Source organism: Deferribacter thermophilus (assembly GCF_049472675.1).
GTDB lineage: Bacteria > Chrysiogenota > Deferribacteres > Deferribacterales > Deferribacteraceae > Deferribacter > Deferribacter thermophilus.
This window is the reverse complement of record NZ_JAPNXM010000006.1, coordinates 57,672-115,342: the sequence shown is the minus strand read 5'-3', so window position 1 is coordinate 115,342 and position 57,671 is coordinate 57,672. Positions and strand designations below refer to the sequence as shown.

Sequence of the window (57,671 nt, the reverse complement as noted above, 5' to 3'; positions counted from 1 at the left end):
TTAGTGTTATTGCTATCTATGATTTAACCATGCAAGCGCAAAAAGCAATTTCAGAGACATTCATGACTTTTGAGATTTGGATAATAGTCGCCTTTACATATTTGATTATAAATATTATAATAACATTAATAATTAAGATTTTTCATAAAAAAACATTGAGAGGTGAAAAATGAAAATTTTGAAAAAAATAGTATTTTTACTGCTTTTTTTAACAGTTTTTACAAATTTATATGCTAATGAAAGTACATTAGATAAGGTTTTGAAAAAAGGTGTATTAAAAGTAGGTATGTCAACATTTGTTCCTTGGGCAATGTACGATAAAAATGGAAATTTGATAGGATTTGAAATAGATGTAGCAAAGAGATTAGCAAAAGATATGGGAGTTAAAGTGGAGTTTGTCCCTACAAAATGGTCAGGTATAATCCCTGCTCTTTTAACTGGTAAATTTGATATTATTATTGGAGGTATGAGTATAACTCCACAAAGGGCTCTAAAAGTAAATTTTTCAATCCCTTATGATTACTCAGGGATGTCCATAGTTGCTAACAAATTTAAAGCGAAGGGTTGGAATAAGCTATCAGATTTTAATAAAAAAGATGTCATAATAGCGGTAAGAATCGGCACCACAGCAGAAGTCGCTACCAAAAGATTTTTCCCTAATGCAAAGATAAAACTTTTTGATGACGAATCACAAGCAATTCAAGAACTGCTCTTAGGCAGAGCCCATGCAGTAGTAGCTTCTGCTCCAATGCCAGCATTTCAAGCAATAGAGCATCCAGATAAGCTTTATTTACCAATCAATGATACTTTTACAAAAGAACCAATAGGTTTTGCTGTTAAAAAAGGTGATTATGACTTTTTAAACTTTTTAAACAGTTGGATTAGATATGTTGATGCTGAAGGGTTTTTAAAAGAGAGAAAACAATACTGGTTTTATACAAGAGATTGGGAAAAACTAATAAAATAGATATTAATATTTTAAAAATAATGAGATTGCTACCCCTCATTATTCAATTATAAATTAAATATGAAAAGAGAATTGCTGGGTAGCAATCTCAAATTTAAAATTTTTATAGGTTTACATAAAAAAGTTTACTTATGAAAAGAGATATAAAATTCACTAAACTCGATTTAATAATCTTGAGCATTTTTTTTATATCAGTCTATTACTTTTTCTATAAAATAAATAACAGCATGCACTACAACTGGAAATGGGGACAAATTTTTCAATATTTTTTTAAAGAAATAAATGGAAAAATTGTTCCAAATGTTATTATGATAGGAGTTATAAACACTTTAAAAATAAGTATTTATTCTATAATAGTATCCACTTTTATCGGATTTGTTTTTGGTATTATGAAAGCATCTAAAAATACTTTTTTTAGACTAATATCGATTAGCTATGTTGAAATTATTAGAAATATCCCATCAATCGTCGTAATATTTGTCGTTTATTTTTTCCTTGGTGATATATTTATTAAAATATTCAACATTGAGCAGATATTAGATTTTTTTTACAACAAATACCCAGACTTTTTTAATTTAATGTTGGTGGAAAGAGGCAGGGCTTCTGTATTTATTATAGGGATTTTAGCATTATCGTTATATGAAAGTGCATATATTTCTGAAATAGTAAAAGGTGCAATCCTGGCTATAAAGAAAGAGCAAATAGATTCTGCTAAAAGTCTTGGGATGAACAAATGGCAAAGATTAAGATATATTATTTTGCCTCAAGCGATGCCCCTTATTATTCCACCTTTAACAGGACAGATGGTTTCAACTATTAAAGATTCTGCAATACTTTCTGTAATTTCAATTCCAGAGCTTACTTTTCAGGGGATGGAATTAATGGCATCCACCTATCTTATTTTTGAAATTTGGATTATAATTACAGTAATTTATTTAGTTATTAATACTATATTATCTCACTTCTCTTCAATTTTAGAGAATAAAATGGCTATAAAATAAATCGAAGGTATTGCACAATAATAATTACTTATATATCTTAGATTGCTTCGCTAACGCTCGCAATGACAAATTTCCCTGTCATTGCGAGGCAACAAAAGTTGCCGAAGCAATCTCATTATTATTATAATTATCAACATATTAGTCTATTGTGCAACATCCTCAAATAATTATTCTCTAGTTTTTAGATAATTCGCATAAATAGCATTGGCACAAATTGTAAGAAATTTTACCATATCACTATCACTTCTTGAAGTTATCACAATTGGAGCCTTTGCACCCACAACAATATTTGCAACATCGGCACCCATTGTCATTGCCCAGGATTTATATAAAAAATTTCCCGCTTCTATATGAGGAACCACCAAAACATCAGCATTTCCAGCTACTGAATTATCTTTTAACCCTTTCTTTATAGCAGCCTCCTCATAAAGTGCTAAATCATAAGACAAAGGGCCATAGACATCGACATTTGCAGGCCATTCTAACTCTGATAATTTTTTCTCAAGAATTGTTGAAGGGATTTTTTCTGTAGGGATTTCATTTGCATCAAGAAGAGCAACATTTACCTTCCTCATCCCCAGTGCAAAAGCTACATCTATAGCATTATTTACAATATCTTTTGCAAGGTTTAAATCACCTTCTGGAAAAAGCTCAGGGTTAATTGCAGGATCAGTGAGCAAAATAAACTTTTCTCTATCAAAAAGTTCAAAAATACTGACAAGGCTAATTCTTCTGCCAGTTGGTATCCCGTATTCTTTGTTTAAGACCTCTTTTAGCATTATGGCAGTATTTATATTCCCCTTCATTAAGTAATCAGCTTTATTCTCTTTAATCAATTCCACAGCTCTTTTTGCATATATTTGATAATAGTTTGAAAGACTGCTATCTATATGTTCAAAATCATAATGATTTGAAAAGGTTAAAAGTTTTGCATATTTATCTTGTAAATTATTTTTGTCACCTACTAAAAATGCTTTATCTATCAAACCTTCAATAATAGCTTTATTTAAGGCCTCAATTGACGAATCATCAGGATTAATCAATGCTATATTCTGTTTACCGATAGCTTTAGCAGCATTTATCAAATCTTTCATTTTCTTGCCTTTAGTTTTAAAGAGCATAGTATCTCCGTAATAAATTGTGGCAAAAATGCGTGATTTATCAGTGAGAGATTCAATTTTATGTCTTTGTGATGAATCAAAATAGATAGTATCACCCACATTAAGAGTATATTCTTTCCCCTCTATCGTAAGCTTTATCTTCCCTTCGATAAGATAAATGAATTCCTCTCCATTATGTACACTTTCATCTATTTCAAGCGGTTTAGTTTTATAGATATCAACCAAAAAAGGCTCTACAGCCTTATTAGAAAATTTTGGTGCAAGGTTTTCATAAACAAGGTATTCTTTCCTCCTTATTACTACACGCTCTTCTGGAGTTGTCTTTACCACCTTTTTTTCATCCTCATCAATACCATAAAGAAGCCTCGAAACACTTACATTTAAAAATGATGAAATTTGCAAAAGCTGCGACACTGAAGGTTGAACTTCACCATCTAAAATCATTCCTAATTCTTTTTCATTAATTTTCAATAAAGATAATATATCGTCTACATCAACCTTTTTTTCTTTAAGAATAGATTTTATGTTTGCACCAGTGTTTATAAATTTATTCGTAAATCTTTGCATCTTCTTCCCCTTTCAAAACTCTAATTGCTCCATTGACTAAAGCTTCTATTTCATATTCACCTGGAACAATAAATATTTTATCTAAAAATTTTAAATACTCTTTTATTTTGCTCATAAAAAACTCACTTTTTGCAAGACCACCTGTTATGACCAAAGCATCGACTAATCCACAAGCTGCAGCATAAAGAGAGCCAATCTCTTTTACTATGTTATAAACAAAAGCTTCTACTACAGTTTTTACATAATTATCAGTATTATACAATTTTTCTACATCTTTCATATTTTTAGTTTTTAGAAGTGAAAAAATCCCCGATTCTTTACTAATTATTCTCTTTAATTGCGAAAATGATATATTATTTTTTTCCATAAAATCAATTAATCCATCGATAGGTAAGCCACCTGCCCTTTCCACGGCAAATGGGCCATCACCATCAAGACCGTTATTTACATCTACTACCTTACCATTTTTATGAAGTCCAATCGTAATCCCACCACCAAGATGAGCCACAATCAAAGTGGATTCCTCATATTTTTTACCAAGCTCATTTATTGCAATTCTTCGAGCCACTTCTTTGTGATTTAGAGCATGGAATTTACTTTTTCTTAAAATATCTTTAATGCCCGTAATTTTAGCAATCTCCCACATTTCATCAATAACAGGAGGATCAACAATATAAGCTTTGCAGTCATAAATTTTAGCAAATCTCATAGCAAGAATTCCACCAAGATTTGCAGGATGTTCACCATTCACACCACACTTTAAATCATTAAGTATTTTATCATTTACCTGATAAACTCCACCTTCAATCGGCTTTAAAAGACCACCTCTAGCAACAACTGCGTCAAATTTTAGATTATACAGATTATTTTCAACCAAAAAATGTTTAATATTATTAAACCTTACAACTTCCTGGTCAATCACTCTAACAATTTTTATAAATTCTTCATCTAAATGTTCTATATTATATTTCATTAACTTATCATTTGAGAATATACCGATTTTCGTGCTTGTAGAACCTGGATCAATAGCAAGAATATTCATAAAAACTCCTCAGTATTTTTAATATTACTTAACACAAATTACAAAAATTTACAAATTTATTTTTATGGGGAAGTAATAATTATTGAACGATTTAATTATATCGTTTTCATCATTAGATAAATTTTGGAAATCTTTTTAACTTTTATCTATATTCAAAATATCTTTAATCTGGTTAACTAATTCCTCAAATTTGAAAGGTTTCTTTAGAAATGGATATTTAAAATCATTCAACAAATATCCAGATATAACAATCAAATTTTTACAAAAACTTTCTAACATTTCTAAAAACTTACTTGATTTTACACCAGGTAAAGAATAATCAGAAATAATCAGATCGTAGCGTTTCTCCTTTAAAAGATTAAGAGCTTCATCAGCACTCAAGGCACAATCCACTTCTAATCCAAGCTGTTTTAAATAAATAGATAGAGATTCAAGGATAAACTCCTCATCATCTATTAGCAAAATTTTATACCCTTTTAAAATATTATCATGTGAACTGCTTTCAAGTTTAGATTCTTTACTGCTATCTAACATCTCTTTTGCAGATGGCAAAAGTATGTAAAAAGTTGTACCTTTGTTCTCCTCTGATTCAAATGTTATGTATCCATCATTGTTTTTAACCAGACCATACACCTGAGCAAGCCCAAGCCCATTCCCATGCTCTTTGGTGGTAAAATAGGGGTCAAATATTTTATCTTTTATATCATCTGAAATTCCACTGCCTGTATCAGAAACCGATATTAAAATATATTGACCATTTTTTACGAGTCCAACTAAATTCTTAAAACTGTTATCCACAATTTCTATATTCGAAATCTGAATATTAATCTCCCCTTCTTTGTCACCGATTGCATCTTTGGCATTTACACATAAATTCATCAATATTCTATCCAAATGAACTGGATCAATTTCTATATTGTAAGTATCTTTATTATCATATTTAATATTTAAATGTATATTCTTTGGAAAAGTTTCTTTGAGCATTTTTATAAACTCTTTTAAGTATGGTACTAAATCAAATCTTTGTTTTTGCCCTTCAGATTTTCTTGCAAAATCAAGAAGCTGCTTGATAATATTTGCCGCTCTATCCACAAGCTTTTCTATATTTGTGAGTAGATTAATCTTGTTTTTATCAGATTCCATAGACTTTACAGCGTATGCCATTCCGCTGATACCTGTTAAAATATTATTAAAGTCGTGAGCAATACCTGCTGTAAGCTGTCCTATAGAAGCAAGTCGATCAACCTTTGAGATTTCTCTTTCATATTTTACAATATCAGTAATATCAATTAACAACAAAACCTTAAAAAAGTTTTCTTCAACTTTTATTTCTCGAAGAAAAACTTTGTAATGTTTATCATTAAGTTCAAACTTATCTTTTGATTTATTCAAAATAAACTCTAAATCCTTATCTGTAAAATTCTTTTTAAATAACACATTAGACAATACGATATCATCATTCTCATCCAAAACTACTACAGCCGAATTTAGATTATCCAATATCTCTTTTATGAACTGGTAATTTAACCTAACCTCTTCTATTAGTCTGTTATTTTCCTCTATAGCATCCTTTAATCTTTTCTTTTTGTTAATATACTCATAAACGATTTCTATGATTTTTAAAACAGCCTTAATTCTTTCTATAAAAATTTCCTGCAAATCACCTTTAAACATAACTAAAAGATAACCAAGATAAAACTTAAAAATATAGTACTTCTCATCACAATAAAAGTTGTTAACAAAATAGCTATCAGAATTTAAAAGCTCTTTTAAATCACTTATTTCTGACTCATAGACTTTATCTAAATAAAACTTATAACCATTTTTACCATAGGGTGAAACTAAAACAAATTTATTTGTTTTAAATACATTTTTTAAAACACCAAAAAAACTCTCATCACTTATATACTCCCATTCCATTTAACTCATCCAATAGTTCTAAAACCCTTTCAACATAGTAAGTAATCTCTTTTTTCTCTACAAAGAAACCTATGTTTTCAGTAATATCTTTTAAGTATGTTTCAAAATAAATTTTATCTTTATCATGTTTGTAAAAATTAATTGCATAAGCCCATACAGTCCTGTTTTTTATCTTAAATTTATAAAAAACTTCACTTTTATCATTTTTCTTTGCAATATCTATCATTTGTTCATAAATATCTTCAAAGTTATTAGCTAAAATCTCTTTAAATAGATTTTCAGAAAATAACTTCTCTTTAGAATCTATATATTTAAAAACTTCATCAGATACATCAGAAAGTAATATCTTTCCTTCTTTAATAAAACCTTTTACATAAATAAAACCTAAACTAGTTAGAACTTCTTTGACTTTTGAATCACCATACATCAATTCATCCTCTTAAATATAAAAAAATGAAAAAAATCTTTTTAATCGGTTAAAAACCAATTTTTTATAACTTTTATTGTATTTATAAATCACTAGCATACACTACAGTATAACTTATCTATTAAATTTTGCCAATTACATAACATGTTTTTAAAATATTCTAATATATTATTTAAATATTTACAAGATAAAAAGATGATTTTTTATATTTAATAAAATTATTTTTGCTCTTTAATTGGTAAAAATCGCCATCGATTTGGCACTCATCTAAACCTTTAATTTTAATAATATCAGAATAGATCTTGTCTCCTATAAAACCATTATGTAAAGCAATTGAAACAATATTTAGTAAAAGGTTTAATCTATTACCGTTTTTCAAATAAAAAATATTTAATTTATCCTTCATAAAATTTTTAGACAGATTAAAATTTCCAGCATATTTATTACTGACAGCAACAATCAAATGATTAGCTTCATACCTCTTCCCATTAGCAAAAAATTCAAATGAGTTGAATTTTTCATACAAAAATGTTTTCAATCCAGAATACACATAAGCAAACTTGCTAAACCTTTTTTTAAGGTTTAAATCCACATTCTTAACACTTAAGGCATCAAAACCAAAACCCGCCATTAGAGAAAAATATCTCTCTCCGACAATTCCCAATGGAATAGCATTAAAATTAGCAATATTCATTTTTTCAGCTGCTTTTAAAGGGTTTATAGGAATTTTATATTCTCTACAAAAAACATTACTAGTGCCAAAAGGTATTTTATAAAGAAGAATCCCCTTTGATTTATCTACTCTATTTTCAATTCCATTTATCACCTCATTTAACAAACCATCCCCACCAGCAGGAATAATTATATCGTAATTTTCTTTTTTTGCTATCTTTTCAGCATGGCCAGCATACTCTGTATAAACAACTTCAATTTTTCTCAATTTTCTATTTAATATATCAATACACTTTTTAAATTTATTTTTATCAAAACTTCCACTTACAGGATTTGCCAAAATAAGTGTTTTCAATACTTACTCCTTTTAATAAATGGGATTAACATAGAAACATCTTTTTTATACTTTATATATTCTTCACCAAATTTCCTTATTAATTTTCTCTCCTCATTAATTGCTCCAACAACTAAATATATTGTAAAAATAACACTCACTACCAAATCCTTGTAATACATAGGCCTAAACCATAACAAAATAATTGCAGTAAAATAATAAGGATGTCTGACAAATTTTAAAGCACCATTTTTTACAAATTTTTCTTCAGGTTTTACATCTCTAATACCATATTTGATAAAATTTTTAACCTGCTTTATCCCCAAAAATGAGCTGTTATCATAGGACTTTGAAGCATAATAACCAAATGCTAATGCTAATAAATCAATTAGATATAAAAAAGCTTTAACATATACTGGTGGATTGAAAAAATAAATTTTAGGTAGTTTTACATAAATTATCCATGCTGGTATTAATAAAACAGAAGAAATTAAAACATAAAAAAACCTATACCACCACTTGTAATAATACCTCTTCATCAAAACATCATCAGCCAAAACTGAATGTAATACAGAATATAAAATCAGATATATACTCAAACCAACCATTTGCTAAACAAAATCTTTTTCTGATACACCCAAAAAATCAACTATTACATCTATATATTTTGACATATCAAAACTATTCTCATTTACAAAAGCAGAAATATGTTTTTCTAAAACCTCATCATCTAACTCTTGAGCATATTTTTTTATAAAAGGGTAAACAAGTTGCATATTATTTTTAGAGTATAATATAGAATTCTTTATTATATTATTGATATTATTAGCCATATCTAATATTTCTCTTCTAACAACTATAGCACCCAAAGGTATTGGAGCACTATATTTTTTATCCCATTCCTCACCCAAATCTGATAGAAGATTTAAACCATAATTTTTATAAACAAATCTCCCTTCATGGATAAGTAAACCTGCATCAACATTATCATCTAAAATCGCAGGAATTATTTTATCAAATCGAAGTTGAATAAAATCAAAGTTATCCCCATAAAATCTTTTAAAAATATTAAAAGCCGTCGTATTAAAGCCAGGAACAGCTATTTTTTTACCATATAGCTCATTTATATTATAGTAATTTTTTGATACAACAACAGGCCCATAGCCAAAACTGAGAGCTCCGCCACTTTTTAATACAGTATATTTATCAATGATTTTTGGTAAGACACCGTAAGACACTTTGACAATATCAGGTATCCCTGCTATAGCAAGATTATTTAAAACTTCTACATCATCAAGTAGTGTCTTAAAATTATAAGGGTGTTCAATAAAATTTAAAATCATTGGAGAAAAAATAAATGTATCATTGGGACAGGTTGAAATGGCAAGTATTAAATCTTTTTTCATCCTCCACCCACTGGTGAAAAGAATGTTACTGTATCGTTATCACTAACTTCTGTTTCTAAATCTGCATCTTTCCCATTGACAAGAATTATTTTGATATCATCAAGTGGAATATTATAAAAATCCACAATATCTTTGACTTTTACACTTTCCCCCTTATTATCAAAAAAAGTCTCAAATTTGCCATCTTTTGAAATATATTTAGTCAAATCAGCAAATGCCTTTACTTTAATCATAAAATAACCTCACTAATTACCTGGAACTGATGTAGGTATCCTACCCAAAAGATATTTTAAGTCTTCATCGAGGAATATAATTCCACCACCAATAAATCCACTTTTTGTATCGTCATTTAGAAAATCATCATAACCCACATTTAAAAATAGGTTTTTTGTCAGATTATATTGAAGTTTTGCCTTTAAATGAGGATTTCTATCAGTATCACTATCTGAAAAATCGTAGGCATCCAAACTCAGCTGTAACCTTTCGTCTTTAAAAGGGAAATAATCTGCTCCTACACCGAACTCTGATTCCATAATACCAATCCTTAAATCAAGCTGATCGTAAAAACGCTGCACATATTGAGCTATAAAGGTTAAGGAATCTTTTGTCCTTGATGTTTTCACTTCTCTATAGCTTGTACCAGCACCAGTTCCCCCATCAATATAATAAGGCACATTCCCAGAATAGTTATAATCAGTAACTGTCGTTGTAGATTTACCCTGATCGCTTGTGGCCAAACCTAATAAATAGTATTTATTTTTTCTAGGCTGAATTTTTAGCTTAAAATACCCCTTTGACTCTCCAGTATCCCACATCTTTTCACCACTAAAAGAAAGATAAAACTTAAATCTGTCAAAGGTAGTAACAAGATTTTTTAATCCTTTAATAGTATCTTTTACATCTTTAGCCGTTTCATTATCATTAATCAGTGTACCAACTGTCCCTTTACCTTTATTTATTTTGTCTGTTATATCGTTTAGATTATCAACTGTTTTTTCCAATTTTGCTGTAACAACCTTAATATTTGAAATCGTTTCTCTTAAATCACCCTTAGAATCATCTACTAAATTATCGATATTTGTTGTTATACTATTAATCTTTTGAGCAATTTGAGGAGTTTGGTTTTTCAATGTTTCAGAAACCTCTTTTAAGTTTGCTATCAACTGATTAACATTCTCTTGATTTGCCTCTGTAACATTTTTTATTGAAACAGTAATAGCCTCTATATTTTTTACTATCTGATTTATCCTTTTTTGATTATCTTCTAACATCTGCCTGATATACTCTGTGGAATACCTGATATTTTGCAAAGTCATCTTCATATCAGCTTTTCCGTTATCTGATGCAATCACCTCTTTTAAAGAAGCAGTTATAGCTTTTATATCATCAGCAATCTCAGAAAACTTGTTTTGGAGCTCATCAAAATCAGCACTTGATTTATATTTTCTTATTTCACTTCCTGAGGCAAGATAACCCTCAGTTTCTTTCCCTACAGTCTGGAGCTCTAAATATTTTTCTCCAAGAAATCCACTTGATCTAACAACAGCTGCTACATTGGAAGGAAGTTTATACTGCTTATCGATTAATAAAACTACTTCTACATGGTTTTCTTTTAATCTAATATCTTTAACTTTACCTACCTCTACCCCTCTATATTTGACAAAAGAATCCTTTACTAAACCACTTGCATCACTTAAATATGCAATAATTTCGTATCCATCACTTTTACCAAAATTGATATTCTCAACCTTTGTAGTCATGTATCCTAATAGTAATAAACCAATCACCACAAAAATCCCAACCTTTGCTTCAAGTGAAAAGCGCATTTATATCCCCCATCAACCTATTTTTATAGGACCATCTTTAGACCCACTTAAAAATTGCCTCACATAAGGGTTATCTGTCTTTTTAAACTCTTCTGGTGTTCCATACATTACAATCTTGCCATCATAAATCATTGCAATATAATCAGCAATTTTAAAAGTGGACTCAATATCGTGAGAAATAACAACAGATGTGATATTTAGCTTCTTTTGGGTTTCATAAATAAGATTGTCCACTACATCTGTCATAATAGGATCAAGCCCTGTAGTAGGCTCATCATAAAGTATAATATCTGGCTCAAGGGCAATTGCTCTTGCCAACCCCACCCTTTTTCTCATACCACCAGATAATTCTGAAGGCATTTTATATTCCACATTTGTAAGTCCAACAAGTCGTAATTTTTCTAACACAATTTCTCTTATCTCTTTCTCTTTTAATTTAGTGTGTTCTCTTAATGGAAATGCCACATTTTCATAAACATTCATAGAATCAAAAAGAGCAGCATTTTGAAAAAGCATCCCAAATTTTTTCCTAACATTTAAAAGTTCTTTTTTATTTAAAGTTGATAAATCTTGTCCTAAAACTATCACTTTACCTCTGTCAGGTTTTAACAACCCCATCATCTGCTTTAAAAGCACACTCTTACCAGTACCTGAGGGACCAATTATGTATGTAATAGCATTTTTAGCAATTTTAAGATTTACACCTTTATGAACTTTGTATTCTCCAAAGCTCTTATGTAAATCTATTATTTCGATAGCAGCTTCCATTAGCACCTCAAAACATAAATGCAGTAAGTATATAATCAAACACTAAAATTAATACTGAAGATAACACCACAGATTCAGTCGTAGCCTTACCCACACCTTCAGCTCCACCAGTGGTATAAAACCCTTTATAACAACCAACTAAAGTTAGTATAAGACCAAAAACAGTTGCTTTAATAAGTCCATTATATATATCTTCAAAGTCTACATAACGATACATATATTCTAGATATAATGTTTTATTGATGCCTAAAATCTCGACACCAACAAAATAGCCTCCAACAACACCACAAAATACTGCAATTATATTTAAAATAGGCATAACAATAACACCAGCCAGCATCCTAGGAACCACTAAATATTGTACTGGCTCAACAGCTAAAGCATACAAAGCATCTATCTGCTCTGTAACCCTCATAGTTCCAATTTCTGCTGCTATTGCAGAACCTGCTCTAGCAGCGACCATAATGGAGCTTAAAACAGGTCCAAGCTCTCTTGCCATACCTAATCCCACAACAGTTCCCACCATATATTCAGCACCAAAACGGTGAAAACCAATGTAACTTTGAAAAGCAAAAACCATCCCTGTAAAAGTCCCAGTCAAAATGATAACAGAAAGCGAATTGATTCCAATAAATTCTATCTGCTTAAACAAAAGCTTTAACCGATAAGGGGGTACAAATACCCATCTAAAAAAATCTATGAAAAAAAGAAAAATTCTACCAGAGCCATAGATAAAATTTAAAATAGGTGCACCAACAATTTCAAAGAATTTAATCATTTATATAAACCCTTGGAATTCTATCTGAAACAGCACATAATATTTCATAACTTATTGTACCACACATTTTAGCTATCTGTTCTGCATCAATATTTTTACCTAATATCTCAACTTCACTATCTAAATCTGAATCATTGAGATGAGTTATATCTATCATTGTCATATCCATACAAACTGTACCTACTACATTACAAGGTTTTCCATTTATAAACATTATACCCTTATTGCTTAAATTTCTAAAATATCCATCTGCATAACCTATTGGAATTACTCCGATTTTCATATCCTTCTTTGCAGTATAAGTCTGGTTATAACTTATTTTATCACCTTTTTTTAATTTCTTTATATGTATAATTTTTGAAAAAATACTCATTACTGGCTTTAAACCAAATCTGTTTTCTGGGTAAACATAGCCATAACTCATAATACCAGGCCTTGTATAAGTGTATTTATTTGAATAAAAACATATTGCAGATGAGTTAAACACTGATGTTTCTGCATTAATATTATATTTCTTAAGATATCCATCAAATCGATTTATTTGCCATTTTGTATATTCTAAATCAGTATCGGAAGATGATAAATGTGTCATTACCAATACAATTCTTAAATTTGTATAATTTTTGACTAGCTCATAATAATTTGTGTGAATATCAAACCCCAACCTGTTCATCCCAGTATCAATTTTTAAAACAACATCCAAAACTACATTGTGTTTCTTTGCAAATTTATCTAATTTTGACATTATATTTTCATCAAAAATTGTTGGTGTAATTTTATATTGTATCAACTCATCAAAGTGATGTTCATCAATATAACCGAGAGTAATTATCCTTGCCTCAAAAGGTAAATTTTGTCTTAAACTTACACCCTCTTCTATTGTTGCTACACCAAAATCTTTTATACCGCACTGTTCATAAGCATGTTTTGACAATCTTATAGCACCATGACCATAAGCATCTGCTTTAACTATAGCTATAATTTTTGATTTAGAAAGAGACTTAGCAATCTCTATATTATGCTTATAATTAGCAAGATTTATTTCTGCATAAGTAGGTCTTAATGTCTTAATTTTGGTCAGCATTTTTATTGATGCCAGCCTCCATAAATAGATAAGATTTTATAAAATCATCGATATCACCATCCATCACAGCATCAACATTGCCAGCCTCATATCTAGTCCTAAGATCTTTTACCATCTTATAAGGGTGCATAACATAAGATCTAATTTGATTACCCCAACCAATCTCAGTTTTACTGCTTTCTAACTTCTCTTTTTCCTTATTTCTCTTTTCAAGCTCATACTCATAAAGCTTAGCTTTTAATATTTTCATCGCATGTGCTTTATTCTTATGCTGACTTCTTTCATTTTGACATGTTACAACTATGCCCGTTGGTAAATGAGTTATTCTTACTGCAGAATCTGTAGTATTTACATGCTGACCACCAGCACCACTTGCTCTAAATGTTTCTATCTTTAGGTCAGATTCATTTATCTCTATTTCAATATCATCATCAATTTCAGGTAAAACAAAAACAGAAGCAAAAGAAGTATGTCTTCTATTATTCGCATCAAAAGGGGAAATTCTAACCAATCTATGAACACCAGACTCACCCTTTAAATAACCATAGCTATAATCCCCAATAACATTAAAAGTAATTGACTTAATTCCTGCTTCATCCCCAGGCAACATATCAAGTATCTCGTATTTATATTTTTTTCTCTCTACCCATCTTGTATACATTCTAAAAAGCATTGATACCCAATCACAAGCCTCAGTCCCACCTGCTCCAGCATGTATTGTAACTATTGCATTATTAATATCATGTTCACCATTTAATATTAACTTCAGCTCAAAATCTGTAACCTTTTTCTTTAATTCATCAATACTTGAAACAATGTCATCTTTTACTTCTTCAGAACCTTCTTTATATAGCTCAATCAATACATCAATATCTTCTCTAATATTTAATAATTCTTTCCACTCATCTAAGAATTTTTTTAAAGAAGCTTGCTCTTTGAGTAAATGCTTTGATTCTTTTTTATTCCAAAAATTAGGATCTTCTAAAGATTTTTTGTCCACTTCTTCAATTTTTTTTAATAATTCTTCTTCATTAACAATCTGCTTAAATGAATTAATATTGTTATCTATTTCGTCCAAAGTATCATATAACTCTTCAATCAACATACTCACCCCTTAAGAACCACTAACCATAAATTTATCAAACATGATAGATGGTGTTATTACCCCACCAAAATCCCTCGTATCATCAAAAACCGCAATAACATTTTTAAGCAAATCCGTTATATTACCTGTTAATACCATTTCATTAAACGGTGTAACTTCTTCACCATTCTTAAAATAAATTCCACTTATACCTATTGAAAAATCTCCACTAATAGGATCAGCCATATGCATCCCCATAACATCAGTAACTAATAACACATCATTGTAATCTTTCAAAACATCAAAATTAACAATTTGTTCACCACTAAGTATCAAATTCGAAGCTGAAATATCAACTTTCACACTTCCTGTTATGGATGCATTACCAGTATTTTTTTGATTTAATTTTTTTGATGTAAAATTATTATGTAAAATCCCTTTTAAAATACCATTTTTAATAATTTCAGTTCTTCCTCCAACAACACCTTCATCATCAAAACAATAACTACCCACCCCTCTTTCAATTTTAGAATTATCTACAATTGATAAGTTTTTAGACGCAACTTCTTTTCCCAACATGTCTTTCATCAAACTTTTATTTTTCAAAATATTTTCTGCATTCACAAGATATTCTATTAATTCTAAAAATTCTGCCATAATAGTATTTTTAAAAACTATATAATATTTACCACTTTTTAGTTTTTTACCCCCTAATAAACTTACCGCTTCTATAGCTGCTCTTTGTCCTATTAAATTATATTCAAAATCATCAAAATAAACAGAGGATGAAAAATCATAACCACTTTGCGAATCACCATCTTTCTCAGCGACTACATAGGTTGAGCCACTAAAATTCGTGCTTTCTTCAGTTAAAACTTCACCATCAGAAAAGAGTAAATATTTCTTCTCCAAAGTAGCAGTAAAATTTGTATACCTTACATTTTTTACATATTTACTATAATTTAGTGCACTAGCCTCAATCTCTAAGGCAGTATTAACAAGTTGACTATTATTCATTTTGTAATAAAAATTATCTTTTAAATATAATTCCTTATCATACTTAGAATAATTCCTGTTTAACTCATAATTTTCATTAGTCAAATATAAAAAAATATCTTTTACTTCATTTAAAACCTTTTTTATCTCTTTCAAATCACCACCAGATACTCTAAAAGAATAATGTTTACCATCTTTGATAATTCTTATAAAATGGTCTTTATTAATAGATGTTAAAAAATCTTCAATTTCACCATGTTTTACAGTCACCTTTTTTGTCTCATTTTCAACAATTAACAGTTGAATATCATCATAAACTTTAAGCCCTTCTTCAATAATAGTCAAATAGTCCATTTAGATCTCCTTAATCATTGCAAATTCATCGCAATCAGGAAACTTGCAGCATTTTAAACAGTCAGACCAAATTTTTTTAGGTAAATCATTTTTATCAACTACTTCAAAACCTAACTTTTTAAAAAATTCCACTTGATAAGTAAGTGCAAAAACCTTTTTAATACCAATTTCACGGGCCTTTTCAATACATTTTTCAACTAAGAGTCTACCAATCCCCCTCTTATGTACATTTTTCTCAACTGCTAAAGAACGGATTTCAGCTAAATCTTCCCAAGATGGATATAATGCACAACAACCAATTACTCTATCCTCTTCCTCGTAAACTAAAAATTTTAAAATATTTTCATATATTTCGTTTATACTTAAAGTCAGCATCAAACCATCTTTTGCATAACTATTAACAAGCTGTTGTATAGCTTTAGCATCCTGCATTTTAGCATTTCTAACCATTTATAACCTTCACAAACTTTTTATACAACTCAACAGCTGACTCTTTATCAGGTAATAAATTATACCCCTTTCTTACTTTTATAACAACTTTTGTAGCATTAGCTGTAAGCGGCTTAGCTCTAAAATAAACTTTTTTCTTCCCAATCTCACCATCAATTTTTCCTTCTGATATGGAAACAATTATAATTTTTCCATTTTCATTTTTTAGTATCTGAGAAAAAACTTCAACAGCTCTTTCTTTGGATATTGGAAAGTTATCTGACACAGAATCTGCAGTCAAACTATAAGCTGCACCTGCACCAGCACCAGCAGCCACTATTACAGGAGCTACACAACCAGTCAGAAACAAAGAAATAAGATAAATAGATAAAATTACTATTGTTTTTTTCATTAGTACCTCCAATTTATTTTAAAAATTTAACTATTACTATCAATATTGTGAACCTTGATAATATAATAATATACTATCCACTTTTAGATGTTTTTTCAACCAATTAGTTTAGAATAAAAAGAATTTGACAAATTAAGACAAAAAGAGTATTTTAATCCTAAAAAAGAGGTTATTTATGAAATTAACAAAAGCAGCAGATTATGCCTTAAGAGTAATGTTATTTTTAGCAATGAACGAAAAAAAGATATATATGCGTAGTGAACTTTCTGAATTTTGTGGTGTACCTGATAGTTTTTTAGGTAAAATTTTACAAACTTTAGCAAAAAAAAAACTATTGGATTCTACAAAAGGGAAAAAAGGTGGTTTCAAACTCACAAAATCTCCAGATGAAATTACTCTATATGATATAGTATCAGCAATTGATGGTGATATATATTTAAATGAATGTATAGATAACCCAAATCTGTGTGATAGATCTGATAACTGCAAAATTAATTTTACATTATCAAAGATAAACAATTCTATTGTAAAGGAACTAAAAAATTATACTTTAATTGATTTAATAAAAGAAAATTAATTATGTATTTTTAGTTATTTTAAATTCTATCTTAAATCCATTAAATTCATCGTTCGAATATAATTTAAATAAAATATCATTATTTTCACATATCTCTTTAATAATATATAATCCTAACCCAGACCCAGTCCTTTTAGTTGTATAAAAAGGCTTTAAAACATCATCAATTATAGACAAATCTATACCAGGACCGTTATCATAATATACAAGATAATTATAATTTTCATCTCTAAAGGTCTCAATCACAATTGTAGCATCATATTTGACTTCGTAAGAATTCATAATCAAATTCCAAAAAATTTGCCTAAGCTCCAATTCAGTAATCAACAATTTGAAATTGTTATTTAATTTTAATACAAATTTTAATTCATCAAATATTTCATTAATTTTAAAATATGAAATAAAATTTTCTATAAAGTCATTTACATAAATTAATTCTTTTTCCTTTTTAGCTGGTTTACCAAAATATAACAAATTGTTCAATATCATATCAAGCTTGTTTATTTCCCGCTCAACAATATCAAGCAACTTATTATCAGTTAACTGTTTTTTGATAATCTGTATACTCCCTTTAATAGCTCCTAATGGATTTTTTATCTCATGAGCAACGATTGCTGAAAACTGGCCTAAATTAGCAAGTTTTTGTTTTTTAGCTAACTCTATTTTTAAGTTTTCTTTTTCAGTAACATCTTGAAATATAAGTAATTTACCAAATCTATTATAATGTTCATCTCTAAAATCCTGAAGCTTGTATCCAATAAATTTATCATTAAAACTTATAATATCTTCATCTAACTCCAAATTTACAAAAATATCATCCAATTTTTTACCAATAATCTTATCATCTAATGACAAAATCTTTTTGCCAGCATCATTACAAGAAACCACTCTGTTTTGTTCATCCAATAAAATAATCCCTATACCGATATTTTTTACTATTACCTCATGTATATCATGTAACTCTTCATATTCCCTAACTCTCTTACTATATTGATAATGCAAGTATGATGTTAATAAATAAATTATTATAAAAGCAAAAAGATATTGGAACTGATTTAATAAATAAGAAAAATTTATATTACTTTTTAAAGAATAAATTAAATAAATAAGCAATGTTGATAAAATAAATTCAATTAATCCTAATAAACCAATTTTAAATCCAAAAACAAACGCTAAATAACCAATAATAAACGCAAAGAAAATAATATAAGGGCTATCTAAAAAGTTTGTATTATAAATCAGATAAGATACAATAATAACATCTATGATAGACTGAAAAATTAATAAATATTTGTTGTTTATTGTGTAATTTAAAATGAAAATGATAAGGCTAATAAATGCAATAAATAGAGCCAATCCAATAAGTTCGTTAAGATAAACCTTAAATTGATTGGTAAAATATACCAAAATAAGAATAAAATAAAATATTAATAATCTAATTAAGATTATAATATTATTAATTTTTTTTAAATCAAAAGGGATTACTAATTTATCTTTTAATAAAACATTTATCATCCAACAACAGAACCAAGCTTAAATATAGGCAAATACATAGCAATTATTACAAAACCAACAGCTCCTCCCACAAAAATCATTAGCATTGGCTCTATCATTTTTGTTAATCCCTCAACTGTTCTATCAACTTCATCATCGTAAAAATCAGCAATTTTGGTAAGCATTTTATCCAAAGCACCTGTTTCTTCACCTACAGCAATCATCTGAGTAACCATAGGTGGAAAAACACCTGCTTTTTCTAAAGGCTGAACAACTGTTTTACCAGCCTCAATATCAATTTTACTTCTCAATAAGTGTTTTTCGATAACCTTATTTCCACTTGTCCTAGCAACAATATCAAGAGCATCAAGTATAGCAACACCACTACTCAAAAGAGTTCCAAATGTCCTTGCAAATTTTGATATCGCAACCTTTCTTATTAAATCACCAATTTTTGGAATTTTTAATAAAACACTATCGAAAAAGTATCTCCCTTTTTCTGTTTTTTTATAAAGAATACTTATTGTTATCACTGTAACAATCAATCCTCCAAAAATGACACCTCCTCCATACCAGCTTGACAAAAAGTTGCTAAGAGAAATTGTAAACTGAGTTAATGCTGGTAATTGACCACCAAAACCCTCATACATCTCTTTAAATTTAGGGATAATAAATACCATCAACCCCCAAACAACTAAAACAGCAACTATCAAAACTATAGATGGATACATCATAGCTGATTTAACCTTTCTTTTTAATGAGATAGCTTTTTCCATATATTGAGATAATCTATCTAAAATATCATCTAATAAACCACCTGCTTCACCAGCAGCTACCATATTTATATATAAATCACCAAAAATATTTCTGTGTTTTTCCAATGCCTTACTAAAGGCTTGCCCCTGCTCTATATCTGATTTTATTTCCTCAAAAATCTTTCTTAATTTTTTCTTTGGAGTCTGAGAAGCGATAATATCTAAAGCCTTAACAACTGGTAAACCAGCATTAATCATTGTTGCAAGCTGCCTTGTTGCAACCACAATATCCATATCTGTAATTTTTTCACCAAAAGACAGCTCTATATTTTTCCAGTCCATTTTTAATTCGTGCACTTCAATTTTGCGAAATTTTAATGTATTCATTGCTTCTTGCTTATTTTTAGCCTCGATTACACCTGATACAGGCTTTCCTAAACTATCCTTACCTTTGTAAATAAACTTTGGCATTTTTATACCCCTTTTTTAAAATCTTCCTCTATTTTTTATACCCCCAGCATCAATCATATTTCTCACTTCATCAGGATATACAGCTCTATTTACAGCATCTTCATAAGTAATAAGACCTTTTCTATACAATTCATATAAAGATTGACTCATCGTTATCATACCGTGCTCTTCTTGACCAGTCTGCATCATAGAATAAACTTGATGCAACTTATCTTCTCTTATAAGATTTCTAATAGCAGGATTAGGGATTAATACTTCACAGGCCAAAACTCTCCCTTTTCCATCAGCTCGTTGCAAAAGTTGTTGACATATAATCCCTTCTAAAACGAAAGATAATTGAGCTCTTATTTGTGGTTGTTGATGTGGTGGGAAAACATCTATAATTCTGTTTATAGTTTGTACAGCACTGTTTGTATGTAATGTTCCAAAAGTCAAGTGGCCTGTTTCTGATACAGTTAACGCTGCTTCTATCGTTTCTAAATCCCTCATCTCACCAATTAGCACAACATCAGGATCTTGTCTCAAAATATATTTAAGTGCCGTTATAAATGATTTTGTATCAGAATGAACTTCCCTTTGATTGACAATTGCCTGCTTATGGGGGTGTAAATACTCTATAGGATCTTCAATTGTTACAATGTGTACCTTTTTCTCATTGTTTATTTTATCTATCATTGCTGCCAGAGTGGTTGATTTACCACTACCAGTTGGACCAGTTACTAAAACAAGCCCTCTAGGTTTTTCACATAAAGTTTTTACTATTGGTGGTAAACCTAATTCCTCAAAAGTCATAACCTTATAAGGGATCCTTCTAAATGCAGCGGCTACAGCACCTCTTTGCATAAAAATATTTGCCCTAAATCTACTAACCCCTTTTATTCCAAATGAAAAATCCAATTCCCAATCTTCCTCAAATCTTTTCTTTTGAGCCTCAGTTAAAATCGAATAGCACATCTGTTTAGTCATAGCAGGGGTTAAAACCTCTCCATCTATCCTTACAAGCTCCCCATTAACTCTATAAACAGGTTGTGAACCAACAGTAATATGCAAGTCACTTGCATTTAAATCTAACATTTTTTTCAATAAATCCTGCAATGAATACATATATTACCCCCTTTAATCAGCAAATGTTACCCTTACCACTTCTTCGATTGTAGTAATACCTTTCTTCACTTTTTCTAGACCACTCCTTCTTAATGTAATCATCCCCTCTTCTATAGCCATAGCTTTAATTTCAGTAGCATTAGCACCTCTTAATATTAACTCTCTAATATTCTCAGAAACTTCCATTACTTCATACAATGCTACTCTACCTTTATAACCTGTACCACTACATTTTTCACAACCCTTACCTTTATAAACTTTAAATTTTCCAATTTCATCTTTTCTAAAACCAACAGAGAGTAAGGCTTCCTTTGGCAACTTAACTTCTTCTTTACAATTATTACATATTTTCCTTGCTAATCTTTGAGCTAAGATTAGAATTGTTGATGACGCAACTAAAAAAGGCTCAATACCCATATTAAGCAATCTGTTTACAGTACTTGGTGCATCATTGGTATGTAAAGTTGATAAAACTAAATGGCCAGTTAAAGCTGCTTTGATTGCAATTTCGGCAGTCTCATAGTCCCTTATCTCACCAACCATTATTATATCAGGATCTTGTCTCAAAAAACTTCTAAGAGCAGCTGCAAAATTTAGACCTATCTCTTCTTTCATCTGAACTTGATTTATACCAAAAATATTATATTCAACAGGATCTTCAGCAGTCATAATATTCACTTCTTCTTTATTTAATCTACTTAAGGCTGAATAAAGAGTTGTTGATTTACCACTTCCTGTAGGACCAGTTACCAAAACCATACCGTAAGGGCTTTCAATAGCTTTTATAAATCTTTCTAGCGATATTTCTTCAAAGCCCAACTTTTCTAAATCAAGTTGTAGATTTGATTTATCCAAAATCCTTAAAACTACTTTTTCACCATACAATACGGGTAAAGTTGAAACCCTCATATCTATAGATCTTCCCTGTAGCCTTATCTTAATCCTACCATCTTGGGGTAATCTTTTTTCAGCAATATCCAAATTTGATAATATTTTTAACCTTGAAGTAACTGCATCTTTTATCTTTCTGGGTGGTCTAATTAGCTCATGCATAACACCATCAACTCTTAAACGAACCCTAAAATCCTTCTCATAAGGCTCTACATGGATATCCGATGCTCCTCTTTTTACAGCCTCATTAAGTATATAATTTACAAGCTTAACTACTGGTGTATCTTCAACTTCTTTTTTTAGAGCCTCAGCACTCTTTTCTTCTTCTTCAAGTTCTTCAAATTCTAATTCTTCAAGATCCATCTCTTCAAATTCTGCTAAAACATTCGATTCAGAACTACTACTTTTCTCTAAAAATTCCCTTATAGCAGACTCTACAGCAACATAAGGTTTTATATTAAAACCTGTTAAAAACCTTAATTCTTCTAAAGCATAAGCATTTGATGGATCAGCAATTGCTACTTTTAAATTCTGCCCTTCCCTATCAAAAGGAACAACTAAAAACTTTTTCATCATATCTTGAGGTATTAGGGTTAATACATTATTATCAATCTGAATAGATTTTAAATCAATAAACGGAACACTATACTGTTTACTTAAAAATTCTGCTACCTTCTTCTCATCAATATAACCCAATTTAATTAAAATACTCCCTAATCTCCCCCCTTCTTTTTTCTGTATTTCTATTGCTTTAGCTAGCTGCTCTTCTGTTATAAGATTTTCGCTTAATAAAAGTGCACCTAATTTTGCTGAAACCATCAATTAACCCTCTAAATGTTTTTTTATATCATTTATATCAAAATTATAACAGGTATTAGTCCAAATATCAAAAGATTTTTTTGCTTGATAAATAAGCATATTTAACCCATCAGATTTCTTACAACCTTTTACTTTTTTCAAAAAAGGTGTTAGTTCTTTCAAATTGTATTGCATATCAAATGCAAATTCCTTTACATTAACATTTAAATCAACAAATTCTCCAGTTTCTAAACCAATTGATGTAGTGTTTATCATTATATCGCAAACTCTTAAATTTTGCAAATCCAACAATGAATTAACTTCTACATTATTTAAACAAAAATCATCAATAACTTTCTCAGCTTTTTCAACAGTCCTATTAAAAATTTTTAAACTTCTATATCTTCCATTTTTTAGAAATTTCAATAATGGCTTTGCTGCACCACCACATCCTAAAACTACTATATCTTTACCTGCTATATCAACATTATAATCTTCAAATGTTTTCATAATTCCATAATAATCTGTGTTATAACCAATCATTTTACCATTTCTTATCAAAACACAATTTACAGCCTTTATTTCTTTTGCATCTTTATCCAAATCATCCAGATAATTAAAAATTTTCTCTTTATAAGGAAGGGTTACATTGAAACCGTTTACATTTTCTTTTAAGAAACTAATAAATTCTGTAAAATAGCCTTCGTTGACCTGAAAAGCTACATAACCTGCGTTTAATTTTGTTTTAAATATGAAGTAATTATGTATTTTTGGTGATAATGAATGTACTACTGGATTTCCTATTAAACAAAAATTATATATCCCCATCTTTTAATTTTAACACATCTGGTGTAACAAGACCAGCAGAAATAACAAATTTTATCCCTTCTTCAACGGTCATATCAAGCTCTATTACATCTTTTTTAGGTACTATCAGAATAAAACCTGATGTGGGATTTGGAGTTGTTGGAATAAATATGTTATAGCACTCTTCATCAATTATATCGTTGAAAAATTTTGAAGTATCCTTTGTTACAAAACCAACACTAAAAATCCCCCTCCTTGGATACTCTATTAAAACTACTTTCTTAAAATTAGCACCCTTAGATGTTTGAAATGCCTCAATAATCTGCTTCGTAGAAGTATAAATCGTTTTTACAAAAGGGATGTTCCTCATAGCCTTATCTAAGGGGCTGAGGAACTTTTTACCAGAATAGTTTCTTGTAAATAGACCAACAAAAAATATTATCAATACCATCAGAACAAAAGAAATAATCCTTAGATAAGATACAGGGACTTTGATATCTGTTGGCAAATAACGAACTAATACCTTTAAATAAGGTATTAAAAAATCACTAAATTTCACAAAAACAAAGTTTAAAAAGAAATAGGTAATAACTATTGGCAATACAGTAAAAATACCAGCGATAAAAGTATTTCTTAGAAAAAGCCTAAATCTTTTCATTATTTAGTTCCAAATAACCTATCTCCTGCATCACCAAGACCTGGGACAATATATTTCTTTTCATTCAACCTTTCATCAAGTGCAGCAGTATATATTTTTATTTCAGGGTGAGCTTGACTAAAAACTTCAACACCTTCAGGTGCTGCTATCAAACACATAAATTTAATATTTTTAACACCATTCTCTTTTAAAATCCTAGCAGCCTCTACCGCAGAACCACCAGTTGCTAACATTGGGTCTATTAAAATAAAATCTCTATCCTCACAATCGTTAGGAATTTTAAAATAATAAGTCACAGGCTTTAAAGTTTTAGGATCTCTATATATACCAATATGCCCTACTCTAGCAGAAGGTATAAGTTTTAATACTCCATCCACCATCCCCAATCCAGCTCTCAAGATAGGAACAAGAACAACCTTTTTACCAGAAACTACCCAAGACTTGGTTTTACAAATAGGTGTCTCTATTTCTATCTCTTCTAAAGGGAAATCTTTCGTTATTTCATAGGCCATAAGCATGGCTATCTCATCCACAAGCTCTTTAAACTCCTTTTTTGGTGTATTTTTATCCCGCACATAAGTTAACTTGTGTTTAATTAAAGGGTGATCAATGATAATTAAATTCTCATATTTCATTATTTATCCTCCGGTAAAATTGCATTTAAAAATATCCCTACCAAACCAGCTAAACCAATACCACCTAAACTTATTCTCCAAAAAGAGATAACCATATCCCCAATACCAATCACAAGTACTACAGATGCAATAACTAAATTTCTTGATTTGCTCATATTTACTTTATTTTTTACAAGGGAACCAATACCTATTGCAGCAATCATACCAAAAAGCAATATCAATATACCTCCCATAACAGGCACAGGGATTGTCTTAAGGATTGCCCCTAACTTTCCAAAAAATGATAATATTATCGCAGTAATTGATGCAATTGTCATATAAACAGGATTAAATGCTTTTGTTAGTGCCACAGCACCTGTCACTTCTGAATATGTTGTATTAGGTGGCCCACCCAATAAAGATGCAAAGGCTGTAGCTAAACCATCCCCGGTTAAAGTTCTATGTAAACCTGGATCTTCTAAATAATTCTTACCAGTTACTGATGATATTGCCAGTACATCACCAACATGCTCAATTGCAGGAGCAATAGCTACAGGAACTATATACATAATTGCAGCTAAATCAAATATAGGGAAAGCATAACTGCCATTTTTAATAGCTTCAATCCATGGGATACTAAACCATTTAGCCTGAGTAACAGGTGTAAAATCAACAACACCCATCAAAAGAGACACTATATAGCCTACAAAAATACCAGTTAAAATTGGTATTAAACTCAAAATCCTTTTACCATACATAACAACCAATATTGCTGTAATCAATGAAACCAAAGAGATTATCATCGCCTTTGGATCAAAATTTCCTGAACCATCAAAGCTTTTTGCCATTTTAACAGCAACAGGAGCAAGTTTTAAACCTATTACCATTATAACTGGACCAGTTACAATTGGTGGCAGATACCTTTCTATCGCCTTTATACCACCTTTTTTAACTAAAAAGGCAAATATCAAATAAACTAAACCAGCACAAGTCAAACCACCCAATGTTTTTGCAACGCCAAAATGTTTCATTCCATATTGGATAGGAGCAATAAAAGCAAATGAACTTGCTAAAAAAACAGGAACTTTTCTTTTAGTAATAAACTGAAATAGTAATGTGCCTGCACCAGCAGTAAAAAGTGCAATTGATGGATCAAGTCCAGTTAATAAGGGGACTAAAACAAGTGCACCAAATGCAACAAAAAGCATCTGAACGCCAACAATAACTGTTTTTAAATAATTACTTTCCATCATGCCTCCTTTTATCACTTTTAATATTTAGAATTATGATTGAATAGCTGCCTTTCTAACAACCTGTCATAACTTGTCCACCCTTCTTCGATATTCTCTTTATCGAACAATGACTTAAAAGTATTTAATTTTGCATCCATATCATCAATATAATGCAACAGTAAAGCCTCTTTCGTTTTAGGTCTTTTTGGTGAACCGTATTCCAATATTCCATGATGGGAAGCAATCATGTGATTAATAAGATTTTTTAATCTCTTTGGGAAACCCTGGATTCTATTAGCATAGTTATTAATCAGCTCAATACCCAACAGAAGATGCCCCAGTAATTTTCCTTCTTCTGTATAGTCAAAACTTTCATCAACAGAAAGCTCAAACAATTTACCTATATCGTGAAAAAGGGCACCAATCAATAACAGTTCTTTATCTACATCTTTAGAATAATATTCAGCTATAATTATTGCCAATTTGACAACAGATAATGTATGTTCCAATAATCCACCAATATAAGCATGATGCACATTTTTTGCTGCAGGTACTACTTTAAATTTATCTACTATCTCGTTGTCATTAAAAAATAAATTAAGTAGTTTTAAAAGGTATTCATTTTTTATATTTTCATACATCAAACTTTTTATTTCATTAAACATATTATCTACATCATTTTCTGTTTTTGGGAAAAAATCAAACCTGTTTTCCCCTTCTACTAAAGCCATATTTGTTATTTTAAACTGAGGCTGACCATTATATTGCTGAATATTAGCTTCTACTTCAACAACATTGCCTTTAACTGGATCAAATTTTAGTTTATTACTATCAAACATTATACCATTATAAGTATTACCTTCTTTATCCATCAAAATTACCTTGATATAAGGTCTATTATCTTTAGTAACACTTTTATTTATTTCAAAAATCAAAAACTTGCTTCCTCTTACCTTTAAATCCATTATTTACCACCTACCGTAATTTTAGGAATTCTGATTGTTGGTTGAGCATCACTCACTGGCACACCTTGCCCATCTTTACCACAAGTACCTATTCCAAAACCTAAATCATCCCCAACCATATCTATTTCCATCATAATTTTTGGTCCATTACCTATCAATGTCGCATTTTTTATAGGCTTTGTAACCCTCCCTTTTTCAATTAGATAACCTTCATTAACTTCAAATACAAAATCTCCATTGACAGTATTAACTTGACCACCCCCCATTTTCACAACATAAATTCCAAAATCTACTGATTTAATAATATCTTCAGGCTTATCATTTCCGGAAGCAATAAAAGTGTTTGTCATTCTAACAATAGGTTTATATCTATAAGATTGCCTTCGACCATTACCTGTACTTTTAACATCATTTTTCATTGCATACAATCTATCAAACATATAGCTCTTCAAAATACCATTTTCTATTAAAACAGTTCTTTGCGCCTTAACACCCTCATCATCAAAGTAAAAGCTACCTCTTTTGCCATCCAATGTTGCATCATCGATAACAGTTATCTTTTCAGAAGCAACTTTTTCACCAACTTTATTTTGATAAACACTCAAACCATTGGTAGCCAAATCTGCTTCTAAACCATGACCAACAGCTTCATGAATCATTGTGCCACCAGCACTGCTTGATAAAACAACACACATCTCACCAGCAGGTGCATAATCAGCGTCCAAGTTTTGTAAAGCCCTTTTTAAAGCATTTTTACTAACCATTTCAATATTTTCTTCTAACATTTTGTCAAAAGTATAGAGCCCACCTATAGATTCATAACCTGTCTGCAACAAATTGTTTTTTTCACATACAACAGTACAAAATAATGTGGTATAATCTAAATTCTGCGTTAAATCATCACCTTCACTGGTGATAATTCTAATATTTTTGTTTGTTTCTTTAAAAACTGTTGTAACCTGTTTTGTAAAATTAGAACCCCAAGCAAGAGAATCAACATAATTGATTTTTTCTATCTTATCTTTTAATTCATGATTTAGTATCTGATTATTAGAGTCAAAACTTTCTTTTTTTTCTATAGAAAATACTTTATCATCTTTCTTATTTTTGGCTAAACCACATAAAATATCAACACATTCTTGTAAGTCTTTAATATCAAAACTTGTTGAATACGCATAATATGTTTTATAATCCTTTATGATTCTGAAACCGACTCCAGAATCCTTTACCTTTTCAAACCTATCCAACTTACCATTTTCAAATACTATTGAATTATAAGAAGAGTTTTCAATGTAAATATCAACATAATCACCGTATTTATTAAGCTTTTCAATTATATCGTAAAAAAAACTTCTACCACTCATCGACATTCTCACTTTCCTCTATAACTAAATTTTCAATTTTTACCCCTTCTTTTTTTAGTGAGTCTAACACTTCTAATGCATACTTATACAAACCATTTGTGGAATAAACAACAACTTTTCCCTTTTCTTTATCAATAGTCCTAACTATTCCGATCCCTTCATAAGAATCTATTATTGCATTCAAATATATAATATCCTTTTTATCAGTTATAAATTTAAGTCTAACTGAATACAAGTTGCTCATTTTAACTCCAAAACCACTAAATCAAATTTTTTTGCTAATAGATTATACTCATCTTCACTTAAAAAATTTGACTTTTCAATATATATTCTATTAAAATTAAGATTCTTAATAAAATTTACAAAATCTTTTATAGAATCTTTAATAAAGCTAAAATCATACAAAAAAAAACCAGATTTAAATAAAAATGTTTCTTTTTTAATGTAAATAGGCATTTTTAGAGTTTCAAGGGTACTAATTGTATCAAATACTTCACCTCTATAAATAAAATCCAATAACAAAGAATACCCTCTACATTTTATATTCTTAAAATCAAAATCTATAACAACAGGAAAAATATTATTTTCTTCAAAAGAGCAGATATACCTGTTCATCAATCTCTATTGATATTAAATTCCTTTCTAATTTTTTCCAAAATCCCATTAACAAAAGATGCAGCTTTTTCGTCCTCATATTTTTTAGTCAATGTTGTATACTCGTCAAGTATAGCATAAATAGGTGTTTGGGTATTAAAAAGTTCAGCAATCCCCATTCTTAAAGTGTTTTTAACAGTTTCAGTTAATCTATCAAATGTCCAACCATCTTTTAAATACTTGCTTACAATATCATCAGCAAAACTCTTTTTTTCAATAACCAGTCTAAAAAGCTCATTTGCAATCCTTTTTACCTTTTCATTTTTTTCACCATCAAGATACCAAAATTGGTTAATAAGATGATCAGGTTTAAAATTAGTCATTTCATATTGATAAAGCATTTTAAATGCTTTTTCTCTTGCAATACTCTTTAGTCCCATACTTTACTACTAAATCATCTTTTCTAAATTTACAATTTCAAGTGCAGACAGTGCTGCTTCAGCACCTTTATTACCAGCTTTTGTTCCAGCCCTCTCAATAGCCTGCTCAATAGTGTCTGTAGTCAACACGCCAAATATTACAGGAACTTCTGTATCATAGGATGCTCTTGCAACCCCTTTTGCCACTTCACTTGCTACATAATCAAAATGAGGAGTTCCACCTCTAATTACTGCCCCCAATGCAATAACTGCATCAAATTTTTTTGTCTTAGCAACCTTTTTAGCCAGCAATGGTATTTCAAATGCACCTGGAGCTTTAAATACAACAATATCTTCCTCTTTAACATTATGTCTAACTAAAGCATCCACAGCTCCAGCCACTAAACTTTTAACTATAAAATCATTAAACCTTGAAGCAACAATTGCAAACTTTAGACCAGTTCCGTCATATTTACCTTCTAATATTTTAATATTCATCAAATCCTCCAACCTATTATTTAAAATCTATATCATGCCCCATTTTCTCTTTTTTTGTTTTCAAATATCTTTCATTCTCTGGTCTTAACCCACAAACGATAGGCACTCTTTCAACCACTTCAAGTCCATAACCTGACAAACATCTAATTTTTTTGGGATTATTTGTCATTAGTTTAATTTTTTTGACACCTAAATATCTTAATATCTGAGCTCCAAAACCATAATCTCTCAAGTCTTCTTTAAAACCTAAATGTAAATTTGCTTCCACTGTATCAAGCCCTTGTTCTTGAAGATGATAAGCTTTAATTTTGTTTAACAGACCTATCCCTCTACCTTCTTGAAACATATAAAGTAGCACACCTTTACCCTCATTAGATATCATTTCTAAGGCACAGTGAAGCTGATCTCTACAATCGCACCTTAAAGATCCAAAAACATCCCCCGTCAAACATTGAGAATGAACCCTTACTAAAGTTGGCTCATCTGGATTTATTTCACCTTTTATCAGTGCAACAGCCTCTTGACCATCTATCTTATTTTTAAACCCCATAATTTCAAATTCACCAAAAACAGTGGGTAAATGCGCTATAGCCGCTTCTTCAATCAACGATTCGTTAGCTATTCTGTAAGCAATCAAATCCGCAATAGTTAATATCTTAAGGTCATGTTTTTTTGCAAACTCGATCAACTGCGGCATTCTTGCCATAGTGCCATCATCATTCATTATCTCACATATTACTGCAGCTGGATATAATCCTGCCAACTTCATCAGATCTACAGATCCTTCAGTTTGACCCGCTCTAACCAATACCCCACCATCTCTGGCTCTCAATGGGAAAACATGACCAGGCCTAGCCAAATCCTCAGGCTTTGTTTTTGGGTCTATTGCAACCTGAATAGTTTTTGCTCTATCATAGGCAGAAATACCTGTTGTAACCCCTTCTTTAGCTTCAATTGACACAGTAAAAGCTGTCCCAAATTTCGTATTGTTTGAATCTTCATTCACCATCAATGGTAAATTCAACTCATCACATCTTTTTGAAGTTAAAGCCAAACAAATTAAACCTCTTCCATATTTTGCCATAAAATTTATTGCATCTGGAGTAGCATACTGAGCTGCAATAACTAAGTCCCCTTCATTTTCTCTGTCTTCATCATCAACAAGTATTATCATTTTCCCTTTCTTAACTTCTTCTATTGCTTCTTCAACTGTTGCCATAACTGATTTATCCATTAAAAATCCTCCAAAGTCATTAAATTTTGTATATTTTTATATAATTTAGAAGTATTATTCTCTTTTTTCAACAACTTCTCAATATATCTTGCTATCACATCTACTTCGATATTAACAAAATCACCACCCCTTTTGTTTTTCAAATTTGTTACATCAAAAGTATGGGGGATCACAGCGACCTCAAAAGTATTATTATCAATCTCCTTAGCTATAGTTAGACTTATTCCATCTATAGTTATTGAACCTTTTTCAGCTATATATTTATCAATCTCTGCTGGATAAGATACATGTAACTTATAAGCATCCTTAAACTTTATTATATCAACAATTTTACCCACAGCGTCTACATGACCTTGGACAATATGTCCACCAAGTCTTTTGTTTAAAGTCAATGCCCTTTCAAGATTAACTAACCAGCCAACTGTACAATATTTAAAAGTACTTCTTTCTAATGTTTCATAGGAAATATCTGCACTAAAACTATCACTATCTTTTTTAACAACGGTTAAACACACTCCATTTACAGCAATAGAATCCCCTATTTCGGTATTTTCCAAAACTGTTTTGCATTTTATTTTTATATTTGCAAAATCACTTTTTTTTATAAAATTAACAACTTGCCCTACTTCTTCTACAATCCCTGTAAACATCTATTTCTTACCTTATCAGTTAATTTTATAACATAATCAGTATAATCTTTTATTTTACCTTCAATAAATATATCTTTTTCAAAATATTTCACCTCAGAAACTTTCACTTCTTTTGATTCATTTACAAAATTGACCCCTTCTCCACCTATAGAAGTAATAGCATTTCTTCCACCAATTATTTTAGGAGAGATGAAGAAAAGGACTTTATCTATTTTATTATAATCTAAAAAAATACCAGCCGTTTCACTGCCACCTTCTACCAGAACATTTAATATCTTATTATTATACAAATAGTTTGCTAAAAAGTTAAGATTAATTAATTTATCATCAGATTCATCAACAACAATTTGGACACCCTTATCTAACAATTTATTATATTTTTCTTTATTTTTAATAGACTTAACAAACAAAATTAATTTCTCAGGATAGTTTTTGCAAAGATAACTATTAATATTTATATTTAAATTTGGATCTAAAACAATTTTTAAAGGGTTTTTATCAGATTTTATTAATCTTACATCCAGTTTTGAATCATCTTTATTTACAGTATTCACTCCCACTAAAACAGCATCAGAGATACTTCTTAAATAATGAACATAAGCCCTTGATGATTCGGAGCTAATCCATTTTGAATCACCATTTTTAGTTGCTATTTTACCATCCAATGACTGAGCAAGTTTTAATGTAAAATAGGGCTCTTTATGCAAAACCCCTTTAGTGAAATCTTCAATTATTGATGCACATAAAAACTCATTATATCCCACATAAACCTCTAATCCTGCTTCAATCAATTTTTTTATTCCATTGCCAGCAACTTCTGGATTTGGATCAACAACACCAATAAAAACTCTTTTAATCCCACTTTTAATAATTGCATCTACACAAGGTGGTGTTTTGCCATGAATCGAACATGGCTCTAATGTCACATACAGATCCGCACCAACTACTGAGTCAATAGCATCTTTAATAGCATTAATTTCTGCATGTGCCCCACCATAAACCTCATGATAACCTTTTCCAATAATTCTCCCATCTTTAACAATTATAGCACCTACAATAGGATTAGTCTTAGTATACCCCTTCCCTAATAAAGCTAAATGAACACACTCTTTGATTATATCATGAGGCTTGATCATATATTTACCTTTTCACCAATCTTTTTCTCTGTACCATTTATAATTCTTTTAATATTCTCCTTATGTTTATAAATTACAAAAATAGCAAGCAATGTAGTAAATATTTTCAAAATTATCGATTGCTCACCTAACCACATAGTAGCAGATAAGACTATAGCACCAACAATTGAGCCTAACGATACCATCCTAAATATCCCAACCATCAATATAAAAGCTATAAACGCATATAATAAATTAAGTGGAGATAATGCTAAATATACCCCTACTCCAGTAGCTACACCTTTTCCACCCTTAAAATTTAAAAAAATTGTAAATGTATGCCCTAATATTGTACACAGTGCAACAATATATAGAAATAATGTATCACCAAAAAACAGTTTTGTTAAATATACTGGTAAAAAACCTTTAAGCATATCTATGATAAATACCAATAAAAAACCATAAAATCCTAAAACTCTACCTGCATTAGTTGCACCTACATTGCCACTACCAACAGTTCTAATATCCACCCCTTTTATTAGCTTTACTACTAAATATGCCGTAGGTATTGAGCCAATTAGATATGCTGCAATAAGTAATATTATACTCTTCATCTTACATAAATCCTGTGTAATAATGATCTTTTTAACTCTATAGCATCTGACTCACAAACTTCATAACAACAATAACACTCTATACATTTATTCTCTTCAATAACAGGATATTTGTCATCTTCTATTTGTATAGCTTTCACAGGACATGATTTATAACATAAATAACATTTTATACAATTACTTTTAATGATTTTAGGTTTAACCTTTATCCTACTGGCAACAAATCTTTTTAGCCATACAGGTAAAAAATCAACTTTTGTAGAAATTGGAACTTTAATTCTCCTCTTTTGAATATTTTGAATTGCACTTTCATCAAAATGATTAACTTTATTTAAAAAATAAATATTAGTTTTACAAAAATCCAAAGGTAAACCTAATATTTTTGTTATAGCAAAGTCTAAAAATACTGCATCTTCAGAATAGCCAACCAGCCCCAATTTTACTGGAGTACCTCTTGATGGCCCTTCACCCTCGTGAGCCACAATTCCATCTATGTAGGAAATAGTTTTATCTTTTAAATAATCATAAATTTTTGCAATATTAATCCCCAAATCTGTATTTTTAGGGAAATCTTTGTGATATTTAACCTTAGAATTTCCTGGAACCAAACCAAATAGGTTTTTAACAGCAAGTGTTAAACCTGTCAAAGAGTGAGTTTTTAATTTTGCTAAATTGATAATACAATCAACTTTTTCAATAATAGAGCTTAAAATAATATCTCCATATTTTTTAGGATGAAACTCTTCAATCCTAACTAAATTAATATTATATTTTTTAATCACTTCTAATATTTCCGTTTTTCTTAACACATTTTCGTAATTTATGAAGTTTGCACCAGGACTATCACCCAAATAAATTTCAGCTTCACTATCTATTTCTTTAATTGCTAAAATAGCAGCCTCTACAAAAACTGGATGAGTTGTAATAGCCCTATCAGGGGGTGATGCTTGCAACAAATTAGGTTTTAATAGTATTTTTTTCGAATTTATAAATTTTCCACTACTACTTAAAGTATCAAAAAAAAACCTTGTTAAAGACTCTAAATCGTAATCATAAAATTCTTTTAGTATTAAACTCAATTTTGATTACCTTTTTTAAAATATTTATAAAAATAATCGATTAAAGAAAGAATTGAAATAATAACAGAAATATAAAGCAGGATTTTTCCCAAATAATACATATCAACCCCTAAGAATTTTTCTTTGTATATAATCATTGAAATACTAATCATTTGTAAAGTAGTTTTCACTTTCCCACTTAAACCAGCTGGGATTACAACCCCTTTTGTAGATGCAAAATTCCTCAAAGCACCTACCGCAAATTCCCTTGAAAGTATTATAATAACTATCCATGCTGGAATCCTCTTTAGCTCCACCAAACCGATAAGTGCAGAAGCAACGAGGATTTTATCAGCTATAGGATCAATTATCTTTCCCAAATTCGTTACAAGATTGTATTTTCTTGCTATAAAACCGTCTATAAAATCTGTGATTGATGCTAAAATAAACAAAACAGTAGCAATGATATTTGAATAAGTTTTATCAATAAATAAAAATATCAAAAATATCGGCACAATAATTAACCGTAAAAATGTCAGTTGATTTGCAATATTAAAGTTCTTTTCTGAGCCCATATTTATCCATTTTATATCTCAATGTTCTTAAACTAATTCCTAAAAGCCTAGCAGCTTTACTCTGATTAAAATTACTTAATTCCAGTGCCTTAGATATATATTTTTTTTCAATACTTTCAACATGTTTATCCAAAGAAAATCCATCAGGAATCGAAATATCACTTGATACTTCCTCTTTTATTTCACGCAACCTTAACTCTATACTTGAAGGTAAAATTTTTGAAGTTTTTTCTAATATAATTGCTCTCTCAATTATATTTTCAAGCTCTCTAACATTACCAGGAAAATCGTAACTATCAAGCAATTTTAAAGCAGCGTATGATATCCCTCTTATGTTTTTACCATACTTTTTTGAATATTTCGTGATAAAATAATTAACAAGTGGCAAAAGGTCTTCTTTTCTCTCTCTCAAAGGTGTTAAGTGAATATTAAATACATTAAGCCTATAATATAAATCTTCCCTAAAATTACCTTTAATTATTTCAGAATGCAAATCCCTATTTGTTGCTGCTATAATTCTAACATTTAATCTTCTCTCAATATTACTTCCAATAGGTCTTATTGTTGATTCTTGTAATACTCGTAAAAGCTTAGATTGCAAACCAAGAGGCATTTCAGCTATTTCATCTAAAAAAACAGTCCCTCCATCTGCAGACTCAAAAATACCTCTTTTATCATAATTTGCACCTGTAAATGCACCTTTTTTATAACCAAACAACTCCGATTCTAATAATTCAGCAGGAATTGCAGCACAATTTATAGCGACAAATGCATTATTATTTCTACTACTTAATTTATGAATGGCTTTAGCGACCAACTCCTTCCCAGTCCCAGATTCACCAGTAATAAGAACTGTTGCATCACTTTTAGCTACATTTAAGATTGCTTCTTTAACCTTAATAATATCTTGGCTGTTGCCAATAATTTCACTTAATTCTTCACAGCAACCATCTTGCTGTGATGTTTCTTTTAATAATACTTCATGAATGAGATCCAATAATTCATCTGTATCAAAAGGTTTTGTAATATAATCAATTACGCCGAGCTTTATCGATTCGATAGCAGTCTCATCACTTGCATAAGCTGTCATAAGTATAAGAGGAATATTTAAATCATTACTTCTACAAAATTTCGCGATTTCTAACCCATCTTTATCTTTTAAAACGAGATCAGACAAAATTATATCTATTTTATCCTTATTTTTTTTTATTATTTCAGTAGCTTCAGCCACATCTTTTGCTAAATATACATTGAAACCTTCATCAACAAAAAGTATTTCTAAAAAATCCCTAAATGATTTTTCATCATCAACAATTAAGATACTGTGAGCCATAAATTAATCAAAAGATATCTCTAAAATTTCATATTCAATCTCACCATTCGGAGCATTTACAATTACACAATCCCCAACCTTTTTGCCTACCAAAGCTCTTGCAATTGGTGATAAAATAGAAATTTTCCCTTTTGAAATATCAGATTCGTCAGGCCCTACAATTTTGTATTTCTTTATTTCACCTGTATCCAAATTTTCTATTTTAACTGTAGCACCAAATACTACCTTATCACCCTTTAGTTTTGATGTATCTATAACATCAAATCTTGCCATTTTATACTCTAACTCAGCTATTCTTGCTTCAATCATCCCTTGTCTTTCCTTTGCAGCATCATATTCTGCATTTTCACTCAAATCTCCATGCCCTCTTGCCTCTTCAATAGCTTTTATTACTTCTTTTCTTTCAACTTTTTTTAATCTTTCAAGTTCTGCTTTAATTTTTTCATAACCCTCTTTCGTTATTGGTATCCTATCCATCTAATGCCTCCGATACTTTTTACCAGTCACAAAACCGTTAATATAACCATCTTTTAATTTAATTTCAAGCTCATCTTCTAAATGCAAATTTTTCACACTTGTAATGGGATCCCCTTCTTTAAAGACAATAGCATAACCCTTTTCTAATATATTATCAGGGTTGGTTAAATTCAAGCTATTGAGCATCATATCAAGTCTACTTCGTAATAAATCTATTCTATTTCGCATTACAGATTTAATATTCTTTAAATATTGTTCAAGTTGTACAGAATAATTCTCAATTTTATTAACCGGGTTAAATATATCTAATTTTCTTATACTCTCAAAAATTTTTCTCTCATGAGTTACTAAAATCTCTTTTAAAAAACTTATCATCCTTTTTTCGATCAAATTTATATCTTGTATTTGCGATCTAACTTTTTGTAAGGGGGAATTTTTATGAAGTCTTGCATCTAATGTATCCAAATATTGTAAGTTATACATTAAGATATATTCCATTTCTTTTACTAAATGTTTTTGAAGATTTTCTATGCGTTCTTCTATAGTTAAATAATATTCTGACACCCTTTCTGCAGCTGCTGTAGGTGTCGCGACCCTTAAATCAGCTACAAAATCACAAATAGTAAAATCACGCTCATGACCAATCGCAGATATCGTAGGGATTTTAGAGTTAAAAAAGGTTCTTGCTAAAAATTCATCATTAAAAATTGCTAAATCTTCTAATGAACCACCACCTCTCATTAAAATCAATAAATCATAATATTCGACAAAGCTATTAAGTCTATTTATCTGCTCTATTACTATTGGGATAGCATCTTCACCTTGAACAGGTGCAGGCCATATATCAATGGTGATATTAACTCCATTTTTTTTAATTGTTCTAATAAAGTCTTTAATTGCTGCACCAGTTGGTGAAGTAATAATGGCTACCTTTCTTATAACATGAGGAATTTCTTTTTTAACAGAAGCGTCAAACAAACCTTCCTTTTCTAATTTTCTCTTAATCTCTTCAAACTTTTTATAAAAATCACCCACCGAATCGTATTCTATCTTTTTTACCAGAATTTGATATTGTCCATCTTTTTCATAAACATAAAGATCTCCAGTTACCAAAACCTTATCACCATTTTTCGGCTCATATTCACTATTTAGAATTCTATATCTTTTGAAAAAAACACATTTAATCTGCGCCTTCTCATCCTTTAAAGTAAAATAGCAGTGCCCTGAAGTAGAAATCGAATAGTTTGAAATTTCACCTACAACACATATCTGACCAGGAAAGCTACTTTCTAATATTGTTTTTATTTTGGTTGTTAATTCAAATACAGTATATTTATTCATTATTTTTTCCAGAACTGTTATCTTCGATTATAAAAAGATCTTCCCCTGGCTTTTTTAAATTTAACTCTTTTCTTATTACCATTTCAAGATAATCTTTATCCTTTTTTAAAAATTCAACCTCTTTTTCCAGTTCTTTTATTTTCTTATCTAACTCTTTAATCTGCAACTCATAATTGTTTTTTATCTTTATCATTTTAATATAATTTAAAACTCCATAATCACTAAAAAACAAATAAGCAATTAAAAAAACTATTAAAACAATTAATATTAAATTCTGTCTTATCATTTCTTTGCTTTATTCTTCTGTTGTACTAATCTATATGCTTGTGCTTGAACTACATTAGGTACATCTTTAGATTTAGATAAAATTTCTAAGTCCTTTAAATACAACCTATTTAGTAAATGAATGCTAATATCTGGAGGAGTCTTTGGATTAAAAACAAGATTTCTTACAATTTGATAATCCTTAATCCAGTTGCTCCCTCTAGCAATCTCTCTCAATATATAATCAGGTGTAGACTTATTTTTCGTGATCTTATCGATTTCATCTAAAGTTATCATCGGGTTTTTTAAAACAGATAATGCAATCTGTTTATTTGAGTCTTTTATTAAAATGTTCCTTGCACTTTTATTCCCCTTTAAAGCCAATTTTATCTTCTCAGGCACACTCATCTTTAAAATTTTGGTATATAAAGTTTCACTTAATTTTTCTTCAACCTTTTCTTCTAATTTTTCTAAAATTGCAACTTCTGACTTTTTCTCTTTATTATCCGCATCATGAGGTTTATCAGAATCTTTTTCAATTTTTTTGGTCAATTCTTTCTCTTTTATTTCATAAAACAACTGTTTAAGCTTTACTAAAGAATCATCAGGGGTATATGGGTTTTTTAATAACTTAACTATTATTGATTTATCCCTTTTTACAATTGGGTCGTAATTTGATAAATAAAATAAAACTTCTGGCTCATAAGAGTCAGCTAATATGTTTGCCATATCACTATTTAACCTTTGTAATTCAACAAGTATTTTAACAAAGTCAACATCATCTTTAAAATAACTAACAATTTCTAATAGTAGCTTGTCATCAAAAAGCAAATTACCTAAAACTTGCTTTTTGATTTCATAAGGCAAAGTTTTAAAAAAGTTAATAATTTTATTTATTAAATGAGAATAGTTTTTTATCAATAAAAATAACAAAATTGGAACCCTTTTAAAATCAACAGGTATAGATTTATCCAATATTAAATTTATCTGCTCATCAGTAGATTTCTTGGCATAAATGTCCAACTCTATTGTAGTTAACAAATTTTTTCTCAAGAAAATATTATAAAAATTTTCATTAAAAGGTAATTTTAAAGCACTATAAAAAATTTTCAAATTTTGCGCATCTAAATTTGAAGAATCAAGATTTTCTAATTTTTCAATCAAAAAATTAACTCTTTCATCAACCACTTAAAACCCTATTTTTCCCCTCTTTTTTTGCTTTAAGTAATAAATCATCTACCCTTTTAATCAATGATTCGACAGTATCACTATCCCTTGCTTCCGTAACCCCAATACTAGCAGTAATTTTTAGACTTAACCCTTTTATCTTAAACAATGTTTCATTTAACTCCTTACAAATCCTATTTGCCACAACCAGAGCCTGATCTAAATTTGTATGAGGCAATATAACCAAAAACTCCTCTCCACCATACCTAAAAGGGATATCCACCTTTCTTATATTGTTTTTAATAACTGTAGAAATATATCTTAATACATTATCACCTACTTGATGACCAAAGTTATCATTAACCTTTTTAAAATCATCTATATCCAGCATAATTACTGAAAGTGCCTGATTGTATCTTTTAAATTTTTCAAACTCCTCAGGTAAAACCTTTTCTAAAAAGTTTCTATTATAAATACTTGTTAAAGTGTCAATAATTGCTTCTTTTTTAAACTGTTTAATAGTTTCTTGGAGTTGTTGTATTTGCATTTTATATTTATTAATTTCTTCTTTTACTTTATTGACATCATTTTCAAGCTTTTTCAGCTGGTGTTTTCTATGGCTTTGAGTTTCTTTTAGATTCTTTTTAATATCGCTTAATTTTTCCAGTAATTTTTTCTTTAAGTTTTCTAAATCATTTTCCAGTTTTGTTTCCTTTTCAATCTTTTCAAGTTGCAAGTCCAGATTTTCATTATTTTTTATCTCTTCAATAAAAACTTCTTTACTACTTTCAATCAAATCAAAAATCTTGTCATTGGAAACTTCCATAAATTTTAAAGTTTCCTTTAAGACATCCCATACCTTATTAAATGTATTTATTACTTTAATTAAGTATGTAGCGAACGCATTTAATATTTTAATAAATAATGAGTTAAACTCACAAATATCTCTAGTCTTATCAATATCTTTCTTAAAATCATCAATAATATCATTAGGTAAAATACTTTCTACTTTTGATAAAATGTTAAAAAACTCTCTTCTAACCTCATCAATTTGCAAATCACAGTTATTACTTTTTAATAATTGATTTATGGTTTCGTTTTTATTTAAATATTCTATCAAAACCTTTTTATCCAATGCTTGATTATTTTTGCGAATCTCTTTTAAAATATTTAAAATCTCTGCAGCAAGCTCATCAAAAATTTTTGAATAGCTAAATTTTTTGTTCATGCAAATGCCTCTCTAATATTGCTCTTGCTCTCTCAAAAAAAGTTAATGCATTGTCAGTTTTGTAATCATAAAAAGTCCAAGGTAAAGGATTATATTTTTTACCCTTTCTATACAGTTGTAAATCAGCATAAATACTATCACCCAAGTATATCCTATGCGAAAAATTTTTAGTACTTGCAGCAACGACCTTTTCTAACGCTATATAACCAGGATCTATATTTACCTTTCTTTTCCCTTTTTCCATAAAAAACTCTTCTATTTCCACAGCAACCCTTTTAAAAAGGGGTAATTTATCTGGATAATCAATTATATCATAACAAGCAAAATATTTCACCAAATTTTCACCCATTTCATCTTTATAATAATCTGTGTGATTAAAAGAAAATACTTCTGACTTTAAAATAGGTAAACCAAAAATATCTATTAAATACTCATCAATTTTACCTATAAAGGTAGAATCAATTAATATTGCGTTAAAAAAGATTACTTTTTGAGGTTTACGAACCCCTCCACCAAATACCATCTAAACCATTTCAATCTCTTCTATTTCTTCCGATGGAGCAATAGTAGAAATTGCATGCTTGTAAATCATCTTTTGAGAATCATCCTTGAGAACTACAACGAAATTATCAAACCCCTTAATTAAGCCTTCTAACTTTACACCATTAATCAAATAAACTGTCACAGGGATCCTTTTTTTCCTAACATAGTTGAGGAAAACATCCTGAATATTTACTTTTTTACTCATAAATCAACCCCTCTTATTAAATACTCATTTTATTTTATAACAATTCGCTACAAATTACTTATATAATAGTTATTAAACTTATTCAAGCACTTATTTATAGTTATATTTGATTATTTTCAAAATTGTAATAATTTAGTTGATTTTAGTTAAATTTTTATATATATTGAAATTAATTTTATTGGAGGGCAATATGAAAAAAATAATATTTTTAATGACCTTTTTACTTTTTTATATTGTTGCTTACGCTGGAGAAACCTTTGTAATCCCTTATGATGAAAATGTTGACATTACCGAAACAGATAAAATCTTAACATCCGAAGAAATAAAAGTTAAAGTTTCAATGTCTAGACCTGCAGAACCTTTAAAAAACATTAAGTTCAAATTCACATTCTTAGATAAAAATGGTAATGAAGTCAAAGTCTTAAACCCTTTAGTAAAGTTCAACATGAAAATGGATATGGGAAAACTTGTTTTCCCTTTAACATATAAAGATAACAAATATGTTGTTGATGTTATTTTGCCCAAATGTATGATGGGTGGGAAAAGATGGTATGGCAAATTAATATTCAGGTATAACTATAAAGAGTATAGTAAAGTTTTTCTCTTTGATATGAAATGAAATTATATGAAATCTTTAGCTTCTTTGCTTTAGGTTTTTTGGGAGGGTTTGGTCACTGTATAGGGATGTGCCACCCTTTCGTCCTTTATATATCCAATAACTTTCATAAACAATCAAACAACTACTTTATCTTTTTAAAACCGCACATTCTTTACAATCTTGGTAGAATATCTATGTACTCCTTTTTAGGTTTACTTACAGGTCTATTAGGTGGCATTGCCAACTTGGCTGGAAATATTATTGGCCTTCAGAAATTATCAGCAATAATTGCAGGGATATTTTTAATAAGTTATGCAGTCTTAATTATGTTAAAATCTAATTATCTAATAACATTAGAAGAGAAATTCACTAACACAACTTTTACAAATTTTTTAAAAAAACTACAACCTAAAAACCCTTTCACTTTTGGATTAATATTAGGTCTTTTACCATGCGGACTTTTATATAGCGCTTTAATAGCTTCAACAGGTAAAGGGGATATATTAGCAAGTATGCTATCAATGCTATCTTTTGGCATAGGGACATCTATTGCTCTTTTAGTTTTAGCAATTTTTGGAAATTTAATTCGTAAGTTTCAGAAAATTTTTAATATTTTGAGCATTATTTTAATGCTTGGAATGGGTTTATTTTTTATATATTCAGGGATTAAATTTTAAAAACTTTATCCGTAAAGAGTTAAAAACCACAATCAAAGAACTGAGACTCATGAACAGTGCTGAAATAATAGGATGAATTTTTCCAGCAACTGCAAGTGGGATAGCAATTAAATTATATGAAAAAGCCCAAATAATATTACTTTTAATAATTTTCATAGTTTTCAATGAAAGTTTAAATAAATACTTCAATTGGACTATACCTCCATTTAAAAATACTGCATCAGAACTTTCTACTGCTACATCTGCTCCACTTTTACCTATTGCAATACCAACATCTGCTACTTTTAATGCTGGAGCATCATTTATTCCATCCCCAATAAAAACATTTACATATTCATTTCTTTCTTCAATAAAATCTTTTTTATCTAAAGGTGTCATTTGACATTGAATAGCTAAATCTAAACCCAATTTTTTTAAAAATTGTTGAGATGAAAGTTTATTATCTCCTGTGAGAACAAATAACTTTTTACCTATATTTAAAAAATATTGCAAAATATCTTTTGCATTTTCATCTACTTCATCAGATAAAATTATCACCCCTAACACATTTTCTTTTTTAGCTAAAAAAACCAGAATAAAACCACGATTTGCATAATACTGAAAATCATCTAAAATTTTGTCATCAATTGCCACACCATTTTCTTGTAAAAATTTGAGATTACCCAAATAAAAATTGTTATTATTTAGTTTAGCAAAAACACCCCTTCCTGGTATTTCTTCAATAGCTTCAAAATCAATAAAATCTTCTACAAATTTTGAAAGAATGGCTTTTGCAATAACATGTTTAGAAAATCTTTCCATAGAGGCAGCAACTTTTAAAATATAATTTTCATCACCACTATAGCATTTTATTTGCAAAACTTCAGGCCTACCCAAAGTAAGAGTACCAGTTTTATCAAAAAAGAAATTATTTGCTTTTGGTAGCAGTTCTAATATATTGCCATTTTTAATAATAACCCCGTGTTTTGTTGCATTTGCGATAGCTACTAATAATGCCAAAGGTGTTGCCAATCCCAAAGCACATGGACAAGCGATTGCTAAAACAGAAACCGAATTCATCAATGAAGTAATAAAGTTATTAGAATAAATCATCCAAAAGCTAAATGTAAGTAAAGCTACTAAAATAATAGTTGGCACGAAAAATCCTATAAATTTATTTGCAAAAGATTGAACTTTTATATCAGAATCCTGTGCCTGTTGAATAGCATCAATTATTTTAGAAAGAATAAACTCATTTGAATCTTTTATCGTCTTTACAACTAATTTTCCTGAAAGATTTTTTGTTCCAGCAAATACATGCTCACCTTTTTTCTTTACAATCGGATATGCTTCCCCTGTTAATAAAGATTCATCAACTTCTGAACTTCCGTATACAACCTCTCCATCAACTGGTACAATTTCATCTTTATCAACCAATACAAAACCACCTTTTTTTATCTTTGTTATAGGCAAAATTTTTACTTCACAAGTTTTAATATCAAAATCTTTATCTGTAAAACTTTCACCTAAATATTTTGCCTGTTTTGGCATTAAAGAAAAAAGTAAATTTATTTCTTGAGCTGCTTTTAATTTAGCGCTTACCTCAATATACCTTCCCACAAGTATTAGTGTTATTATCATTGAAGCTGTATCAAAAAAAACCTCTTTACCAACAAATATTGCGACAACACTATAAAAATATGCTGTAAAAGAACTCAGAAAAACAAGTATATCCATATTAATTTTTCTATGTCTAAATGAACTTATACTATTTTTAATAAATGGCCATCCAGAATAAAATACTACAGGTGTGGATAAAAACATTGTTAATATTTGAAACAGATACTTATATTTCTGTTCTATCCCTTGAAAATAACCTGCATACAAAGCAAATGAAAAGATCATAATTTGCATAGTAAAAAAGAGAGAAATAACCAACCTATAAAAATAATTTTTCTTTTCTCTATGCAACATTTCGTTAGAAGAAAATTGTGATAAGGGTAAAGGGCAATAACCTAGAGATTGTATAATAGTTAAAATATCTTTTATTGTAATCTTACGATTATCCCATATTATCTTCATCTTGTGGGTAGCATAATTAACTCTCACATATAATATTCCATCCTGTTTTATTAAATAATTTTCAATCAACCAGATACATGACGCACATCTGATGTTAGTAACAAAAAGGGTTAGCTCAAATTCATCATTTTCTATTGGTTTAACATCATCTAAAAAGAGCTCTTCTGATACCTGAACCTTTGGAGGTGGACCAGGTTTAAAACCATCACGGCGATCATAAAAAGAATCAAACCCACCGCCTTTAATTATATAATAAACACTTTTACAACCTGAACAGCAAAAATATAATTCCTTCTCACCATCAAAATCTTTAATTGCTAAGTTTTTATTGACTTTAGTTAAGCAGTGAAAACAGACAACTTCACTATCTTTTTTAATCTTCGTCTTCATCGTCTAATATTCTATATTTTGGACCTTCTACATCATCAAACTGATCAGATCTATCCGCCCAAAAAAACAAAAAAAGAGCAAGCAGCCCCAAAATTAAACTTATAGGTATTAATAAAAATAAAGAGCTCATCTTAATATTTAAGAGCTATTAATAAAGGTATTAACAACATAATTATTAATGATAATATCATAACAATAGTCCCAAGCTTCATAACTACCTCCTTATTTTACATACAATACTTTTTCTAAGGTTAAATTATGATCTTTAAGTTCTACGATTGCTTTTAAAATATAATATCTATTATCAACACATTCAAATCCTACCACTCCACTATTACCTTTGAAATTTTTCTCTAATTCAATACTACCATTTTCAACTGTATAATTAATATTTAAATCTTTCAAATAAAACTCTGTATCACCATTTATAGAAAAATCAACAGAACAAATTTCCCCTTTTTTTGTCATTTTATTTACAATAATATCGAAATTATATTTATTTATTAAGTTTTTATTTTTATCATAATCCAAACCAGTATAATAAGGCTCCTCAACAATTTTACCATCAAAGTATTTTACAGCGAAAAAAAGAGTTATAAAAATCGTTAATAGACCTGATAAAATTAAAAGTATCATCTGCTTCATTTATTTCCCTTTCTTTTAAATGGTCGTCTAAAAGTAACCGATTTTACAATTTCCTCTTTTCCATTTACTTTTGCAACTACATCAATATTAAGAAAATGTTTATCTTGTAAAACATATTTACCCAGTGAAATAAAAAATACTTCGTCAAATCTTTCATTTGGTTTTATAGATATATTATTTGTAGGCGTTATTTTATAATTTTTTATATTCTTGATGTATAATTCAATTTTAATCAGCTCAGAACTGTTATTCTCAAATATAAATTTATAAGAATTTATAGCATAATCTTTGAAATATCTTGGTTGAAAACTATTGTTAGGTATCACTTCAAAATCTACTTTTCTTAAGTTTACAAATGAATAAACAGTTGCACCTAAAAAAATAATTGTTAATATTAAAATTACAACTACACTACTTCTAAAAAACTTAAATTGGTTATTTAGCCCAAATCTATAATCTATCAATGTCTTTTTATTTAACCTTGCCATAGTTTCTGAACATGCATCAACACACTTTGCACAGGCTATACATGCTGAATTTAATCCTTCCCTAATGTCTATTTTTGTTGGACAAACTCTAACACACCCCATACAATTTATACATTCATTAGCTCTTTTTGGATCCAAAGCTATTACTAATGACATATTATCAAGTAAAACAGATTGTAACATTGAATAAGGGCAAACAGTTGCACAAAACCTATACCTGACTAATATTATATCCAAAAATATTAATATAAAAATTGTGACAAAGAAATATCCAGCAAGCCCACTTAAAGAACTTATAAAATCTTGTGGTTTAATAAAATATAGCAAAATAACTGTTGTTATAACAGCACTAATTATAGCTGCAAAAATATAATTAAAAATTACCCTAATAAAGTTAGTCTTTTTACTTTTTCTATCTAAAAACAAGGTTAATTCCATAATGATACTTTGAGGACAAAACCAGCCACACCAAATTCTACCAAACAAAACTGTAATTAGCACAAAAGCAAACACCAAAAATAAAGACAAAAGTAAAATAGTAAATAAATTATCAATTCTTAAGATAAACCCGAAAAAATATAGTTTTAAGGTTTTTAAATCTAATCTAACCAGACTTTCATTTTTAATCTGTATAAATGGTATAATGACACTGATAGCTATAAGAAAATATCTAACTATTTTCCTATAAAAATCTATCTTAATCTTCATCATCTTCTAATATTTTATATTTTGGTGCTTCAACCTTATTTTTCCTATTCTTTGAATAATAGAAGATAATAATAAAGAGAAAAATCAATACTAAAGTAGTTCCAAATAATAAATAAGCTATTAAATCATAACTCATATTTTACCCCTTCATTGAAAAAATAGAGGGGAAACCCCCTCTATTTTACTTCTTCATAGATTCTATAAAAGCTTTCTCCTGTGACCATCCACTAATAGATGGTGTATAAGCAATCACATAATAAATTCCAAATATAATAAGCCCAATAAACAGTATAAGCCAGCCTACAGGTAATTTATGCTTTGTATCTTCCCTTTCAAATTCTTCTAAATTATCAAATTCTTCATTATACATAAATCCCTCCTAATTACTGTTTATTCTTTAAACTCTTAATAAATTCAACCAAAGACCAAATTTCTTCTCTGGTAAATTTATTTGCAAATCCAGGCATTGCTTCTTCAATACCATTTGCAATTGCCAAAAAGGTATCCTTATCAGCAGGTTCTGCCATAGAGTAATCAACTAAAGAAGATTCAATATTACCTTCAGCATTTTTACCATGACAGGCAGCACATTCCCTTTGATATAAAAGCTTACCTTTTGCAATAGCTTCTGGTTTATTAGCTAAAGGGCTTGTTTCTTCCACACTATCTTCAGAAATTACAATAACATTTTTCTTTTCTACTGCACTCCCAATAACTTGCATATATGCTACCAATGCATCCATTTCCGTTTTATCTGCAAGTTTGTTTATCTCATCTTCAGTATATGGGAATCCAAGAGCATCCATGTGCTTTTTAATTTCAGCAGGATTTAACTTATTATTTGCCAAGAAATCATATTTTGGCATATTCGATTTTGGAAAAAATGCTTGAGGATTTGCAAAATGCTGGTAATGCCATTCATCTGGATATTTACCACCAATTCTAGCCAAATCTGGACCAGTCCTTTTTGAACCCCATAAAAATGGTCTATCATAAGCAAACTCACCTGCTTTTGAATAATCACCATATCTCAAAACATCAGCTTTTAAAGGCCTCACAGTCTGCGTATGACAATTCACACACCCTTCCCTTTGATAAATATCTCTCCCAGCAAGTTGTAATGCAGTAAACGGTTTTAAATTTTCCAATTTTGGATGCATCTCTTTTGTAAACATCGGATAAAACATTGTAACAAAGGTTCCAATCAATACAGTAACTGCAGCTACCAAAGCAAATAAAATAGGTTTACTATATATATCCTTTTTCATGATAACCCCCTATGCATTAGCAGTAATACTAGATAGATTCTCTTTTCCCTTTTTAATGGTCATAAATACATTATAAATAAAGAATAACATACCTATCACAAAAATAACCCCAGCTACAGTTCTCATTTCCCAGTATGGATAATTCCTTACAAGAGTTTCCATAAAAGTGTATTTTAATGTCCCATCAGGATTTGTCATTTTCCACATAGCACCTTGCTGAATACCAGTAATCCACATTGTTATAGAAAACATCAATTGCCCTATCAATACGAGCCAGAAATGTATATTTGCAATCTTTTCACTATAAATTTTGGTTTTGTAAATATGCGGAATTATGTAATAAATCGAAGCACAAATAGTCATTGTTACCCATCCCATTGTTCCCATGTGTACATGACCAGGAACCCAGTCAGTATAATGGATAAGAGAGCTTATAACTCTAATCCCCTGTGAAGGTCCTTGAATAGTCTGAAGACCATAGAAAGTTATACCAGCGATAAAAAACTTCGTTAAATAATTCGTTCTCATAACAGACCAGTCAGCTTCAACTGTAAAATAACCATTAATCACAGAACCCCATGAAGGAGCAATCAAAAATAATGTAAAAGCAATCCCCAAAGTCTGAATCCAGTCTGGTAAAGGTGTATAAACTAAGTGATGAGCACCTGTCCAAAGATATGCAAATATTAATGACCAAAAAGAAATTATTGACAATCTATGGCTGTAAATAGGTAGTTTTGTTGCCTTAGGTAAAAAATAGTAAAACATCGCTAAAATAGGCGTAGTAAATAAAAAACCAACAGCGTTGTGCCCATACCACCATTGAACATTTGCACTATTTACTCCAGCAAATAAATGATAAGATTTTGTTAAACTAGCTGGGATTGATAAGTTATTTACAATATAAAGTATAGCAACAGTAATAACTGTAGCAATTATATACCATAAAGAAATATACATCTGTTCTTCTTTTCTTTTTAAGACTGTTCCGATTATGTTAATGGAAAAAATAACCCATAATATAACAATAGCCAAATCAAAAGGCCATTCAAATTCTGCATACTCAAGTGACTGCGTCATACCAGCAAGCAAACTTATTCCAGCAAGAGCCACTCCAATATTAAAAAGGTATAAATGAAATCTTGCTAACTTAGGAAACAACAACTCCCTTTTTGTCAACCTTACAACTAAATAGTAAAAAATACCAAACTCTGCACCAATACCTAATCCATAAGCCAATACATTAGTATGAAAAGTCCTAAGCCTACCAAAAGTAAAATATGGAGCAATATTGAAGTCTGGATTCCACATCTGAATTGAAATCCATAAACCAGCAATTAAACCAACAACACCCCAAAAAATAGCTGAGATTATGAAACCTTTGACAGTTTCATAATCATACTGATACTTATTCATATTTACCCCCTTTACTAAGTTAATTATACTTTCTCTAAGTCCTCATCTTTAAAAATAAATTCTTTTACTTTAGCCTCTAATAAATTATAAACTATTTTATCCTGAATTTCCTTAAAAAATGTAGTGATTTTACATATAGGGTTTAGCTTACAAATCGATGGTTTATCAACACATACATTAAAAACTGGGACATAGTCCATATAAGATAAAATATCGTACAAAGATAGCTTTTCAACATCAGTATTAAGCTCTATTCCACCATTTTTACCTGTTAAGGTGTTTAAGATATTATGTTTTTTTAATTTATTAATTATTTTGATAGCAATCGGCTTTGATATATATAATTTATCACAAATATCTTTAATTTTAACTTTCTCTTTTTGCCCTGCCAAATAAGCTACGATTCTTATTGCATAATCAACTTCTCTAGAAATTAACTCTGCCATTGTTTACCTCTTTAGTAAACAATTAATTTAAAGAGAAAAAATTGTCAATATTTTTTAAAATCAAAAATTTAAGTATATAAATTAAAGTAATAAAAAATACCAAATTATAAAATATCAACCTACGAAACTATATCTATTAATTGTCTCATGCTGGATATCTCAAAATCTGGCTCTATTTCCCAAGGATCATAAACACCTTTATTATCTCTATTTACCCATACTGCAAATAACCCAGCATTTTTAGCTCCTATTACATCAAAAGGGTTTGAGGAAACCATATATACATTTGCATGATAACCATTAGTTTTTCTCAATAGATACAAATAAACAGCTGGATCAGGCTTAAAACTTTTTACTGGATCAACACTTATAATATCATCAAAATAATCAATTATCTTGTTAAATTTCAATAACTCCACCAAATCATCAGGTTTACCATTGGAAAAGGCATACATTTTTATGTTGTTTTCTTTTATTTTCTCTAACGATACCTTTACATCAGAAAATACAGGTAATTTTTTGTAAATATCTAACAAATTTTTAATTTCAACTTCTGATAAATCAAGATTGTAATATTTTATTACATACTCAAGAGCCTGCTTTGTGCAGATTGAAAAATCCACATAGTTTCTCATTAAACCTCTTCTAAAAGAATACTCAAGTTGTTTCTGTCTCCACATATCAACTAAATTTAAAGCTAGCTGTTCATCTTTGACCAAGCTTAATATTTGATTAAAAACTCCTTTTGTGTCAATTAATGTCCCATAAATATCAAAAGCAATTATATTAGAAGATCTCATAAAACACCTCATATTAATTTTTTAGTAATACAAAGAGATTGCCTCATAAATTTATCTTTATAAAAAAACACAAAGCTGAATTAGTAATCAAAAATGAGGCAATCTCTACATTTAATTACTGCAATGTTTTTAATACTTCTATGATGTCATCTGGCTCTGCCCTTTGAGTGTAATCAGCTTTTCCAAATGAATATCTGATTGTAAAGTCTTTATCTATTACAAATGTTGCTGGTACTGGGATTTCATATTTATTATTCCCATTATACTTTTCTAAATCATGCCCCAACTTTTTATAAATAGATACAACCTCATCAGGCAGTTTAAACACAAGACCTAACTTTTTAGCTACCCTATTATCCACATCTGACAAAACATAAAACTTTATCGAATGTCTATCAACTGTAGATGCAGCCATGTCAGGCAACTCAGGTGAAACTGCCACAAGGACAGCTCCATACTTTTTGAAATCATCTAATCTACTTTGTAGATAATTTAGCTGAAGATTACAATAAGGGCACCAACCACCTCTATAAAAATTCAATACAACAGGTCCATTTTCAAGTAACTCACCAAGTCTAACCTCTTTTCCATCATAATTTGGAAGGGTAAAGTCAAATATTTTCTCCCCTACCTTAGGCAATTGATTTTCTATCCCACTATTAATAAGCTCCTCTGTAGCTTTCATCATGATAGCTTTCACATCATCTGGAATTTGTGAGAGTCTTTCTTTTTTAAAATTCTCAATTATCTCTTTTAATGTCATTATTTCCTCCTTATTGATTCCAGTTGATTTACAACTAGTTTTATTGCATTTATTAAATAGTATGAATTTTTATTAAGTTTTGATAGCATGATACCACCTTCTACAGCCGAAATAATGGAAAATGCTAAAGAATCAGAGTCTATTTCACCAATTATTTCCCCTTTTTTGATACCTTCACTCAAAATATTAGAAATTATCTTACTCCATTTATAAAAAATTTCTTTTAACACTTCTGATACATCTTCATCTTTATCAGCCAATTCCAACGCACTATTACCTAAAACGCATCCACCTCTAAAATTTCTTGAATGATGTAACAAAATAATTTGATTAAAGAGACTATACAATTTATCAAATGCAGTATCTCCCACTAAATTATCTTCTATAAATTTTAAGAATTTATTCTCATAATATTTCAGCGATTCCATAACTAACTCTTGTTTATTTTTAAAATAAAAGAATATTCCACCTTTTGATATACCTGTTACTTGACATAATTCATTTATACTTGTGTCCTGAACACCTTTTAAATGAATCATCTCAATGGTTTTTTCTAAAATAAGTTCTTTTGTATTTTTTTCTGTTTTCACCATATTAAACCTCTAATACCGACCAGTCGGTATGTCTCTACTTAATGTAGTTTTTTTAAAAAATTTGTCAATGAAAATTTTTTAGGTTTAAAAAGAACAAAAGTTAGAACATCTTATCTGTTTTAGTCGTAATCTCTCTATTTAAAGATTATGTAACACATCAATTAATATTCTCTTATTTCTATTTTTTTGATTGTTTGACAGTATCTTTCATTAACAAACTTTTCATACAAACAAAATTTTAATACAATAAATTATAGATAATCTACCTTAATATTCAAGATTACAATGTCCATTTTTATTGCATCGATGGCTTTTGGTGATTATAATATTATTGAATCTGCAAAGTTAGCTATACTGATTGCATCTTTTATCGCAGGTATAATTGGCTATTGTATGTTAAAATTTATTAAGAGTTAACTATATAATATAACTTGAGTTTCTGTTTAAAGTATAATATAAATAAAATAAAATTAATGAGACTTAAACATGTCAAAACTTAGAGAAAAAGCAGAAGAGCTTTTAAGCCGACTAAACTATGAAGACCTCAAAAGTGAATTACTCAAAAAAGATGTATCAGAGTTAATTCATGAAATCTTAGTGTATCAAAAAGAGTTAGAAATTCAAAATGAAGAATTAAAAGCAAAACAGATAGAGCTTGAAGAAGCAAAAAACAAATACTTTGAGCTTTATGATAATGCCCCTGCAGGGTATATAACTTTAGACGATAAAGGTATAATCTTAGAATACAACAGCACTTTTTTAGATATTGTCGAAACCAACTATATAAAAACAGGCTTTGCTACCTTTTTTGATTTCCTTGATGAAAATGATAAAGAAAAATTTAGAGCAATATATAAAAGCTACTTCAACAACCCTATACAAGCTGGGTTAGAATTAAAATTACGCACTAAAAAGCCAAAATATGTCCGTATTTCTGGAAAAGTAACACTCTTATCTGATGATAGCAAAGGTCTTTGGCTTACAGTAAATGACATCACAGAAAGTTATTTAGCAAACTTAAAAATCAAAACATACTTAGATATTATAGAAAATGCACAGGTTGCAATTATCATTACCAATAAAGAAAACAAAATAGAATATGTAAATAACTATTTTGAAACATTTTATGAATACTCAAAAGAGGAAGTTATAGGATTAAACCCAAGATTCTTAAGCTCTGGACAAACCCCTCAAAGTACTTATAAAGAGATGTGGGAAAATCTATCCATTGGTAAAAGTTGGAGCGGAATCTTTATAAACAAATCAAAATCTGGTAAAATTTATCATATTGACTCATATATTACTCCAATCTTAGATAAAAATAAGAATATAATAAACTTTATAGCTGTCGAAGTAGATATCACAAGTCAAATTGAACTGCTAAAAAAAGAAATAGAAAACAAAAGATTAAAATCTTTGGTCCAGCTCACAGGTGGTATTGCTCATAATATAAACAATTTTTTGATGCCTATTCTTGCCTCTACAGAGTTTTTAAAACTCAAAATTAACGATAAATCTCTACTTAAAAATATCAAGATGATGTCAGATTCTGCAGAAAAGATAGCATCATTAGTTGAAAAGCTACTTAAGTATTCAAATAATTTCTGGCTTTTCAAGAAAAAAACTACATTTTCACTATTTTTAACAATGACTATAAGCCACTTTAAAAATATAACTGATAATAAAATAACTTTTGAAATAGATGATAAAACAAAAGATATTATGTTGGATATAGATATCGAACTTATCAGAGAAGCAATTACAAATATTTTAAAAAATTCTCTACAAGCAATTCGCAAAAAAGAAAATACAGACATATTTGGATACAAAGGCAAAATTATTTTTAAAGCTTATTTAGACAATGACAAGAATATGCTAAAAATTTCTATAATAGATAATGGGATAGGTATTCCACCTGAAATTTTAGATAAAGTTTTTGAGCCCTTTTTCACTACAGAGGATATGGCAAAAACTCAAGGTTTAGGCCTCTCAGCTGCAAAAGGGATTATTGAATCTCATGGTGGTTTTATAGAAATTCATTCTACCCAAGGGGAAGGGACAACTGTAGATATTTATCTACCACTGTCATGTGGAGGCTAAAATGGATAAAAAATATAAACTTCCAGAATATTATGTAGGTATTGGAGCTTCTGCTGGAGGATTAGAAGCAATCGAACAGTTTATTTTAAACCTCCCAGCACCAGAATATTGTAGGTACGCAATTGTCATAATCCAACACCTTTCACCAAACTATAAAAGTATGATGACTGAAATACTTTCTAAAAAAACTGATTATCCAGTATTTAAAGTTGAAGATGGGATGGTGGCAGAAGCTGGTAAAATTTATTTAATCACACCTAAGAAAAACTTGAAAATACAAGATGGTAAATTTGTTCTTGAGGATACAGATTATACAATGGGGATAAATTTCCCTATTGATATATTTTTTAGATCACTTGCTGAAGATCAAAAGGAAAAAGCCATAGGCGTAATACTATCTGGGACAGGTTCTGATGGGACAAGAGGGATAAGAGCCATTAAGCAGAATGGTGGTATTGTTTTTGTCCAAGACCCTAAAACTGCAAAATTTGATGGCATGCCAAATGCTGCAATTAATACAGGGATAGTTGACTTTGTATTACACCCTTCTGAAATGCCTTCACAGATTGAAAATATAATAAATCATCCATCTGCAAACAAGCTTATTTTTGAAACAGAAGTTTTTTCACCCAATACATTAGAAAAAATCTTCAACCTCATAAAAAATAAACATGGTGTAGATTTTCAAAATTACAAACCATCAACCATAAGCAGGAGAATTGCTCGTCGTTTAGCTGTCACAAAATGTAACGATTTGGGAGAATACTATAAATACATTCTAAATAACCCAAATGAAATCCATGTCTTATTCAAAGAGTTTTTAATTGGGGTAACTAACTTCTTTAGAGATGAAGATGCATTTGAGTTTTTAAAAGATGAAGTAATCCCTAAATTGGTTAGTAAGTTTGAAAACGATAGCGAAATAAGGGTCTGGGTGCCAGGCTGCTCCACAGGAGAAGAAGCCTACAGTATTGGGATTATTTTATACGATTTTTTAGAAACACAAAATATTTAAAAAAACATTAAAATCTTTTCCACAGATATAGACAAATCAGCTATACAAACAGCCTCAAAAGGTTATTTTGCAGAAAGTGTAGTTTCTGATATCCCTAACTATTTTTTAAACAAATATTTTATAAAACATGGCAACCAATATTTAATATCAAGAAAAATTAGAGAAACTATTGTTTTTGCTGAGCACAACCTATTAAATGATCCACCATTTACTAATTTACATCTAATTAGCTGTAGAAACCTTTTAATTTATCTAAAGCCAGAGGCTCAAAAAAAGGTGTTTGATATTTTCCATTTTGCTCTAAAGGATGGGGGATTTCTTGTTTTAGGAACTAGTGAATCGATAGGTGATGACAAAAGATTTAAGCCTGTTAATTTAAAATACAAAATTTTCGAATCAGTAGGAAGAACTAAAATTTTATTAACCAACAATACAAAACAAAAAACAATTTCTGTTGATTATAAAAATGTTACAGATTTAAACCTTTACAACAACTTAGAATTTAAAAAGGATATAAAAACAATTTTAGAAAATACATTAAAAAATATTGTTAATCACTATTTCAAGTTCTTTGCATTAGTTGATGAAGATTTTAATCTCATATATATTGAAGGGGACACAGCACCATATCTAAAATTTCCTACAGGAGAACCAAATTTAAACTTATCAAATATTATAACTGAACAGTTATCTGTCCATGTAGTTAGTGCAATCAGGAAAGTTTTTAAGACAAAAGAAAACTTTAGATATAAAACCGTCTTTAAACACAATAGTAAAAAGATAAATTTAGCTATTGATTTTATCTATATGGAAACAGTAAAAAAGATACCTTTTGTTATAATGATTTTTACTGAAGAATCGTCCAAAAAGATTGCAACTGTAAAAGAAGTTAATCTCTCTGTAGAAAAAGAGAACTATTACAAGGAATTAGAGTATGAATTACAAATTACAAAAGAAAATTTACAAGCTACAATTGAAGAGCTTGAAACTGCAAACGATGAACTACAAGCAACAAACGAAGAGTTATTAGCAAGTAATGAAGAGCTCCAATCAACAAATGAAGAATTGCAAAGCACAAATGAAGAGCTCTACATAGTAAACACAGAATTGCAGGAAAAGATTTTAGAAAAAGCAGAGATACAGAGCTATTTAGAAAATCTATTAAATTATTCTGAAACAGATCTTTTAATTCTTGATAACAGTTTAAAAATCAAGAGATTTTCACCAAAAATAAAAGAGATTTTTAAGATTATAGATTCAGATATAGGTAGAAGTATAGAACATATAAATCACAATCTGGAAGATGTAGATATTTATAATATCTTTAAGGATGTGGTTAAAAATCAAGAAAATATAGAGTTAGAAGTCAAATCCACAACAGGAAAATGGTACAAGATGTCTTCAGCCATTATAGAGCTTGGTATTAGTGGAATAAATTATGGAGTGATTGTAAAATTTGAAGATATCACA

The 57,671-nt window shown here is 29.4% G+C and carries 65 protein-coding genes and 1 pseudogene (2 of these 66 cut by a window edge); 10 read left to right on the top strand and 56 right to left on the bottom strand.

The features are described 5' to 3' along the window. The 3 genes from OWM07_RS07315 to OWM07_RS07305 form a co-directional block, all read left to right on the top strand. Positions 1-173 carry the final stretch of an amino acid ABC transporter permease gene (locus tag OWM07_RS07315; RefSeq protein ID WP_423303026.1) on the top strand. The gene continues 607 nt to the left of window position 1, outside the view, so 173 of the gene's 780 nt are visible here — the last part of the coding sequence; its start codon lies off the left edge, out of view; its stop codon occupies positions 171-173. Continuing rightward, a complete protein-coding gene (locus OWM07_RS07310) occupies positions 170-967 on the top strand; it encodes a transporter substrate-binding domain-containing protein (RefSeq protein WP_423303025.1) in 798 nt (265 codons plus the stop codon). The genes OWM07_RS07315 and OWM07_RS07310 overlap by 4 nt, the downstream gene beginning before the upstream one ends. Positions 968-1,098: 131 nt before the next feature. Then, positions 1,099-1,968, top strand: coding sequence for an amino acid ABC transporter permease (locus tag OWM07_RS07305; RefSeq protein WP_423303024.1), 870 nt, complete (start codon positions 1,099-1,101; stop codon positions 1,966-1,968). A 167-nt stretch (positions 1,969-2,135) separates the two neighbouring features. On the opposite strand, the gene OWM07_RS07300 is transcribed toward OWM07_RS07305, so the two are convergent. The 16 genes from OWM07_RS07300 to OWM07_RS07225 all read right to left on the bottom strand — a co-directional run bounded on the left by OWM07_RS07300 (position 2,136) and on the right by OWM07_RS07225 (position 17,188). Then, positions 2,136-3,656: a phosphate acyltransferase gene (locus OWM07_RS07300; RefSeq protein WP_423303023.1), complete on the bottom strand. Its 1,521-nt coding sequence runs from the start codon at positions 3,654-3,656 to the stop codon at positions 2,136-2,138. Then, on the bottom strand, positions 3,637-4,698 hold the full coding sequence (gene buk / locus OWM07_RS07295; protein ID WP_423303022.1) for a butyrate kinase: 1,062 nt from the start codon (positions 4,696-4,698) through the stop codon (positions 3,637-3,639). The genes OWM07_RS07300 and buk overlap by 20 nt, the downstream gene beginning before the upstream one ends. Before the next feature lie 135 nt (positions 4,699-4,833). Beyond that, a complete protein-coding gene (locus OWM07_RS07290) occupies positions 4,834-6,618 on the bottom strand; it encodes an ATP-binding protein (RefSeq protein WP_423303021.1) in 1,785 nt (594 codons plus the stop codon). After that, a complete protein-coding gene (locus tag OWM07_RS07285) occupies positions 6,596-7,045 on the bottom strand; it encodes a hypothetical protein (protein ID WP_423303020.1) in 450 nt (149 codons plus the stop codon). Before OWM07_RS07285 ends, OWM07_RS07290 begins: the two co-directional genes overlap by 23 nt. A 172-nt stretch (positions 7,046-7,217) precedes the next feature. Further along, positions 7,218-8,072, bottom strand: a complete 855-nt coding sequence (locus OWM07_RS07280) for a diacylglycerol/lipid kinase family protein (RefSeq protein WP_423303019.1) — start codon at positions 8,070-8,072, stop codon at positions 7,218-7,220. Continuing rightward, positions 8,069-8,659 (bottom strand): methyltransferase family protein, encoded by a 591-nt coding sequence (locus tag OWM07_RS07275; RefSeq protein WP_423303018.1) that lies wholly within the window; start codon positions 8,657-8,659, stop codon positions 8,069-8,071. The genes OWM07_RS07280 and OWM07_RS07275 overlap by 4 nt, the downstream gene beginning before the upstream one ends. 3 nt (positions 8,660-8,662) lie before the next feature. Next, positions 8,663-9,457 (bottom strand): 1,4-dihydroxy-6-naphtoate synthase, encoded by a 795-nt coding sequence (locus OWM07_RS07270; protein ID WP_423303017.1) that lies wholly within the window; start codon positions 9,455-9,457, stop codon positions 8,663-8,665. Then, complete coding sequence (locus tag OWM07_RS07265) at positions 9,454-9,690, bottom strand: MoaD/ThiS family protein (protein WP_423303016.1); 237 nt, start codon at positions 9,688-9,690, stop codon at positions 9,454-9,456. Before OWM07_RS07265 ends, OWM07_RS07270 begins: the two co-directional genes overlap by 4 nt. Before the next feature lie 12 nt (positions 9,691-9,702). After that, a complete protein-coding gene (locus OWM07_RS07260) occupies positions 9,703-11,283 on the bottom strand; it encodes an MlaD family protein (protein WP_423303015.1) in 1,581 nt (526 codons plus the stop codon). A gap of 12 nt (positions 11,284-11,295) precedes the next feature. Beyond that, positions 11,296-12,051 (bottom strand): ABC transporter ATP-binding protein, encoded by a 756-nt coding sequence (locus OWM07_RS07255; RefSeq protein WP_423303014.1) that lies wholly within the window; start codon positions 12,049-12,051, stop codon positions 11,296-11,298. 7 nt (positions 12,052-12,058) lie between these two features. After that, on the bottom strand, positions 12,059-12,829 hold the full coding sequence (locus tag OWM07_RS07250; protein WP_423303013.1) for an MlaE family ABC transporter permease: 771 nt from the start codon (positions 12,827-12,829) through the stop codon (positions 12,059-12,061). Then, positions 12,822-13,913, bottom strand: a complete 1,092-nt coding sequence (alr, locus tag OWM07_RS07245; protein WP_423303012.1) for an alanine racemase — start codon at positions 13,911-13,913, stop codon at positions 12,822-12,824. The genes OWM07_RS07250 and alr overlap by 8 nt, the downstream gene beginning before the upstream one ends. Continuing rightward, positions 13,897-15,018: a peptide chain release factor 2 gene (gene prfB, locus OWM07_RS07240; RefSeq protein WP_423303011.1), complete on the bottom strand. Its 1,122-nt coding sequence runs from the start codon at positions 15,016-15,018 to the stop codon at positions 13,897-13,899. Before prfB ends, alr begins: the two co-directional genes overlap by 17 nt. A 9-nt stretch (positions 15,019-15,027) precedes the next feature. Next, a complete protein-coding gene (locus tag OWM07_RS07235; protein ID WP_423303010.1) occupies positions 15,028-16,347 on the bottom strand; it encodes a TldD/PmbA family protein in 1,320 nt (439 codons plus the stop codon). Next, on the bottom strand, positions 16,348-16,797 hold the full coding sequence (locus OWM07_RS07230; RefSeq protein ID WP_423303009.1) for an N-acetyltransferase: 450 nt from the start codon (positions 16,795-16,797) through the stop codon (positions 16,348-16,350). Then, a complete protein-coding gene (locus OWM07_RS07225) occupies positions 16,790-17,188 on the bottom strand; it encodes a DUF3568 family protein (RefSeq protein WP_423303008.1) in 399 nt (132 codons plus the stop codon). Before OWM07_RS07225 ends, OWM07_RS07230 begins: the two co-directional genes overlap by 8 nt. Before the next feature lie 175 nt (positions 17,189-17,363). Here OWM07_RS07225 and OWM07_RS07220 point away from each other — a divergent pair, with 175 nt between their 5' ends. Continuing rightward, on the top strand, positions 17,364-17,765 hold the full coding sequence (locus tag OWM07_RS07220) for an RrF2 family transcriptional regulator (RefSeq protein WP_423303007.1): 402 nt from the start codon (positions 17,364-17,366) through the stop codon (positions 17,763-17,765). Here the strand turns inward: OWM07_RS07220 and OWM07_RS07215 are convergent, their stop codons facing one another. The 28 genes from OWM07_RS07215 to hfq are packed head-to-tail and all read right to left on the bottom strand — an operon-like array spanning position 17,766 to position 42,233. After that, positions 17,766-19,280, bottom strand: coding sequence for a sensor histidine kinase (locus tag OWM07_RS07215; protein WP_423303006.1), 1,515 nt, complete (start codon positions 19,278-19,280; stop codon positions 17,766-17,768). Next, the gene (locus tag OWM07_RS07210; RefSeq protein WP_423303005.1) at positions 19,277-20,485 is read right to left on the bottom strand and encodes a type II secretion system F family protein; all 1,209 of its coding nucleotides are present in this window, start codon (positions 20,483-20,485) and stop codon (positions 19,277-19,279) included. The genes OWM07_RS07215 and OWM07_RS07210 overlap by 4 nt, the downstream gene beginning before the upstream one ends. Before the next feature lie 15 nt (positions 20,486-20,500). Continuing rightward, on the bottom strand, positions 20,501-21,589 hold the full coding sequence (locus OWM07_RS07205; protein WP_423303004.1) for a type IV pilus twitching motility protein PilT: 1,089 nt from the start codon (positions 21,587-21,589) through the stop codon (positions 20,501-20,503). A gap of 12 nt (positions 21,590-21,601) precedes the next feature. After that, positions 21,602-23,299 (bottom strand): type IV-A pilus assembly ATPase PilB, encoded by a 1,698-nt coding sequence (gene pilB, locus OWM07_RS07200; protein WP_423303060.1) that lies wholly within the window; start codon positions 23,297-23,299, stop codon positions 21,602-21,604. A 3-nt stretch (positions 23,300-23,302) separates the two neighbouring features. Beyond that, positions 23,303-24,106: a shikimate dehydrogenase gene (gene aroE, locus OWM07_RS07195; RefSeq protein WP_423303003.1), complete on the bottom strand. Its 804-nt coding sequence runs from the start codon at positions 24,104-24,106 to the stop codon at positions 23,303-23,305. After that, positions 24,093-24,743: a DUF502 domain-containing protein gene (locus tag OWM07_RS07190; protein ID WP_423303002.1), complete on the bottom strand. Its 651-nt coding sequence runs from the start codon at positions 24,741-24,743 to the stop codon at positions 24,093-24,095. The genes aroE and OWM07_RS07190 overlap by 14 nt, the downstream gene beginning before the upstream one ends. Continuing rightward, positions 24,743-25,378 (bottom strand): uracil phosphoribosyltransferase, encoded by a 636-nt coding sequence (gene upp / locus OWM07_RS07185; RefSeq protein WP_423303001.1) that lies wholly within the window; start codon positions 25,376-25,378, stop codon positions 24,743-24,745. The genes OWM07_RS07190 and upp overlap by 1 nt, the downstream gene beginning before the upstream one ends. Continuing rightward, positions 25,378-26,607, bottom strand: a complete 1,230-nt coding sequence (locus OWM07_RS07180) for a uracil-xanthine permease family protein (protein WP_423303000.1) — start codon at positions 26,605-26,607, stop codon at positions 25,378-25,380. The genes upp and OWM07_RS07180 overlap by 1 nt, the downstream gene beginning before the upstream one ends. 20 nt (positions 26,608-26,627) lie before the next feature. After that, positions 26,628-27,554 (bottom strand): 3'-5' exoribonuclease YhaM family protein, encoded by a 927-nt coding sequence (locus tag OWM07_RS07175; RefSeq protein ID WP_423302999.1) that lies wholly within the window; start codon positions 27,552-27,554, stop codon positions 26,628-26,630. Continuing rightward, entirely contained in the window at positions 27,554-28,918 is a 1,365-nt protein-coding gene (locus OWM07_RS07170; RefSeq protein ID WP_423302998.1) for a TldD/PmbA family protein, read from the bottom strand. The genes OWM07_RS07175 and OWM07_RS07170 overlap by 1 nt, the downstream gene beginning before the upstream one ends. Continuing rightward, entirely contained in the window at positions 28,908-29,162 is a 255-nt protein-coding gene (locus OWM07_RS07165) for a DUF4911 domain-containing protein (protein ID WP_423302997.1), read from the bottom strand. The genes OWM07_RS07170 and OWM07_RS07165 overlap by 11 nt, the downstream gene beginning before the upstream one ends. Further along, complete coding sequence (locus OWM07_RS07160) at positions 29,159-29,533, bottom strand: hypothetical protein (protein WP_423302996.1); 375 nt, start codon at positions 29,531-29,533, stop codon at positions 29,159-29,161. The genes OWM07_RS07165 and OWM07_RS07160 overlap by 4 nt, the downstream gene beginning before the upstream one ends. Continuing rightward, entirely contained in the window at positions 29,533-29,952 is a 420-nt protein-coding gene (gene nusB, locus OWM07_RS07155) for a transcription antitermination factor NusB (RefSeq protein WP_423302995.1), read from the bottom strand. Before nusB ends, OWM07_RS07160 begins: the two co-directional genes overlap by 1 nt. A 9-nt stretch (positions 29,953-29,961) precedes the next feature. Next, complete coding sequence (gene ribH / locus OWM07_RS07150) at positions 29,962-30,423, bottom strand: 6,7-dimethyl-8-ribityllumazine synthase (protein WP_423303059.1); 462 nt, start codon at positions 30,421-30,423, stop codon at positions 29,962-29,964. A gap of 22 nt (positions 30,424-30,445) precedes the next feature. Continuing rightward, positions 30,446-31,663 carry a bifunctional 3,4-dihydroxy-2-butanone-4-phosphate synthase/GTP cyclohydrolase II gene (locus OWM07_RS07145; protein WP_423302994.1) on the bottom strand — a complete coding sequence of 406 codons (1,218 nt, stop codon included), beginning with the start codon at positions 31,661-31,663 and terminating at the stop codon, positions 30,446-30,448. Beyond that, positions 31,663-32,313, bottom strand: coding sequence for a riboflavin synthase (locus OWM07_RS07140; RefSeq protein WP_423302993.1), 651 nt, complete (start codon positions 32,311-32,313; stop codon positions 31,663-31,665). Before OWM07_RS07140 ends, OWM07_RS07145 begins: the two co-directional genes overlap by 1 nt. Further along, the gene (gene ribD, locus OWM07_RS07135; RefSeq protein WP_423302992.1) at positions 32,295-33,449 is read right to left on the bottom strand and encodes a bifunctional diaminohydroxyphosphoribosylaminopyrimidine deaminase/5-amino-6-(5-phosphoribosylamino)uracil reductase RibD; all 1,155 of its coding nucleotides are present in this window, start codon (positions 33,447-33,449) and stop codon (positions 32,295-32,297) included. The genes OWM07_RS07140 and ribD overlap by 19 nt, the downstream gene beginning before the upstream one ends. Then, a complete protein-coding gene (gene plsY, locus OWM07_RS07130) occupies positions 33,446-34,042 on the bottom strand; it encodes a glycerol-3-phosphate 1-O-acyltransferase PlsY (protein ID WP_423302991.1) in 597 nt (198 codons plus the stop codon). The genes ribD and plsY overlap by 4 nt, the downstream gene beginning before the upstream one ends. Beyond that, a complete protein-coding gene (locus tag OWM07_RS07125) occupies positions 34,039-35,121 on the bottom strand; it encodes a DUF362 domain-containing protein (protein WP_423302990.1) in 1,083 nt (360 codons plus the stop codon). Before OWM07_RS07125 ends, plsY begins: the two co-directional genes overlap by 4 nt. After that, entirely contained in the window at positions 35,118-35,675 is a 558-nt protein-coding gene (gene pgsA, locus OWM07_RS07120) for a CDP-diacylglycerol--glycerol-3-phosphate 3-phosphatidyltransferase (protein WP_423302989.1), read from the bottom strand. The genes OWM07_RS07125 and pgsA overlap by 4 nt, the downstream gene beginning before the upstream one ends. After that, the gene (locus OWM07_RS07115) at positions 35,653-37,008 is read right to left on the bottom strand and encodes a sigma-54-dependent transcriptional regulator (RefSeq protein WP_423302988.1); all 1,356 of its coding nucleotides are present in this window, start codon (positions 37,006-37,008) and stop codon (positions 35,653-35,655) included. The genes pgsA and OWM07_RS07115 overlap by 23 nt, the downstream gene beginning before the upstream one ends. A gap of 3 nt (positions 37,009-37,011) precedes the next feature. Continuing rightward, positions 37,012-37,485, bottom strand: coding sequence for a transcription elongation factor GreA (gene greA, locus OWM07_RS07110; RefSeq protein WP_423302987.1), 474 nt, complete (start codon positions 37,483-37,485; stop codon positions 37,012-37,014). After that, positions 37,486-38,826, bottom strand: coding sequence for an exodeoxyribonuclease VII large subunit (xseA, locus tag OWM07_RS07105; protein ID WP_423302986.1), 1,341 nt, complete (start codon positions 38,824-38,826; stop codon positions 37,486-37,488). Next, positions 38,819-39,112: an FtsB family cell division protein gene (locus OWM07_RS07100; protein WP_423302985.1), complete on the bottom strand. Its 294-nt coding sequence runs from the start codon at positions 39,110-39,112 to the stop codon at positions 38,819-38,821. The genes xseA and OWM07_RS07100 overlap by 8 nt, the downstream gene beginning before the upstream one ends. Next, positions 39,109-40,278: a hypothetical protein gene (locus tag OWM07_RS07095; RefSeq protein WP_423302984.1), complete on the bottom strand. Its 1,170-nt coding sequence runs from the start codon at positions 40,276-40,278 to the stop codon at positions 39,109-39,111. The genes OWM07_RS07100 and OWM07_RS07095 overlap by 4 nt, the downstream gene beginning before the upstream one ends. Then, positions 40,271-41,485 carry a diguanylate cyclase gene (locus OWM07_RS07090; RefSeq protein ID WP_423302983.1) on the bottom strand — a complete coding sequence of 405 codons (1,215 nt, stop codon included), beginning with the start codon at positions 41,483-41,485 and terminating at the stop codon, positions 40,271-40,273. The genes OWM07_RS07095 and OWM07_RS07090 overlap by 8 nt, the downstream gene beginning before the upstream one ends. Further along, complete coding sequence (locus OWM07_RS07085; RefSeq protein WP_423302982.1) at positions 41,469-42,008, bottom strand: DUF4416 family protein; 540 nt, start codon at positions 42,006-42,008, stop codon at positions 41,469-41,471. The genes OWM07_RS07090 and OWM07_RS07085 overlap by 17 nt, the downstream gene beginning before the upstream one ends. Further along, on the bottom strand, positions 42,009-42,233 hold the full coding sequence (gene hfq, locus OWM07_RS07080) for an RNA chaperone Hfq (protein ID WP_423302981.1): 225 nt from the start codon (positions 42,231-42,233) through the stop codon (positions 42,009-42,011). Between the two features lie 190 nt (positions 42,234-42,423). Here hfq and OWM07_RS07075 point away from each other — a divergent pair, with 190 nt between their 5' ends. Together OWM07_RS07075 and OWM07_RS07070 are read left to right on the top strand one after the other, a co-directional pair. Then, entirely contained in the window at positions 42,424-42,852 is a 429-nt protein-coding gene (locus tag OWM07_RS07075) for a hypothetical protein (RefSeq protein ID WP_423302980.1), read from the top strand. Beyond that, the gene (locus OWM07_RS07070) at positions 42,849-43,508 is read left to right on the top strand and encodes a sulfite exporter TauE/SafE family protein (protein WP_423302979.1); all 660 of its coding nucleotides are present in this window, start codon (positions 42,849-42,851) and stop codon (positions 43,506-43,508) included. The genes OWM07_RS07075 and OWM07_RS07070 overlap by 4 nt, the downstream gene beginning before the upstream one ends. Here the strand turns inward: OWM07_RS07070 and OWM07_RS07065 are convergent. The 12 genes from OWM07_RS07065 to OWM07_RS07010 all read right to left on the bottom strand — a co-directional run bounded on the left by OWM07_RS07065 (position 43,491) and on the right by OWM07_RS07010 (position 53,086). After that, positions 43,491-45,959, bottom strand: coding sequence for a heavy metal translocating P-type ATPase (locus OWM07_RS07065; protein ID WP_423302978.1), 2,469 nt, complete (start codon positions 45,957-45,959; stop codon positions 43,491-43,493). The genes OWM07_RS07070 and OWM07_RS07065 overlap by 18 nt on opposite strands. Beyond that, positions 45,943-46,089 carry a cbb3-type cytochrome oxidase assembly protein CcoS gene (gene ccoS / locus OWM07_RS07060; RefSeq protein WP_423302977.1) on the bottom strand — a complete coding sequence of 49 codons (147 nt, stop codon included), beginning with the start codon at positions 46,087-46,089 and terminating at the stop codon, positions 45,943-45,945. The genes OWM07_RS07065 and ccoS overlap by 17 nt, the downstream gene beginning before the upstream one ends. A 92-nt stretch (positions 46,090-46,181) precedes the next feature. Continuing rightward, entirely contained in the window at positions 46,182-46,604 is a 423-nt protein-coding gene (locus OWM07_RS07055; protein WP_423302976.1) for a hypothetical protein, read from the bottom strand. Beyond that, positions 46,601-47,800, bottom strand: coding sequence for a 4Fe-4S dicluster domain-containing protein (locus OWM07_RS07050; protein WP_423302975.1), 1,200 nt, complete (start codon positions 47,798-47,800; stop codon positions 46,601-46,603). The genes OWM07_RS07055 and OWM07_RS07050 overlap by 4 nt, the downstream gene beginning before the upstream one ends. Beyond that, complete coding sequence (locus OWM07_RS07045; RefSeq protein WP_423302974.1) at positions 47,790-47,936, bottom strand: CcoQ/FixQ family Cbb3-type cytochrome c oxidase assembly chaperone; 147 nt, start codon at positions 47,934-47,936, stop codon at positions 47,790-47,792. The genes OWM07_RS07050 and OWM07_RS07045 overlap by 11 nt, the downstream gene beginning before the upstream one ends. Before the next feature lie 45 nt (positions 47,937-47,981). Then, a complete protein-coding gene (locus tag OWM07_RS07040; protein ID WP_423302973.1) occupies positions 47,982-48,170 on the bottom strand; it encodes a cbb3-type cytochrome c oxidase N-terminal domain-containing protein in 189 nt (62 codons plus the stop codon). A 13-nt stretch (positions 48,171-48,183) separates the two neighbouring features. Next, positions 48,184-49,068, bottom strand: coding sequence for a cbb3-type cytochrome c oxidase subunit II (locus tag OWM07_RS07035; RefSeq protein ID WP_423302972.1), 885 nt, complete (start codon positions 49,066-49,068; stop codon positions 48,184-48,186). 9 nt (positions 49,069-49,077) lie between these two features. After that, positions 49,078-50,484, bottom strand: a complete 1,407-nt coding sequence (locus OWM07_RS07030) for a cbb3-type cytochrome c oxidase subunit I (RefSeq protein WP_423302971.1) — start codon at positions 50,482-50,484, stop codon at positions 49,078-49,080. 23 nt (positions 50,485-50,507) lie between these two features. Continuing rightward, the gene (locus tag OWM07_RS07025) at positions 50,508-50,930 is read right to left on the bottom strand and encodes an RrF2 family transcriptional regulator (RefSeq protein WP_423302970.1); all 423 of its coding nucleotides are present in this window, start codon (positions 50,928-50,930) and stop codon (positions 50,508-50,510) included. Between the two features lie 119 nt (positions 50,931-51,049). Then, a complete protein-coding gene (locus tag OWM07_RS07020) occupies positions 51,050-51,730 on the bottom strand; it encodes a haloacid dehalogenase type II (RefSeq protein WP_423302969.1) in 681 nt (226 codons plus the stop codon). Between the two features lie 115 nt (positions 51,731-51,845). Next, positions 51,846-52,493 (bottom strand): peroxiredoxin-like family protein, encoded by a 648-nt coding sequence (locus OWM07_RS07015; protein ID WP_423302968.1) that lies wholly within the window; start codon positions 52,491-52,493, stop codon positions 51,846-51,848. Then, the gene (locus OWM07_RS07010; RefSeq protein ID WP_423302967.1) at positions 52,493-53,086 is read right to left on the bottom strand and encodes a TetR/AcrR family transcriptional regulator; all 594 of its coding nucleotides are present in this window, start codon (positions 53,084-53,086) and stop codon (positions 52,493-52,495) included. The genes OWM07_RS07015 and OWM07_RS07010 overlap by 1 nt, the downstream gene beginning before the upstream one ends. A 285-nt stretch (positions 53,087-53,371) precedes the next feature. Between OWM07_RS07010 and OWM07_RS07005 the strand changes: the two genes are divergently transcribed. From OWM07_RS07005 to OWM07_RS06990, 4 genes and pseudogenes are all read left to right on the top strand, one after another. Next, the gene (locus OWM07_RS07005; RefSeq protein WP_423302966.1) at positions 53,372-53,503 is read left to right on the top strand and encodes a Na+/H+ antiporter NhaA; all 132 of its coding nucleotides are present in this window, start codon (positions 53,372-53,374) and stop codon (positions 53,501-53,503) included. 69 nt (positions 53,504-53,572) lie between these two features. Next, positions 53,573-55,186: a PAS domain-containing sensor histidine kinase gene (locus OWM07_RS07000; RefSeq protein WP_423302965.1), complete on the top strand. Its 1,614-nt coding sequence runs from the start codon at positions 53,573-53,575 to the stop codon at positions 55,184-55,186. Position 55,187: 1 nt separating this feature from the next. Beyond that, positions 55,188-56,570: pseudogene (locus OWM07_RS06995) on the top strand (chemotaxis protein CheB); the annotation flags it as partial. A 438-nt stretch (positions 56,571-57,008) separates the two neighbouring features. Beyond that, positions 57,009-57,671: the 5' portion of a PAS domain-containing protein gene (locus OWM07_RS06990; RefSeq protein ID WP_423303058.1), read on the top strand. The gene runs 387 nt beyond the window's last position; 663 of the gene's 1,050 nt are visible here — the first part of the coding sequence; the start codon lies at positions 57,009-57,011; the stop codon falls past the right edge of the window.

What these genes read in the sequence shown, in the direction of transcription:
- OWM07_RS07310 (WP_423303025.1), top strand. Translation starts at nt 170, where the DNA reads ATGAAAATTTTGAAAAAAATAGTATTTTTACTGCTTTTTTTAACAGTT.
- OWM07_RS07305 (WP_423303024.1), top strand. Translation starts at nt 1,099, where the DNA reads ATGAAAAGAGATATAAAATTCACTAAACTCGATTTAATAATCTTGAGC.
- OWM07_RS07300 (WP_423303023.1), bottom strand. Translation starts at nt 3,656, where the DNA reads ATGCAAAGATTTACGAATAAATTTATAAACACTGGTGCAAACATAAAA.
- buk (WP_423303022.1), bottom strand. Translation starts at nt 4,698, where the DNA reads ATGAATATTCTTGCTATTGATCCAGGTTCTACAAGCACGAAAATCGGT.
- OWM07_RS07290 (WP_423303021.1), bottom strand. Translation starts at nt 6,618, where the DNA reads ATGGAATGGGAGTATATAAGTGATGAGAGTTTTTTTGGTGTTTTAAAA.
- OWM07_RS07285 (WP_423303020.1), bottom strand. Translation starts at nt 7,045, where the DNA reads ATGTATGGTGATTCAAAAGTCAAAGAAGTTCTAACTAGTTTAGGTTTT.
- OWM07_RS07275 (WP_423303018.1), bottom strand. Translation starts at nt 8,659, where the DNA reads ATGGTTGGTTTGAGTATATATCTGATTTTATATTCTGTATTACATTCA.
- OWM07_RS07270 (WP_423303017.1), bottom strand. Translation starts at nt 9,457, where the DNA reads ATGAAAAAAGATTTAATACTTGCCATTTCAACCTGTCCCAATGATACA.
- OWM07_RS07265 (WP_423303016.1), bottom strand. Translation starts at nt 9,690, where the DNA reads ATGATTAAAGTAAAGGCATTTGCTGATTTGACTAAATATATTTCAAAA.
- OWM07_RS07260 (WP_423303015.1), bottom strand. Translation starts at nt 11,283, where the DNA reads ATGCGCTTTTCACTTGAAGCAAAGGTTGGGATTTTTGTGGTGATTGGT.
- OWM07_RS07255 (WP_423303014.1), bottom strand. Translation starts at nt 12,051, where the DNA reads ATGGAAGCTGCTATCGAAATAATAGATTTACATAAGAGCTTTGGAGAA.
- OWM07_RS07250 (WP_423303013.1), bottom strand. Translation starts at nt 12,829, where the DNA reads ATGATTAAATTCTTTGAAATTGTTGGTGCACCTATTTTAAATTTTATC.
- alr (WP_423303012.1), bottom strand. Translation starts at nt 13,913, where the DNA reads ATGCTGACCAAAATTAAGACATTAAGACCTACTTATGCAGAAATAAAT.
- prfB (WP_423303011.1), bottom strand. Translation starts at nt 15,018, where the DNA reads ATGTTGATTGAAGAGTTATATGATACTTTGGACGAAATAGATAACAAT.
- OWM07_RS07235 (WP_423303010.1), bottom strand. Translation starts at nt 16,347, where the DNA reads ATGGACTATTTGACTATTATTGAAGAAGGGCTTAAAGTTTATGATGAT.
- OWM07_RS07230 (WP_423303009.1), bottom strand. Translation starts at nt 16,797, where the DNA reads ATGGTTAGAAATGCTAAAATGCAGGATGCTAAAGCTATACAACAGCTT.
- OWM07_RS07225 (WP_423303008.1), bottom strand. Translation starts at nt 17,188, where the DNA reads ATGAAAAAAACAATAGTAATTTTATCTATTTATCTTATTTCTTTGTTT.
- OWM07_RS07220 (WP_423303007.1), top strand. Translation starts at nt 17,364, where the DNA reads ATGAAATTAACAAAAGCAGCAGATTATGCCTTAAGAGTAATGTTATTT.
- OWM07_RS07215 (WP_423303006.1), bottom strand. Translation starts at nt 19,280, where the DNA reads ATGATAAATGTTTTATTAAAAGATAAATTAGTAATCCCTTTTGATTTA.
- OWM07_RS07210 (WP_423303005.1), bottom strand. Translation starts at nt 20,485, where the DNA reads ATGCCAAAGTTTATTTACAAAGGTAAGGATAGTTTAGGAAAGCCTGTA.
- OWM07_RS07205 (WP_423303004.1), bottom strand. Translation starts at nt 21,589, where the DNA reads ATGTATTCATTGCAGGATTTATTGAAAAAAATGTTAGATTTAAATGCA.
- pilB (WP_423303060.1), bottom strand. Translation starts at nt 23,299, where the DNA reads ATGGTTTCAGCAAAATTAGGTGCACTTTTATTAAGCGAAAATCTTATA.
- aroE (WP_423303003.1), bottom strand. Translation starts at nt 24,106, where the DNA reads ATGGGGATATATAATTTTTGTTTAATAGGAAATCCAGTAGTACATTCA.
- OWM07_RS07190 (WP_423303002.1), bottom strand. Translation starts at nt 24,743, where the DNA reads ATGAAAAGATTTAGGCTTTTTCTAAGAAATACTTTTATCGCTGGTATT.
- upp (WP_423303001.1), bottom strand. Translation starts at nt 25,378, where the DNA reads ATGAAATATGAGAATTTAATTATCATTGATCACCCTTTAATTAAACAC.
- OWM07_RS07180 (WP_423303000.1), bottom strand. Translation starts at nt 26,607, where the DNA reads ATGGAAAGTAATTATTTAAAAACAGTTATTGTTGGCGTTCAGATGCTT.
- OWM07_RS07175 (WP_423302999.1), bottom strand. Translation starts at nt 27,554, where the DNA reads ATGGATTTAAAGGTAAGAGGAAGCAAGTTTTTGATTTTTGAAATAAAT.
- OWM07_RS07170 (WP_423302998.1), bottom strand. Translation starts at nt 28,918, where the DNA reads ATGAGTGGTAGAAGTTTTTTTTACGATATAATTGAAAAGCTTAATAAA.
- OWM07_RS07165 (WP_423302997.1), bottom strand. Translation starts at nt 29,162, where the DNA reads ATGAGCAACTTGTATTCAGTTAGACTTAAATTTATAACTGATAAAAAG.
- OWM07_RS07160 (WP_423302996.1), bottom strand. Translation starts at nt 29,533, where the DNA reads ATGAACAGGTATATCTGCTCTTTTGAAGAAAATAATATTTTTCCTGTT.
- nusB (WP_423302995.1), bottom strand. Translation starts at nt 29,952, where the DNA reads ATGGGACTAAAGAGTATTGCAAGAGAAAAAGCATTTAAAATGCTTTAT.
- OWM07_RS07145 (WP_423302994.1), bottom strand. Translation starts at nt 31,663, where the DNA reads ATGGATAAATCAGTTATGGCAACAGTTGAAGAAGCAATAGAAGAAGTT.
- OWM07_RS07140 (WP_423302993.1), bottom strand. Translation starts at nt 32,313, where the DNA reads ATGTTTACAGGGATTGTAGAAGAAGTAGGGCAAGTTGTTAATTTTATA.
- ribD (WP_423302992.1), bottom strand. Translation starts at nt 33,449, where the DNA reads ATGATCAAGCCTCATGATATAATCAAAGAGTGTGTTCATTTAGCTTTA.
- plsY (WP_423302991.1), bottom strand. Translation starts at nt 34,042, where the DNA reads ATGAAGAGTATAATATTACTTATTGCAGCATATCTAATTGGCTCAATA.
- pgsA (WP_423302989.1), bottom strand. Translation starts at nt 35,675, where the DNA reads ATGGGCTCAGAAAAGAACTTTAATATTGCAAATCAACTGACATTTTTA.
- OWM07_RS07115 (WP_423302988.1), bottom strand. Translation starts at nt 37,008, where the DNA reads ATGGCTCACAGTATCTTAATTGTTGATGATGAAAAATCATTTAGGGAT.
- greA (WP_423302987.1), bottom strand. Translation starts at nt 37,485, where the DNA reads ATGGATAGGATACCAATAACGAAAGAGGGTTATGAAAAAATTAAAGCA.
- xseA (WP_423302986.1), bottom strand. Translation starts at nt 38,826, where the DNA reads ATGAATAAATATACTGTATTTGAATTAACAACCAAAATAAAAACAATA.
- OWM07_RS07100 (WP_423302985.1), bottom strand. Translation starts at nt 39,112, where the DNA reads ATGATAAGACAGAATTTAATATTAATTGTTTTAATAGTTTTTTTAATT.
- OWM07_RS07090 (WP_423302983.1), bottom strand. Translation starts at nt 41,485, where the DNA reads ATGAACAAAAAATTTAGCTATTCAAAAATTTTTGATGAGCTTGCTGCA.
- OWM07_RS07085 (WP_423302982.1), bottom strand. Translation starts at nt 42,008, where the DNA reads ATGGTATTTGGTGGAGGGGTTCGTAAACCTCAAAAAGTAATCTTTTTT.
- hfq (WP_423302981.1), bottom strand. Translation starts at nt 42,233, where the DNA reads ATGAGTAAAAAAGTAAATATTCAGGATGTTTTCCTCAACTATGTTAGG.
- OWM07_RS07075 (WP_423302980.1), top strand. Translation starts at nt 42,424, where the DNA reads ATGAAAAAAATAATATTTTTAATGACCTTTTTACTTTTTTATATTGTT.
- OWM07_RS07070 (WP_423302979.1), top strand. Translation starts at nt 42,849, where the DNA reads ATGAAATTATATGAAATCTTTAGCTTCTTTGCTTTAGGTTTTTTGGGA.
- OWM07_RS07065 (WP_423302978.1), bottom strand. Translation starts at nt 45,959, where the DNA reads ATGAAGACGAAGATTAAAAAAGATAGTGAAGTTGTCTGTTTTCACTGC.
- ccoS (WP_423302977.1), bottom strand. Translation starts at nt 46,089, where the DNA reads ATGAGCTCTTTATTTTTATTAATACCTATAAGTTTAATTTTGGGGCTG.
- OWM07_RS07055 (WP_423302976.1), bottom strand. Translation starts at nt 46,604, where the DNA reads ATGAAGCAGATGATACTTTTAATTTTATCAGGTCTATTAACGATTTTT.
- OWM07_RS07050 (WP_423302975.1), bottom strand. Translation starts at nt 47,800, where the DNA reads ATGAAGATTAAGATAGATTTTTATAGGAAAATAGTTAGATATTTTCTT.
- OWM07_RS07045 (WP_423302974.1), bottom strand. Translation starts at nt 47,936, where the DNA reads ATGAGTTATGATTTAATAGCTTATTTATTATTTGGAACTACTTTAGTA.
- OWM07_RS07040 (WP_423302973.1), bottom strand. Translation starts at nt 48,170, where the DNA reads ATGTATAATGAAGAATTTGATAATTTAGAAGAATTTGAAAGGGAAGAT.
- OWM07_RS07035 (WP_423302972.1), bottom strand. Translation starts at nt 49,068, where the DNA reads ATGAAAAAGGATATATATAGTAAACCTATTTTATTTGCTTTGGTAGCT.
- OWM07_RS07030 (WP_423302971.1), bottom strand. Translation starts at nt 50,484, where the DNA reads ATGAATAAGTATCAGTATGATTATGAAACTGTCAAAGGTTTCATAATC.
- OWM07_RS07025 (WP_423302970.1), bottom strand. Translation starts at nt 50,930, where the DNA reads ATGGCAGAGTTAATTTCTAGAGAAGTTGATTATGCAATAAGAATCGTA.
- OWM07_RS07020 (WP_423302969.1), bottom strand. Translation starts at nt 51,730, where the DNA reads ATGAGATCTTCTAATATAATTGCTTTTGATATTTATGGGACATTAATT.
- OWM07_RS07015 (WP_423302968.1), bottom strand. Translation starts at nt 52,493, where the DNA reads ATGACATTAAAAGAGATAATTGAGAATTTTAAAAAAGAAAGACTCTCA.
- OWM07_RS07010 (WP_423302967.1), bottom strand. Translation starts at nt 53,086, where the DNA reads ATGGTGAAAACAGAAAAAAATACAAAAGAACTTATTTTAGAAAAAACC.
- OWM07_RS07005 (WP_423302966.1), top strand. Translation starts at nt 53,372, where the DNA reads ATGTCCATTTTTATTGCATCGATGGCTTTTGGTGATTATAATATTATT.
- OWM07_RS07000 (WP_423302965.1), top strand. Translation starts at nt 53,573, where the DNA reads ATGTCAAAACTTAGAGAAAAAGCAGAAGAGCTTTTAAGCCGACTAAAC.